Source organism: Geobacter hydrogenophilus (genome assembly GCF_018501225.1).
GTDB classification, from domain to species: Bacteria; Desulfobacterota; Desulfuromonadia; order Geobacterales; family Geobacteraceae; genus Geobacter; species Geobacter hydrogenophilus.
Window position 1 is genome coordinate 56,441 of record NZ_JAHCZI010000006.1, and the last position, 57,671, is coordinate 114,111.

The window sequence follows — 57,671 nt, forward strand, 5'->3', positions numbered from 1 at the left end:
TTGTTGTAGGCCCGGTGCAGGTTCCGGCTTCGGTTGGCGATCTGTTTCAGCCCCTCCTCGTCCAGGTCCATGCCGGTGGCTGCCGAGATGATTTTCGGGTAGTTGTGGATGTGGTAGGGGGGCTTGAGGCAGAAGGACGACATGCCGCAGCACATGCCGACGGCATCGTCGATATTGTGCATCATCTCCATCCAGTCGACGATTTCAGAGCACATGTCGGGCGTCGGATAATAGGGAATCGCCTTTTCTCCCCTCAGCTCCCAGTCCAGCACGTACTGCTTGAACTTCTCGTCGGGGATCTGCGGCCAGTCACGGACAAATTCCTCCCGCTGCTCCATGGTGGGGAAGGCGGATTGGGGCCACTGCCCTTCCATCTGGGTGATGCTGATCTTCTCGTTGGTGGCATACATGAGGAAGTAGAGCGGGTCCAGGGTGCCCAGCTTGACTGGGAGCTGCTCGTGCTTCTTGATGGTGTTGTGGTCAAAGGCCTCGGCCCCGTTGCCGATCTTGCGGGCGGCAAAATAGACGCCGTCGGCCAGGATGTCGCCGATCCCCTCCCGGTGGGCCACCCGGTCCAGGAGCCAGAAAAAGCGTCCCTCCTTGTCCTTGGGGCAGCCGGCAAAGTCCTTGTCGGTCAGGATGCCGGCTTCGTAGAGCTCGACGGCAAAGGCGAGGATCTGGGGCGTGGAAAAGGAATCGACCCCGTACTCGGTGGCGCGCTGGAGGATCTTCCAGGAAAAATCCAGGTCATCCACATACGCTGCCATGGCATAGGTGAGCTTGCCGAAGCATTTGGCCATGTACCGTGGCGTATCCCCATGGGAGATCAATGCCCCGCAATGGGTCGGGCAGTTGAAGCAGCTGATGAGCCGTTTCACCGCGGCATGCTGGGACTTGGACCAGGAGGCGTCGATCTCCTCGGTCCAGAAATCCCTTCTCCGGGTGCGGGCATTGCCCCAGGCGAAGTTTTCCGTATGCCACTTTTCATCGGTATGGAGCATCTCCTGGGGGGAGCCGATGCCGGAAAGGATGGTCATGACATCCTTGATGGGATTCTCCCAGCGGTACTTGATGTAATCGGTCACCCCCTGAAGCTCCTTCATGAACTCTTCCGGCCGGGCCAGGAAGACGTCCCCGGTGCCGCGGACCGCGACCGCCTTGATCTTCTTGTCCCCCATGACCGCGCCGCCGCCAAGCCTGCTGGCGCTGGACCGGGACTGCTCGATGGAGGCGGTAAAGACCCGGTTTTCCCCTGCCGGGCCGATGGCAGCCACCTGGGCCTTCGGCTGTCCCAGTTCCTTGCGGATGAGCTCCTGGGTCTCGACCGCACCTCTCCCCTTGAGGTGCGAGGCATCGCGGATTTCCACCTTGTCGTTGTTCACGTACAGGTAAACCCAGTCCGGTGACTTGTTCTTGAAGATGATCTTGTCGTACCCGGCATACTTCATCTCCGCTGCGAAAAATCCCCCCATCATCGGATAGGCCAGGGTGTCCGACTGCGGCGAGATGAACGAAACGACCGTGCGGTTGGCGCTGAACACCGGCGTGCCGTTGAGGAGCCCGGTACTGAACACCAGCAGATTCTCCGGATCAAATGCCTTCGTTTCCGGCGGCACCCGGTCCCAGTGCAGCTTCACGCTCGTACCCAGGCCTCCGAGATGGAGCTCCATCAGCCTGGGGTCGGTGGCAACCCGCTCTATGTTGCCGGTGGCCAGATCAATCTCCAGATAGTAGCCTGCTTCTGCGTATCTCATGTTTCCCCCTCTAATAAGATGTACAACTGATTTCTAATTCTCTATGCGGAGGCACTTCTCCAGCGAATGCTGGCAGAATCCGCCGCATGCTTCTCCGATCCGCGCATCCGGACATCCGAGATGCTCCCTCATCACCTCCTGGTCCAGTGCCACGCGTTCGATAGTTCCCGTCGCCAGATTCACTTCCAGGTAACAGCCAACTCCCTCGAATTTCATCCCTGCCCCCTCTCTGTTGTCTGAATGGTATGCCGGTCATGCTCCTCGATACCTGCCGATGCACATAAAACAAAAGGGGCGCTCTCTGGATAGAAAGGCCCCTTGACGGCGCGGACACACCTCCGCGCCGTTGGGTCCCCTTTGCATAAGGAAGGCATCGCCGTTTCCCTCGATACCCATAGGCCGGACCGCCATGAGGATTTCCCTTTTAGGCGCCGCGGCTCGGAGACGGTTTCAAATTTTCCGGTCAAACATTCCGCACAGTGCCGTTCGGCCTCGGCGGAATACAAAAGGGGCGCTCTCTGGATAGAAAGGCCCCTTGACGGCACGGATACTCCCGTGCCGTTGGGTCCCCTTTGCATAAGGAAGGCAACGCCGTTTCCAGCGATACCCATAGGCCGGACCGCCATGAGGGTTTTCCCTGTTAGGCGCCGCGGCTCGGAGACTGTTGTTCTATTTTCATCTGTGAACTACCCGCGGTGTTTTAGCAGGTCGGTCATCTTATCTTAGTTCTCCGTGGTAATATGGTACTACATTACTATTTTATGACAAGAACAAAATACTCTTAGTTAAATATTTCTGTTATGTCTGTAATTCCTGCCGGTTGCTTCCCCTTCCCCTGCGAGCAGCGGAAGACGGCGGTTACATCAGATGCCGCACGGCCCGTCCCAACCCTTCGGGGGTGAAGGGGAACATGGGGAAGAGCCCCCCCACTGCGGGTACGGTCTCGTAGTGGTTCCAGCTGTTCTCCGGCAAGGGGTTCATCCAGGCCCGCCTGGGGAAGGCCTCGGCGGTCTGCCTGAGCCAATCGATCCCCTTGGTTGCGTTCTGGTGATAGTGCTCCAGCGATCCGGAGTGGTAGAACAGCTCATAGGGAGCCATGGCGGCATCGCCGACCACGATCAGGCGGTACTTCTTGCCGAACTCCCGGAAGACCTCGGCGGTGGGAACGGACTCGTCCGTCTCCAGGTCGGTATAAAGCTTCTCGTAAACGCAGTTGTGAAAGTAGAAGGCCCGGAAGTCCTTGAAGTGGTTCAGCTTGTTGGCAGCGGAAAAGAGCCGTTCCGAAAGGTTCCGGAACGGTTCCATGGAGCCCCCCGAGTCCATGACCAGAAGCAGACGCACCTGGTTCTCCCGTTCCCGGCCGAAGACCAGATCGATCTCGCCGGCGTTCCTGCAGGTCTTGTCGATGGTGGCCTTGAGGTCCAGGGTCTCTTCGGCGCCGACGTCCTGCAGGTCACGCAGCCGCTTCAGGGCCACACTGATCTGGCGCACGTCCAGGGTCAGGTCGTTTCTGAGGTTTCGGTACTTGCGGGCGAACGCCGTCATGGCGGCCCGTCCGCCGCTCCTTTCGGAGGCGAAGGAGATCCCGGACGGGTGCATGCCGTTGAAACCGAATGGGCTGGTTCCTCCGGTGCCGATCCATTTCTTTCCGCCGTGATGGGCCTCGTCCTGCTCCCGCAGCCTCTTCTCCAGCTCCTTCAGGAGTTCGTCCATGCTGAGCGACTGCATCCGGTCGAGTTCCTCCGGGGAAAGCCGGAGCTGGGTCAGAGGACTTGAAAGCCACTCCAGGATCTTCTCTTTGGTGGCCAGATCCTCAGGCAGCGGCGCATCCTTGAAGCAGTAGGCAAAGGCCTGGTCAAAGGCGTCGTAGTAAGCGACGTCCTTCACGAGGAGCCCCCGGGCCAGGTAGTAGAAATCGTCGAGGCTGTCGTTGTGCAGACCCTTGGACAGACCTTCCAGAAGCGTCAGCCACTCGGTGAGGCTGACCGGCACCTTGAGGGCACGCAGGGAATGGAAGAGCGCCAGAAACATCAGCGGAAGAACCTGTGGCCTGCGGTCCGCACGTCCGCCGAACGATCGGCGTGGCGGGTGAGGGTATCCAGATCCTCCTCCATCTTGACCAGCGCCCCCAGGAACGGCACCGACTTGAACGGGACAGTCTCCTCCGGGAGCTTGGCCCCGCTCGCCAGCAGCACCCTGATCCAGTCAAGGAGCTCGGAGGTGGAGGGACGCTTTCGCAACCCCGACACCTCGCGCAGTCCGTAGAAAATCCGGCAGGCGCTCCGCATCAGCTCGCTGGAGAGGCTGGGGAAATGGACATCGATGATGGCGCGCATCTGCTCCTCGTCCGGGAAATCGATGTAGTGGAATACGCAGCGGCGGAGGAAGGCGTCAGGAAGTTCCTTCTCCGAGTTTGACGTAACGATCACCACCGGCCGATGGCGGGCATTCACCCACTCGTCGGTCTCCAGGACGTGGAAGCGCATCTCGTCCAGTTCGAAGAGGAGATCGTTGGGAAACTCGATGTCGGCCTTGTCCACCTCGTCGATCAGGAGCACCACCCGTTCCGGACCGGCAAAGGCGCGCCCCAGGGGGCCGTGTTTGATGTAGCGGCGGATGTCCCGCACGTCGCCGTCGCCGAACCGGGCATCGTTCAGCCGCTGGACCGTATCGTAGGTGTAGAGGCCGTCGCGGGCCTTGGTGGTGGACTTCACGTTCCAGAGAATGATCTCCATCCCCAGCGCCTTGGCGATATGGTGGGCCAGGAGCGTTTTCCCCGTGCCCGGCTCCCCCTTAAGCAGGAGCGGTCGCTCCAGGGCGATGGCCACGTTGACTACATCCTGCAGAGCCCGGGAGGCCACGTACCCCTCGGTGCCGCAAAATTGGTGGAATGGCTGATTGTTCATGGTTCGTCTCTCCTTGGTCTTGATAGTCGGCGACGGTCACTCGGCCTTTCGAATAGCGCAGAGGAGCCCCTTCCACTGGGGATATCCCATGATCGGCTCCCGGCACTGGGCGTCGGTCAGGCGGTTGCAGTTCGCCTCCCCTTCCCAGCCGTGGGGGACCAGCACCACGCCCTCCATGGTGCGCTCGTTCACGTCGGCCTTCATCCGCACCCAACCCCGGTCCGTCTCGACGATTACGTCATCCTTGTGGGCTATGCCGAAGGCCGCGGCAGTCTGCGGGCCGATCTCCGCCCGGGGGAACGGCTCGAATTTCTGCAGCGATTGAATATTGTGCAGTTGCGTGCCGTTGTAGTAGAGGGTCCGCGTCCCGGTGGCCAAGACCAGGGGATACCTCTCGCCGAGCTCTTCCCAGCGTGGTCCCTGGGGGCTCTTGAACGGTTCAAGATAGGTGGGGAGCGGATCGAACCCGGCTTCCTCGAAAGCATGGCTGTAAATTTCGATCTTTCCCGACGGCGTGGGGAAAGGCCGTCCCTGGAGCCCGTAGGTCTTCTCTCCGAACAGTGCCCCCCCCTTGCTGGCCAGCAGCGTATGGAAATCGAGCCCGCTGGGGGCCACTTCGTCGGCGATCAGTTCCTTATCGGACTTCCAGGGGAACAGCTCGCCGAAACCGCATGCCTCGGCGAGCCCTGCATAGAACTCGAGGGTCGTCTTGCTTTCACCCAGAGGTTCAACCGCTGGCTCCCGCAGCATGAGATAGGGAAGGTTGTGGCAGACGTTGTAGTTGTAGCCGAGCCCCCATCCTTCCAGATGGTGGGCGGACGGTAGTACGTAATGGGCATGCCGGGCCGTTTCGGACATGAACTGATCGTACACCACCAGCAGGTCGAGCCGGTCGAAGGCCTCCTGCAGGGCGTTGGAATCCGGCATGGTAACCAGAGGATTGCCTCCGGCAACGATAAAGGCCTTTATCTTGTCGGGAATGCTCTCGGGGACCATGTTCATGACGCCGTAGGGGCTCGTCCGTCCCCAGAACTGATGAAAAAGCGGGTACTCGTCCGCCCCGAGGGGGACGCCCGGAATGGGGAGGGTGATGTCCGCCAGGCGCAATCGCGGCCCGGCGACCCAGCCGCCGGGGACGTTGATGTTGCCGGTCAGCGTCTGCAGGATGGCGAAGGCACGGTCCGTCTGGCTCCCGTTGGCGCACTGGTCCTGGGTGCAGGTGCCATGGTAGATGCCGGCCCCCTTTGTGCCGGCGAAGAGCCGGGCCAGCTTCCTGATGTCATCGGCTTTGACCGAGGTGATTTGTTCCGCCCACTCGGGGGTGTACTGCTGCACATGGGGGACCAGTTTGTCGAAGCCGTAGGTCCATTTCTCCACAAACTCGGCGTCATAGAGCTTCTCGTTGATCATGACGTTGATCATCGCCAGCGCCATTGCGCCGTCCGTGCCGGGTCTGATGGCCAGGTACATTTCCGCCTTGTCGGCAATGGCTATCCGTCGGGGATCGATGACCACCACCTTGGAACCCTTTTTCATGTTCTCGGCGATGGCCATGGCCAGCGGAAAATCCGAAGCGGCCGGATTGTGCCCCCAGAGGATATAGAGGGGGGAATCCAGCTCCTCCACCACGTATTTGCCGAAGGTCATCTGCCGGGTACGAACCCGCATCCGGAAACAGATGCTCTCCACCGAAAAGAAGTTCGGCGTGCCGAAGGCTCCCTGAAAACGGTGGGTCAGGGAGACGATCTCCAGGTTTTCAACCCCGATGGACCCGCAGAAGAAGGCAAGCGTTTCAGGGCCGTACTGCTCCTTCAGCCCGTTAAGCTTCGTGCCGATTTCCGAAAAAGCCTGTTCCCAGGATATTTTCTCCCATCCCCCCTCGACCTTCTTGAGGGGGTGGGTGAGACGGTCGGGATGATAGAGATGTTCCAGAGTCGCCCGTCCCTTGGGACAGAGTTTTCCCTTGTTGAGCGGATGGGACTGTTGCCCCTTGACCTCGGTTACCTTACCCCCTTTGACCGTAACCTCGGTCCCGCAGCTGTGGTAGCAGAGGGTACAAGCGGAATAAACCGTCTTTTCAGCGCCGTCCGTCATGTGCGAACCTCCAATTAATTCCGAAAATAAATGAGTTGTCAGGCGTCCACCTTCAGCAGCTTTACTTGTCTTCGAGCATCTGCTCTGCAAGGGCCATCTTGCCGACGGCATTCTCCTCGCTCACCAGCACCCGTTGGCAGGAGGGACAGGCGGGAAGGTCGACCACGAAGGTTTCGTCAAGGTATGTCAATTTGACGGCCGCCAATTCCAGCGGAAGGTCACACTTCGCGCAGAGCCAGCCGATCTCTTCAGGTTCCTTTTTTGACGGCATGTTGAAGCCTTCCAGTATCTTCATGCGGTGGGAATAGACGCTGCGGATTTCATAATCATCCACTTTCAGCCCATATTCCACCCAGTACGTGACCTTTGCCGGGGTGAAACTGGCCAGCCTGTGATCCGTCACCTTCTGCGTATAGAAGCGCCTCTCCCCCTCAGCGAACGTCAGCACCCGGCAGACATCCTCCTCTGTTATACCCCTCGCCTCCATCAGCGCCCGCAATCCCGGCTCCAAATGTATTTGTATGGCGTCAAGCCGGTTCATGACTGCACCTGTCCCCCCTCATCGACATCGTGCTCATTGAACGTCAAAGGGGCGCTCTCTGGATAGAAAGGCCCCTTGACGTCGCAGACACACCTCCGCGCCGTTGGGTCCCCTTTGCATAAGGAAGGCAACGCCGTTTCCAGCGATACCCATAGGCCGGACCGCCATGAGGATTTACCTTTTAGGCGCCGCGGCTCGGAGACTGGTCTTGAATTGTAACTGCAGCACTTTCTGTGATCCGTGCTACAGATGACTGACACGCGGGGCGCCGAAACAAATCGAATTATCCTGATCAGTCGCCTAGCGCATTATGGTAAATAGGTACTGCAATACCTTTTTGTTGTCAAACTAAATTTTTGTGTTTGTTTGAGGCTCTTGCAAAACGTCATGAGGAGGCCGGGATTGCGGCTGGAAAAGGATTTGGCGATGATACTCAGGTGTACCAGTCGGCCCGTGTAAAGGGCTGTCCGCTGTTTCCGGCGCGCGATTTCAGCAGTACTGCCTGGTAGATGTTGATTCGGTTGCGGTCGAAAGCATGGGCGGAACCTGCCATATAGAGGCGCCAGATGCGGTATGTGGCCTCGCCGACGATACTGATAGCTTCCTCGGCAGCACTCTCCAAACGATTTATCCAGTGGCGCAGGGTAAGGGCATAGTGCTCCCGCAGGCTTTCCAGGTCGCGCACTTCAAAGCCACTGGCAGCGGCGGCCTTGAGCGTCACGTCTATCGGCAGCAGTTCGCCGTCCGGAAAGACGTAGCGCTCAATGAACGAGTTATCGTCGTCTGAACAGTAGCCCTGGCCGGCGGCAATCCCGTGATTGAGGAATACCCCGCCGGTTCCGAGAAGCCGGAAAGCACGGTCAAAGTATTCCTCAAGGCGCGCTTTCCCCACGTGCTCGAACATCCCGACGCTCACGATCTTGTCGTACATTCCCGCGCCGTCCAGCTCGCGGTAGTCTTTCACCTCCACCCGGCAGCGGTCCCCCAGCCCGGCAGCCCGGATGCGCTCGCCGGCCAGTTCCGCCTGGGGGCTGCTGAGGGTTATGCCGCAAGCCTCAACGCCGTAATTGCGTGCAGCATGGAGCACCAGCCCGCCCCAGCCGCAGCCGATGTCCAGCAGCCGTTCTCCCGGTTTCAGCCGAAGTTTGCGGCAGATGTAGTCGAGTTTTCGCTCCTGGGCAGCGTCGAGATTTTCGCAGGGAGAGGTGAAGTAGGCGCAGGAATAGACCATCCGTTCGTCCAGCCAGAGGCGGTAGAAGTCGTTTGAGACGTTGTAATGATGGGCGATGGCCTGGCTGTCCCTCTTTTTGCTATGCACGGACCCGGACAGATGAGCGGAGGCGTGGTCGGGACCTGACGGCTTCGCCGCTGCCGGGAGGGTGAAGAGGTCTTTGCCCATGCGGAACCGGTCGAGAACCCCCCAATGGAGACCCATGAGATAGTCGCCGAGGGCACTGGCCGCGACCAGGTCCCCCTCGATGTCGAAGTCCTTGCGGATGAACGCCTCGCCGAGGGTTATCTGGCTGGGATTCAGGAACATCCCGCGGAGGGCGCCGGGGTGGTTGAGTACCATGGTGAAGCGGGGCTTCTCTTCGGCCTCCAGAAGCGTGCCGTCCCAGAGGCGAACTTCGAAATCTCGCGGATGATACCCAGCCAGCGCTTTCTCCAGAAAGGAGAGGGCTGCAACGGTGCCCTCGCCCGCGCGGCGGGGACGTTCCCGTACCATGTGATTTCCAGGCATATTTTCCTCCTTGAAAATATGTCTTTGAAATTGAATTGTAATGAGGTTTCCGGAGTATGCAACTCGGCCTTTAATTGGAGATGGTTGAGGAAGGTGAGACGGGAGGGTATAATATTTTGGATTATTTGCTGGTCCCAATACTCAAGACGGCGCAATGTTCAGGATTGAGGTGAAATGTGATGGCAACTGATTCGGTAGAGCGAGGGATATCGCTTCTCTATGTTGAAGATGAACCGGACACCCGTGAGATGTTCAGCGCAATCATTGCACGCCGTTACCCGGAGTTGCGGATCCTTGTCGCTGAAGACGGCGAATCGGGTTTTGTCGCATTCAGGCAGAATCTGCCCCAGATCGTCGTCACCGACATCAACATGCCCGTAACCGATGGCCTCAAGATGGCGACGGAGATCAAGTCGTTGCGACCCCACACCGAGATCATCGCCCTGACTGCCTACGCCAACACGCAGCAGTTGATGAGAGCCATCGAGATCGGCATCAGCCACTACATCCTGAAGCCCATCGATATTCATCAGATTTTCGCCGTTCTGGACAAGGTGCTGTCCATTGTCAGGGCGGAGCAGGAGATTGCGCGGCAGAACGAACTGATCCGGAGCCTCAATGACGACCTCGCCCGGAAGGCGGCGGACCTGGAAATGGCGAACAGCGAGCTTGAAGCGTTCAACTATACGGTTGCCCACGATCTTCGCTCTCCCATGGTATCCATCAGCGGTTTCGCCCAGGTGCTGCTCGAAATGCACGCCGCGGCCCTGAACGACGAGGGGAAGAAATGTCTCAGGATCATACACAGGGAAGTTCTCCGCATGAGCAACCTCATCGGAGTCCTGCTCAAATTCTCCCTCTACTCGCGCAAGCGCGTGGAAAAAAGCTGGTCGGATCTCAGCGGCATGGCTAATGAAATCAAAAACAGTCTGCTCCAGCAGCAACCGGGCTGCCGGGTGGTTTTCTCAATCGCCGAGGGGGTCAAAGGCTTTTGCGACCCCGAACTGCTGCGGATCGTCCTCGAAAATCTCTTCGGAAATGCCTTGAAGTACTCCATGAAAAAAGAAGATGCCCATATCGAGTTCGGCATGATCAACAAGGAGGACGATCTCATCTATTTTGTCCGTGACAATGGGATCGGATTCGATCAACAGGATGCCGATAAGCTTTTCATCCCCTTCCAGAGACTCGAATCTGACCGCGAGATTGCCGGATTCGGCATCGGTCTCGCCACGGCGTCACGGATAATCCAGCGCCATGGCGGCAAAATCTGGGCCGAGGGGGAGAAAGGGATGGGAGCGACATTCTATTTCAGCCTTTGATCCCTGCTCTTTTGTTTGGTCGCGTAGGGGGGCGGCTCGATTCCCTTGCCCCCTGTACGATCATCCGTCCCCGTAGGACTACGCCGCACGGCGCTTGTCTGAATTCCTACCCTGTTTCTACCTAAAACTCCTAGTCCAAAAACAGACGTACTCCTATCTTCATTTCCTGGCATGCCTGCTAAGATATCCTACAGTTAACGCCGGTCAGTCCGCAGGTGCGGACATGCCTCCGGTTCTCGAATGTCTTAATCCAAAAACAGACATGCTCCTACCTCCTCGCCCGAGGGCTGCTGGTACTATTGCCCTTGGTTGCCGCAGAACTCACTCTGCGCATACGGAACAGTCGGCAAAGTTACAGAGCCAAGGGTCAAGGAGGACACGATGAGAAAACGATTGTTGTACCAGGTGTTTGCCGCCGCATTCATGATGGTGTGGGTGATGGTCATGGCAGGTTGCGGAGGAGGTGGCGGCGGTTCGGCACCGGTCGCCAGCCAGGGGACCAGCAAGGGGGTCATTACCAAGCTGGGGAGCATCTTTGTCAACGGGGTAGAATACGACACCACCGGCGCCAACATCGCCATGGAAAATCCCGATGATGTCGCCGGCGGGCTGAAAGTCGGCATGATTGTCACGGTCGACGGGGACTTCAGCGACAGCACCCATGCCAAGGCGAAGAATGTCAAGTTCGCCGATAACCTCGAAGGGCCCATTGCGACGCTGGATAGTGCCGCTAAAACCATGACGGTTCTGGGGCAAAACATCACGTTTGATTCGTCAACGGTGTTCGACGATTTCAACAGCGCCCCCATGCCGGGACAAATGGTTCAGGTGAGCGGCTTTGCGGATGCCAGCGGCACGATCAAGGCAACCCGCATCGAGCGGCATCTCCCCGACTGGACGCCGGCCACGGTCGTCGAACTGAAGGCGGCCATCACCACCATGCCCACCGCCACCAGCTTCACCATCGGCGGCCTGACCGTTGACGCTACCGGCATCACCCTGCCGGCCGGCACCGCGGTTGGATCGTTCGTCAAGGTCGAAGGTACCCTTACGGCATTCACCAGCACAACACTCAAGGCGACTAAAGTTTCCTCCTTCAAAGAGGGGATCGAGGTCGACGATACTCACAAGGGCCGCGTGGAAGTAGAAGGGCTCGTTCAGAATCTCACCGGCAATACGTTCACGGTAGCAGGCACGCAGGTCAACGCGGGGAATCTTTCCCTTACCGGGGTCGCCAACGGCGTCAAGGTTGAGGTGGAAGGCACTTTCGCAAACGGCGTGCTGAATGCCACGAAGATCACCGTTGAAACCGCAGCGCCACCGGCCACCGTTCCGTCAGCTCCCGCTCCAACGGCTGCCGCCGGTTCCGGGCAGGTAACTATCTCCTGGTCTCCCGTAGCCAATGCGACGTCGTACAACATCTACTGGTCCACGACCACGGGCGTCACCCCGGCAACGGGGACCAAGATCGCCAATGTCAATTCTCCCTACACCCAGACCGGCCTGACCAACGGCACCACCTACTTCTACGTCATGACCGCAGTTAACGCCGTTGGCGAGAGCGCTCCCTCGACCGAGGTTTCGGCCACTCCTGCCGCCGCGGCAACCGTACCGGCTGCTCCCACCGGCGTGACAGCCGCAGCCGGCGCCAATCAGGTGACCGTCACCTGGCCTGCCGTTACCGGCGCGACCTCGTACAACCTCTACTGGTCCACGACCACGGGCGTTACCCCGGCTAACGGAACCCTGATCGCCGGCGTCACCTCTCCCTACGTACAGACCGGCCTGACCAACGGCACCACCTACTTCTACGTCGTGACCGCAGTCAATGCTGCTGGCGAAAGCGCTCCCTCGGCCCAGGTTTCGGCCACTCCCGCCGCCGCGGTGACCGTACCGGCCGCTCCCACCGGCGTGACAGCCACGGGTGGCGCCAATCAGGTGACCATCACCTGGCCTGCCGTTACCGGCGCAGCTTCGTACAACCTCTACTGGTCCACGACCACGGGCGTTACCCCGGCAACGGGGACCAAGATCGCCGGTGTTACCTCTCCCTACGTTCAGACCGGTCTGACCGCCGCCACGACCTACTTCTACGTGCTCACGGCCCAGAACGTTGCCGGAGAGGGCGCCCCGTCGGCCCAGGTTTCGGCAATGACGTCAGCCGCTCAGCCTGCCTGCGGCAGCTGCCATGCCATTCCTCCGGCGACGGGCCAACATCTTTTCCATGTCAATACAGCGGGGTTGAGTTGCGCCGCCTGCCACGGTCCTGGCTACAGCAGCACAACGGTGAACACGGCTACTCACCTGAACGGAGTCATAAACGTTGTCAGCAGCATCGGGTTTAATGCGACCACGAGAACGTGCGCGACCCCTGGCTGCCATGCTGGAGGCAGAGTGTGGTAGAGTCCGGCGCCAGGCTTCACGGTCATTGCAGTACGTGAACCTCTGATCAAGAAGCCATCACAGCACTGCCGGAAGCGGGCCTTTGCAGGCCCCTTCCGGCAGCTCATTTCAAACATCAGTACCGATAGCGTCGGATCTCCCTCTCTGTCGGACGATTCTGCATGAATACATTGACGGTCTGCTCCGCCTCATAATGTCATCAAACGTCGGGTTGCCGAGCGTTCAAGGGGCTCATTGGAGCTTCTGAGGGTAAATGTGCCTTAACTTTCTGTCTGTCGACATATACGCTCCAGGGATTTGCCAAGTGCTGTGGTCATTGCAGATATAAATTGTAAGATTAGCACCATATCTTGAAAGTCCGGGAAGCACGTAAAGATGCGACGACGGGAATCTGCTATACCGACAGAGGAGGGGCGCCTTGAAAAATGTAAAATTACTTTTAATGTCCCTGATGTGTGTTGCCGGAATGCTTTCCGGTTTCCCTGGTTTTGCCGCGGAGCTTTCTCCGTCATTCCCCGTGAAAGCCCTGCGGTCGCCGGCGGCCGCCGTTACTCCCTCATTCCAGCCAATGACGTCGGCTGCCAAGGCCTCGCCCCCGGCAGAGGCTTCATCCTCCCGAAAAAATACCGAAGAAGGCAACACGGCAACGGCAAAAGAGTCCGCCGCGGATGCGGACGGGCTTTCCGCCATTGAAAAAAGCGTTATTGCCAAAGCCGGCGCGGAAGACAATACCCGCCCTCAGCCTTACGAGGTACAGGGGCTCAGGCAGTTCGGGTACAACTTCTTCAGGCCGTCCGCAGCCGGTTTCGCTCCCCTTGCCGACATCCCCGTGGGCCCCGATTACGTTATCGGCCCGGGAGACCGGATCATCCTGAACATCTGGGGGAGCGCCGAAGGCACCCACGAACTGGAGGTGAACCGGAGCGGGGAAGTCGTGCTTCCGCGGGTGGGGAGCGTCAAGGTGTGGGGAATCACCTTCGAGCGGCTGCCGGAGGTGCTGAAAACCCATTTGTCGAAGATATACAAGAATTTCGACCTGAATGTGACCATGGGCAAGCTGCGTGTCATCAAGGTGTACGTGGTCGGCGAAGTGAAGATGCCCGGCGACTACAACCTGAGCCCGCTCTCGACCCTGATCAACGCCCTTGCCGCATCGGGGGGGCCGCTTAAAACCGGCACCCTGAGAAATATCAAGATCAAGCGTGGGGGGAAGATCGTGGAAACGGTCGATCTCTACGATTTTTTCCTCAAGGGGGATAAAGGAAAAGACATCCGTCTCCAGCCCGGCGACACCATCTTCGTGCCGGTCATCGGCAGGGTCGCCGGAATCGCCGGAAACGTGAAGCGGCCCGCCATCTATGAACTGAAGGACGAAAAGAACCTGGGCGACCTGGTTGACCTGGCGGAAGGATTCCTTCCCACCGGCTATCTGCAGAGGGTGCAGATTACCAGGGTCGACGCCCATGACAAACGGATGGTTGCCGATTTCAACATCGATCCGAAAGGAGCGGGGAAATCCCTGGATCAGATCGTACAGGGCATAACAATCCAGGATATGGATATCGTCAAGATATTCCCCATCAACGCCACCCTCCGCGACCATGTCAGGCTCGACGGCTACGTGCTCCGTCCCGGGATCTATGCGCTCCAGCCCCACATGCGGCTGAGCCAGCTCCTGTCCCAGGACAATCTCCTCACCGAATACTACAAGGATGCCGCGGAAATAACCCGGCTCTACCCGCCGGATTCCCATCCGGAGAAAATATTCGTCAATGTCGCCAAGGCGCTTGCGGGCGATCCCGAGCACGACCTGGAACTGAAGGAGTTCGACGAGGTGAGGATCTTCTCCCGCTGGGAGATGGAGGAGATGCCGAAGGTCAGGGTGAACGGCGAGGTGCAGCGACCCGGAGAATATCGGCTCTTCGCCAACATGACGGTCCGCGATCTCCTTATGGAGGCCGGCAACCTCAAGACCTCCGCCTATCTGAAGAATGCCGAGATCAACCGGATATCCAAGACCGGCGAGTCGGTCTCATCGTTTCCCATCGTCATCAACCTGGATCAGGCCCTGAAGGGCGACCCCAAAGACAACCTGGTGCTCGCCCCCTTTGACGAGGTGACCATCAGGAAAATCCCCAACTGGGCCGAGGAAAAGGAGAGATACGTCACGCTTCGCGGCGAGTTCAGGTTCCCCGGCGTCTATCCGATCCACAAGGGAGAAAAGCTGAGCACCTTGATCGAGCGGGCCGGCGGCTTCACGGACAAGGCATATCTGCGCGCCGCCAAATACACCAGGGAGCCCCTCCGGGAGCTGCAGCAGAAGAGGATGGATGAAATGGTGGCCGCCTCCGAGCAGGAGATCCTGAGAAAACAGGCCGAGCTGGCAACGACCGCAAGCTCGAAGGAGGAAGTGGAGGCGACCAAGGCGGCCCTGGAGAGCCTGCAGCGGTCCGTGGCGCTGCTGAAGACGGCGAAGGCGGAAGGGCGGCTGGTGATCCGTCTGGAACAACCTGACACGTTCAAGGGCACTGCCTCCGACGTGGAACTCATGGGGGGAGACACCCTTGAAGTGCCCCAGCAGCCCCACGCCGTGAGCGTCCTTGGGCAGGTCTATAACCCGACCAGCTTTATCCCCGAGAACAATGAGGATGTGGCGTTCTATCTGGAAAAAGCGGGGGGTCCGACCCGAAACGCGGAAAAATGCGACATCTATATCGTCCGCGCCGACGGGACGGTCCTGAGCCGCCAGCAGTCGTCCTTTGGCATAAACTGGAGCGATTCCCAGCGCCGCTGGACCTTCGGCGGTTTCATGTCAACCTCCCTGGAGCCGGGCGACACCGTCATAGTGCCCCAGAGATTCGAGAGAATTGCCTGGATGCGGGAAATCAAGGACATGGCCGTCACACTCGGCAACCTGGCCCTTGCGGCCGGGGTGATAGTGGCGGCAGGTCTGTAGCGATGGTGGCGGAAAGGCAAGGCCTACTAGGATTCGCGGAGTTCATATGATGCTGCATTCAGAAAAGTCAACTGACGATACCCGCACCTCGAAACCCGTGTTCACTCTGCTCGATTTCGCGGCCGTAATCATCAAGCGCTGGCGGCTGACCGCCTGCGTCACCCTCGCTGCCGCCATTGTCGCCGTGATTTACACGCTGCTGCTGCCGAACCTCTATACGGCACGGTCCATGATCCTGCCGCTGGAGGACGACCACGAAGGTGTGGGAGCCGCCCTTGGCCAACTGGCCGGCTTGGCCGGAGTCGGAAGGATCGGGCTCGGCAACCCCTCCAAGGCCGACGTGTACATGACCATGCTCAATGGCGAAACCATCAGGGACCCGCTCATCGACCGCTTCAGGCTGATGGAAGCCTATGAGGCGAAGTACCGGACTGACGCCTATGGAGCGCTGGACAAACATGTAGCCATTACAGCGGGCAAAAAGGACGGTGTTATCACCATTGCCGTGGATGACAAGAATCCCAGGCGCGCGGCGGAAATGGCCAATGCGTACGTGGAGGAGCTGGGGAGACTGGCAGTCCGGCTCAACATGGCGTCTGCGGGCAATGACAGGATGTATCTGGAAAAACGGCTTGCCTCGGCCCGTGCCGATCTTGCCAAGGCGGAGGATGCGCTCAAGGCCTTTCAGTCGAAAAACAAAGCCGTATCGGTAAGCGATCAGGCGAAGGCCACCATCGAAGGCGTGGCGCAACTGCGTGCCCAGCTTGCCGCCCAGGAAGTGCAGCTTTCCGCTTACCGGAGCCAGTTCACCGATTCGAGTCAGGAAGTGAGAACGTCCAAGGCCGCCATCGGCAGGCTGCAGGCCCAGATCGCCAGGCTCGAAGGCAATGGCGGCGGAGGCAGCGCCATTCCGTCGGTGGGGAGCATGCCGCAGTTGGGACAGCAGTACCTGCGGCTGATGCGGGATTTCAAGATCCAGGAGACAATGGTTGAGCTGCTCACAAAGCAGTATGAAGTGGCAAAGATGTCCGAGGTCAAGGATGTTTCGCCGTTCCAGGTGCTCCAGGTGGCAAAAGTGCCTGAGAAGAAGAGCAAACCCCACCGTACGCTGATCGTGCTGGTTGCCGCTCTTACGGCGTTCCTCTGCTCGGTCTACCTCTCCTTTGTGCTCGAACATATCGACAGGATGTCCGAGCAGGACAAGATTCGGTGGTTCGAGTTGAAAGGCCGGCTGTTGTTCTGGAAAAAGCAGAAGCTGAGTCTGCAGAACGAATAGCGCCTGAAGGACTGCATCTTCTGGTTGTTTGAATTGGAAAAATCATGCCCTTTCAAGTCATTACAAAAAGCGGGATATCACAAATCTATGAACGACCGGCCTGTCATAAATGCAAGGAGTTTCACCAGCGGTTGCTCGATTGCCAGAAACGCCACACTCAATCTGGTAGGCCAACTAGTCCCCATGGGCGTCGGCCTTGTCACGATTCCCGTTCTGATCAAGCATCTCGGCACAGACCGCTTTGCTGTAATCACCATTGTCTGGATGCTGATTGGCTATTTTAGCCTGTTTGACATGGGGCTTGGTAGGGCGCTTACACAACTCATAGCAGGGAAGATCGGCAAGGATAGATACGAGGATGTCGCAGGAATCTTCTGGACATCAATGTCTCTCATACTGGCATGTTCTGCCGCAGGAGCGCTACTATTCGCCATGATTGCCTCCCCCCTGGTACATAGCATCCTTAAGGTTCCCCTGGCGTTCCAGCACGAAACGGAATCCGCGCTCTACGTTACGGCCCTGTCCATCCCGTTTGTGACCCTGACTTCCGCTTTGATCGGTGTTCTCACCGCCTATCACCGGTTCGACATCATCAATGCCATCCGTATCCCAATGGGAACCTATTCCTATGCGGCTCCATTGGCAATTATCCCCTTCAGCAACAACCTGATTCCCATTATTGCCGCTCTTCTGATCGGGAGAATCATAACCTTTGGCATTCATCTGCATTACTGCTTCAAGATCGCACCTGATTTACGCAAGCGCGTTGTCTTGGAAACCAGCATCATCAAACCGCTGTTCAGATTCGGCGGATGGATGACCGTATCCAACATACTCGGACCCTTCATGGTCTATTTCGATCGTTTTCTGATCGGAGCGGTCATCTCGATCACTGCCGTTGCCTATTACGCCACGCCCTATGAAATCATCACAAAGCTCTGGATGATCCCGGGGGCGCTGATGAACGTTCTTTTTCCCGCGTTTGCGGCAAACCACGCCGAGAATCCTTCCCATACTGCCGAGCTCTTTCATCGTGCCGTCAAATACCAGCTGCTGGGCATCTTCCCACTGGTTTTCGTCATTGTTGCGGGAGCCCATCAGGGAATTGCCCTCTGGCTTGGCCACACCTTTGCCGATAACAGTTTTCGCGTGCTCCAGTGGCTTGCGATCGGCGTTTTCATAAACTGTTTAGCGCAAGTTCCGTTTTCGTTCCTACAAGGGGTAGGCAAACCGGACATAACCTCGAAACTGCACATTGCGGAGCTGCTGCTCTACATTCCCGCACTATGGTTCCTGGTGAAAGCCGCAGGCATTAACGGTGCCGCCCTTGCCTGGACCGGACGGGTCGCGGTCGACTCAGTTCTCCTTTTTTACGCGACACGACGCTCCTTCACCTCCCGGTCAGGCGTATCCCTCACTACCGGTATATGTGCCATTGCCGCCATAGCATGTCTGGTGGGTATCGTGGTGCTTCCCCAATGGGATGTGAGTTTCGCCATCTTTGCGGTGATGCTTATTGCTTTGATGACCGCGGGGTGGAAATTGCTGCTGTCGGTAAACGAACGATCTTATCTGGTGGGAAAACTGTCTGCCCTCAAATCGGCTAAATAGCGAGACCTGTTATGGATAACGCAGCAGAAGAGAATGGCATCCGAACCGAGCCCAAACCCGACTGTATTTTATGCGGTCAGCATGGCGATGTTCTCTATGTCGATCTTCGGGACAGGCTGTTTGGCGTGCCTGGCGAGTGGGCGTTGAAAAAATGTCCCAACGCGGGATGCGGACTTGTGTGGCTCGATCCTGCACCGCTCAAAGAGGATCTCTGGAAGGCGTACGCCACATACTATACCCATCAGGACACCGTTATTGTGGCCGAAAATATCATCAAACGAGGATATCGCTTTGTCAGAGACTGTTATCTGTCGCTGGCGTACGGCTACTTTGGCGGTCAGGTCCCGTCCCGATACAAATTGCTCGGGTTCCTCATGTATTTTTTCCCGGGAAGGCGGGCCGATGTGGATTTCAGCGTAATGTACCTGCCGGCCAAACCCCGTGGGCGCTTGCTCGAAATAGGCTGCGGGAACGGGCAGATGCTGAATTTCATGGGCGCACTGGGGTGGGAGATCGAAGGCATCGATTTTGATCCTGCAGCGGTTGAGAACGCCCGTCACAAGGGGTTGCGCGTAGCCCTCGGGTCCCTTGAGGAACAGCGTTACCGGGACAGGGAGTTCGATGCCATCATAATGAGTCACGTGATCGAGCATGTAGCCGACCCAAAGTGCCTGCTTGTCGAATGCCACAGGATACTGAAGCCCGGCGGGGTACTGAGCATGGTAACGCCAAACATGGAGTCGATGGGGAGCCGCATCTACAAACGTTCCTGGCTCCACCTCGATCCGCCACGCCACCTTGCCCTCTTCAACTGCAGGGCACTCCAGGCTCTCGCACACTCTGCCGGCTTTAGCTCCATTACTGCCAGGACAACCATCCGCGATGCCCATGCCCTGTTCTGGGGAAGTCATTCCATTAAAAAGCGTGGCGACTTTGTCATGGGGACCCAGCCAGGGCTCTGTACGAAAACTCTCATGCTGTCGCTCCGTTTGGCGGAAGGGGCGCTGCTCAAGGTATTTCCCCGCAAAGGCGAGGAAATATCGCTCCTGGGGATCAAGCCGTGAGAACGCGGATTTCCATAGCGCTGTGCACCTACAACGGTGAAAGGTACCTGCGGGAGCAGTTGGACAGCATTGCGCGCCAGACAAGGCTGCCGGATGAGCTGATAATTTGCGACGACGGCTCGTCGGACATGACCCCGCAGATAGTGGATGATTTTGCCGCTTCAGCCCCGTTCACGGTGAAACCATCCCGAAGCGACAAAAATGTCGGCTCAACCAAAAACTTCGAATGTGCCATCGGCCTTTGCGGCGGAGACATTATCGCTTTGTCGGATCAGGATGACGTCTGGCATCGCGACAAGCTTGAACTGATTGAACGGGCTTTTCTCGATTCGCCGCTGACGGGGGCGGTCTTCTCCAATGGCGCGGTGGTCGGCGACGACCTGTCACCCTTGGGGTATACCCTCTGGGATACCTTCCGCTTCAAGAAGAAGCAAAAAAGCTGCTTCGAGAAGGGGAGGGCGCTGGAAGTGCTTCTGAATCATGATGTTGTCACGGGCGCGACCATGGCCTTTCGTTCCTCCTTGCGCGACATCGTCGTCCCGATACCTGTCGCATGGGTCCATGACGCGTGGATAGCTCTCTTGATATCCATCTATTCGAAGATTGATTTCATTGACAAAAATCTGATCGACTATCGTCAGCATAGCAATCAGCAGATTGGCAGTGTCAAAAGAAATTTTACCGACCATAAGAACTTTGCACGATCAATAACCGATTATCATGCGCAGATCGCCAAGTATGAAATGTTGCTTGATCATCTACGCCAATTGAACCTGAGATGTAACGATTATGCCATTGCAAAATTATGCGACAAGATAGAACACCTGGAAGTGCGTAACAGTATTTGCAAGAGTCCAAAAATCATTAAAACCATAGAAGCCACCTATGAATTGATAAACAGAAGATATCATAATTATTCCAACGGGTATTTGAGCTTTTGCAAGGATATATTCTGGGGCGATTAATTTTATTATGACAGTGGGCTTGCACGCATTACCAACGGGCTGCCAATGAACTCGCAATCGATTCACGCCATGAATCAGGAAAGCTTTCCGGAATGCCGGAGCCAATTTCTCGGCCAGGGTGTTGTCCTGTTGTTGTGGTTTGCCAATATCTACGACATGGGCGGGGGGTTCGGAATAAAGTACGCATCGTTTGCCGTTGCCCTGCTCTATTTGACTTTGCACTTCAAGCCGTTTCCCATGGATAGGCCGACAAGCCACCTGTTCATGTTCCTTTTCCTGCTGTGGCCGGTTCTGGCCCTGCTTCACAGCCTGACCGCAGGGGCTGAACTCTCACTTGCCATTAACCAAATGACAGCTTTCCCGGCGTCAATCGTCTTCTTTCTTGTCATACAGTCAGTACGCCCGCACTATGCGCTCTCCGTATTCCTATACACCATGCTCTCATTGGCTGTTATCGTGATTGCTCTCTATCTGCTGATGTGGTTTACCAGTCCCTTTGCGGATATCTTCATGCGAATGTTCAGTTCCGAAGCCCATGGATATATCGGGTATCGTCCGTTCGGAAACATATTCATGCCGAACGTTTATCTAAAGGCTACGCTTTTCCTGGTGCCGGTTTATGTTTACTTTTTATTCATGGCAAAGCCGATACACGCACTGATTGCCTTGCTGGCACTTGTTGTCGCGTTTTCCAAGGCCGGTTTTGCCCTCTGCCTGTTGTTCACACTGTACTTCCTGCTCATGCATAGAGGCGATAGACGGTACAAGGCAGCAGTCATAGTACTGTTCATAGCGATCACACCACTGGTTCTCGGTTTTGAGCAGTTTACCGAAGAGCTGCTTCGGAGCCTGACCGGCGAGGCGGAAACGGCGCAGGTCCGGATCGGCTATCTGGATTCCCTGTACACCATGTTCGGGGAGAATCCGGTCAGCCTCCTGATAGGGCAGGGGCCAGGGGGTGTTTTCTACGCGCAGAACCTTGGAGCCTATGTCTCGAACATCGAGCTCGACCATCTCAATGCAATCAGAAAATTCGGGCTGCCGTGGTTCTTGGCCTTCACTGCCTTCGTCCTGACGGTCTCGTACCGGCTCTTCCGCTCGCAACAGGCCGAAGAGCGAGCCTTGGGATTGGCCCTTCTGTCGCTCTTCATTGCCGCGGGCACCAATCCGGTCCTGCTCAGCCCGACGTTTCTCATGTTCATGGCCATGGCGACGGATTTCTATTGGAGAAGACATGAAAGCGTGCGTTGAGATTCTGATGTCCACCTACAATGGGGAAAGGTTTGTTGCTGAACAGATTGAAAGCATTCTGTCACAGACCTATTCCGATATCAGATTGACAATTAGAGACGACGGGTCAAAAGACAGTACGCCAGATATCCTTTCGCGATATGCCGCTACCGATGATCGTATAAAGTTTGTTTTGCATAAGAACGTCGGAATTGTCGGGAGTTTTTACCGGTTGTTACAGGATGCCGATCCGGAATGTCAATTCGTCGCTTTTGCCGATCAGGATGACGTATGGATGCCTGACAAAGTGGAGCGGGCTGTACAAGTGCTCTCAACATACGACAATGCCGGCCCGTTGCTCTACTGTGCCAATTTGGAATACGTATCTACTGATCTGCGTCATCTGGGATACTCGCGGAATATCGCAAGAAAGGCCGGTTTGAATAACGCCCTCGTTCAGAATATCGCACAGGGATGCACGGTTGTGATTAACGATGCCGCTCGAAAACTGCTGTTGAAACACGCATGGCCTCCACAGGTCATGATGCATGACTGGTGGCTCTATGTCGTTGTTTCCGCGTTCGGATCAGTTATCCGCGATGATTTCATTTCAATGAAATATCGACAGCATGAAGGCAATGTTATCGGTGGGACCGTAACGTTTTTTTCTGATTTTAGAAAAAGAATCTCGAATTTCATTAACAGGAATAATCAAAGCTTTTTTGGGTGTTATCCCCAGGCAAATGGTTTCTGGAAAACCTACGGCGGAGAATTGGCTGGTGAAAGCAGGGAAGTGATAAGGCAGTTCATCGACTCACGAAAATCTCTCTTCCGCAGAATAAAATATTTGAGTTGTAAGCAACGCGTTTACAGGCAGACCTTTACAGACAACCTAATACTGCAGATGCTGATCCTGATCAACAGGTATTGAGTAATACAGAAACAGCTACATCTGCACTGTTGGAGGATTTATGAAAAATTTGAATGCGGAGACAGTGAATGGATTTGGCGACGAATGGAGCAGGTTTGATCAATCCGGGGCGCCTGAACAAGAGTTGTCTGGAATGTTTTACAGATATTTCAATATATTCCCTTTTGAAATAATTACCCAGCAATCAAAGGGCTTCGATCTCGGCTGCGGCAGCGGCAGATGGGCAAGATTGTTTGCAGACAATGTTGGAGAACTGCACTGTATTGAAGCAAGCGAAAAAGCTCTTGAAGTTGCCAAACGGAATTTATCCGAAAAGGATAATTGTGTATTTCATCTGGCAAGTGTTGATGAAATGCCGTTGGAAGATAATTCGATGGATTTCGGGTATTCTCTTGGCGTCCTGCATCATGTGCCGGATACCTTTGAGGGTATCAAAGCTTGTGTCTCGAAATTGAAGCGTGGAGCCCCTCTCTTGCTCTATATCTACTATGCCTTTGACAACCGTCCGCCATGGTTTGCGAAATTATGGAAGTGCACAGAGCTTTTTCGGTCCATTATCTCCCGACTTCCCTACGGACTTCGGTATTGGATTACTCAACTAATTGCATTGACTGTTTATTATCCCCTTGCAAAATCCGCTTTGCTACTGGAAAAGATTGGCTTCACAGTAGACTCTTTCCCTCTTGCCGGATACAGGAAGATAAGTTTTTATTCCATGAGAACAGACGCACTCGACCGGTTTGGCACTCAATTGGAGCGGAGATTTACTGCTAGTGAGATTAAGGAGATGATGGAAAGAGCTGGGTTGAGTATGATCAAATTCAGCGATTCAGCTCCATATTGGTGTGCAATTGGATACAAAAAATAAATCCCGGTTCTCTGTCAGTCTTGTCCAGAACTGAACGAAATATTGAAGAGGTGTGACGTGAGACATAGCGCTATATCGTTCCTTATGCTTGGGATACTTCTATCGAGTGCTGTTGTTCTTAACATTGCCGCACCCATGGTCTTCGCCGCAAGCCCGACAGTGCTCGATGTGAAACTCTTCCCGAGCTTTGAAGCTGCCGTGGCCAGCAGCAGAACCGCCGGCAACGTCATTCTTGTGAGCACGCCGGTCAGTTGCACAAGCGTGACGATTCCAGCCGACAGGAAGATTTACGTCACTGCCGGCGGGTTGATCAGCGTCAATGGAGTTCTGGATTTCCAGGGGAACAGGCCTGATGCGGGCGACTATCGCATTTTCAGCGGCACGGGGAGCGTGGTCAATTTGAGCTCCGCCCGAATCAAGTGGTTCGGCGCGCGGGGGGACGGCATGACGGAGGAATCGGCCCTGGTGCAGAAGGCGATCAACGCCGTTGCCAATGGAGACATGCTCGTTACCCGGGGCACCTACATCGTTGCGAATCTCCAGCTCAAAACAGGGGTGAACATCATCGGGCAGGGGGAGGGGTCACTGCTCAAGCTGCCTCCGAATGCCCACATGCGGAGCATCAACGGCTCCGGCGCCGACGACAAGGGGAACTTCGCGGCGAACGTTATCGGCACGACCCTCAACCATCATGGCGGAACCTGGTTCGACAACGGCGTGCGGGCGAGGGACGAGAAGAATTCGACATATATCGTGACCGATGTGATCATCAGGGATCTGGTGATCGACGGGAACAAGGCCCGGAATACCCTGGGCGATGTCGGGCAGAACGGCTCGGCCATGGGCGCCGATATCTCCTTGAATCAGGCCGCCCGCATCACGGTCGAGAATTGCCTCCTGATAAACGCGCGGCTGGACGGGATACTCGTCGGATATACCCTCCACGGCGGCAGCGATTACATCACCATCAGGAACTGCCGCATAGAGAACAACGCCCGGACCGGCATCGCCCTGATAACGGGTAAATACAACAAGATTCTCGATTGCACGATCAAACATGTCGGGACGGGAGTCGGCATCGATGTCGAAGCGAACTGGGATGGGGAGATCAATAACCATCACCTGATCAAGGGAAACTATGTGCAGGCGGGGATTGCCCTTGCCTCTCCCCAGTTCGCCAGGATGAACGATACGACAGTGGAAGGAAACACCATCGTCGGCGGACCTGGCCGCAACGGCGTCACCCTGTCATCGAGCCGGGTAAACGGCGGCTCGCTCATTACCAACAACAAGCTCATCGGCGGCGGGGGAGGCTCCGCGTTCGTGATAAACGGAGACGCCGGCCCGACGGAAGGGTACTCTCCCATCGTCATAAGCCTCAACGATGCGTCGAACTACGATTACATCCTTCCCGAGCAACCCAACGGCAGCATGGCGAACATCACCATGCGCGACAACCGTTTCACCACCAAATACGGTCTCCAGCTGTACCGCCCCTACAAGTTCGAGTTCAGTACCAACACGGTGTTCTTCTCCGGCGGGACGAACATCAACCCCCTGTTGTACATCCTCTTCGGCCAGGCTTCGGTGGACCCCAACCAGGGAGCCACAATACTCAAAGGGAACATTTTCAGGGGGAGGGGGATCAACAAGCTCGTGGAGGCGGTGGTCGGTGCCGATGCGCCGCCCCTCAAGCCCGATTCCCTGACAATTGTCGGCAACGACATCAACGTGACCATCAGCGCTCCCTTCTCAATGGATTTGAACTACGCCGTCATCATCAAAGGGAACAAGATAGCGGGCTTCAACAACGGCATTCACTGCGTGGGGGCAATCGACGGCATGGAGATAATCGATAACGAGATCGTTTCGGCCGTAAAAGACGTGCCTCTGATAGTCAACGACGGGCAATTCAAGCATTCCAAAATTACCGGAAACAAACTTACCGGAATAAATCTGACCGTAACAAGACCTAACTATTGCGACATATCCAATAATGCCGTGGTAAACGGCAAAGGGTCAATTATCTATACGTTCACAGCAGGCGGGGTCGGCTCGAACAAAATCTACGGCAACAGATTCGATTCCGATGCTGACGTTGACCGTCCGTTCGAAATACTCGTTGGTTCAGGGTATTCAGACAAGGATTTTTCCGGAGATGACATCATCATGAACAATACCCACTCCGGAAAGTATAGCGGGCCGGCTTTTCTCAATTCGACTCCCAAGAGCGTGGCCGGCAACTCGTTCTGAGGGAGCGCGGCGGCAGAGGGCATTGAACCAATGTGCGGCATAACCGGTTTCATGGATTTTTCACTGCAATGCGGACCTGACGCCATGCAGGCCAACGCACGGCTCATGTCGGATGCCCTCATGCACCGCGGACCCGATGACGGCGGCGTGTGGTCCGACCAGGGGGCGGGTGTCGGCCTAGGGCACCGCCGGCTCTCCATCCTGGATCTTTCTCCCGCCGGCCACCAGCCCATGGAGTCGCGTTCCGGGCGGTTCACGATCGTCTTCAACGGCGAGATTTACAATCATCAGGCACTGCGGAAGGACCTGGCGGCGTTCGAGCCCTGGAGGGGGCATTCGGACACGGAGACCCTCCTGGCCGGATTCGAAGCGTGGGGAATCGAGGCTACCCTCAAGCGATCGATCGGCATGTTTGCCCTTGCGGTGTGGGACAAAGCGGAGAGAACGCTCTCCCTTGCCCGCGACCGCATGGGAGAAAAGCCGCTGTACTACGGCTGGAGCCGGGGCGTTTTCCTCTTTGCCTCGGAGCTGAAGGCGCTGCGGGCCTATCCGGGGTTCGACGCGGAAATCAACCGCGACGCCGTTGCCCTCCTCATGCGCCACAGTTGCATTCCCACGCCCCATTCGATCTATCGCGGCATCTACAAGCTCTGGCCGGGAACCATACTTACTCTGCGAAGCACGGGCCGCGGAATCGCCCCCTGGGATGCCGCCGATCCACCCTTCAAGCTGTTTCAGGGGGAGGGGGTTTCCCTTCGCCCATACTGGTCATTGCTGGAGGCGGCGGAGCAGGGGCATGCCCGCCCCTTTGAGGGAACGGAGAGCGAAACGGTACGCGAGCTTGAGCGGGTCCTGACGGAAGCCGTGCTGGCGCAGCAGATCTCCGATGTGCCGCTGGGCGCATTCCTGTCGGGGGGGGTGGACTCGACCACCATCGTGGCCCTGATGCAGGCCCACTCGTCCCGGCCGGTGAAGACCTTCACCATCGGTTTTCACGAGGATGACTGCAACGAGGCGGAATATGCCCGGAAGATCGCCTCCCTTCTGGGAACCGACCATACCGAGCTGTACGTGTCGCCCGGTGATTCGCTGGCGGTGATCCCGCGTCTGCCGGAGCTCTATGATGAGCCGTTTTCGGACCCTTCGCACATCCCCACGTTCCTGGTCTCCCGGCTGGCACGGGAGCACGTTACGGTTTCCCTGTCCGGAGACGGCGGGGACGAGCTGTTCGGGGGATACGTCCGCCACAGCTGGCTCCAGAGGATCTGGAAGAGAATCGGCTGGTGCCCGTTGCCGTTGCGGCGAGCCCTGTCCGACAAAATCAGGTTTCTCCCGCCGGACCGGCTTCAAACCGCTCTTTCGTATCTCCCCTCCATCGACAGGGTCCACGCCCCCGTGTACAAGGCGTACCGGCTTGCCGAACTGATCCGGGCGGATTCCCCCGCATCGATGTACGAGATATGCATCTCCCACTGGCAGCAGGACGACCCGGTGGTCGTCGGGGGGAGATCCGCCTTCCGCGCGCCGGCCTGCCGGATACCCAACCGGCTCGATTCCTTCAGCATGCCGGAAAAGCTCATGCTCATGGACAGCGTCACCTATCTCCCCGACGATATTCTCGTGAAAATCGACCGGGCAGCGATGGGGGTAAGCCTGGAAACACGGGTGCCGTTTCTCGATCACCGGGTCGTGGAATTTGCCTGGAGGCTGCCCCTCGGCCTGAAGATCCGCGGCGGCCAAAGCAAGTGGATATTGCGCCAGGTGCTCAACAGGCATGTCCCGAAAGAGCTTGTGGAGCGCCCGAAGCATGGTTTCGGCATCCCGCTGGGTGCGTGGTTGCGGGGGCCGTTGCGCGAATGGGCCGAGCAGCTTCTCGATGAGTCCCGGCTGGCGCGCGAAGGGTTTCTGGACCCCAGGCCAGTGCGGCAAAAATGGCTGGAGCACGTTTCCGGCCGCCGGGACTGGGAATTCCACCTGTGGGACGTGCTGATGTTCCAGTCGTGGCTCGAACGGGAAAATAGGCCATGAAAGTGCTCATGATCTGCAACACCGACGGCGCGCTCTATGTGTTCCGCAAGCCGATCATCAACAGGCTGGTCGCCTGCGGCCACGAGGTTGATTCCATAAGCGCGGCCAGCCGATACTTCGAGCCCCTGAACGCACTGGGGGTGAACCCGCTTCAGCTCGATTTCGCACGGCATTCGGTCTCCCCCCTCAGCAACGTGCGGTTGCTCAGGGCGCTCTATGCCATGGTCAGGCGCCTGAAACCGGATGTGGTCCACAATTTCACCCACAAGCCGGCAATCTTCGGCTCGATTGCCGCCCGGCTCGCCGGAGTGAAGGGGATCTTCATCACCATAACGGGTCTCGGCTCCCTGTTCGTCCACGATGATCCCAAGACCCGATTGATGCGCTATCTCCTCCTCGCCCAGTACAAATTCGCGCTCGGTTTCGTGGATACGGTCTTTTTCCAGAATCCGGACGACATGGAGTATTTCGTATCGAAAAAGCTCGTGGGGCCGGGAAAAGCCGTGTTGACCTATGGCTCGGGGCTGGACCTCGACGAATACCGGCTCCCGGCAACGGAAGAAATCGCGCGGGCCAGGGCAATGCTGGGTGATGAGCTGGGAGTCGATCTGCGCGGCCGCAAGGTGGCGCTCTTTCCCGCCCGGGGAGTGCCGGAAAAGGGGTTCTTCGAATTTTACCGGGCGGCAAAGACCATCAACGCCCTGGAGCCGGACGCCTATGCATTCCTGCACCTGGGGCTCGTGGACGCCGACGCCGCCCGAAGGATCAGCAAGGAGGGGATAGAGCAGTATGCCGCTGACTGCGGCGTCAAGTACCTGGGGTTCAAGGACAATATCAAGGACTACATGATTGCCTCCGATATCGTGGTCCTCCCCTCGTCCTACCGGGAAGGGACGCCCCGTTCCCTGATCGAGGCCCTGGCGCTCGGCAAGGCGATAGTGACCACCGACATGCCCGGGTGCAGGGAAACGGTCATAGACGGGTGGAATGGTTACCTGTGCAGGAAAGGGGACGAGCAGTCCCTCGTGGCGAAGCTCCTGGCGGTGGACGGGGAGATGCTGACCGCCGCCAGGAGCCGGTCGCGCAGATACTGTGAGACGAAGTACGACGCAGCGTGGCTGGCCGACCTGACGCTCGGCCGTTACCAGGGGAGCCTGAACAGTGAATGACCGTCAATGCGCGTGCTGCGCTTCCACAAGCATGAAGAGCATTGCCCCCTACGGCGCCTATGACCACGCCAGGTGCGAGGAGTGCGGATACGAGAGCTTCCGCTCGCCCGCTGCCGCCATTGCCGCGCACCTCTATGAAAACGACACCGATTATTGCGATGATCTGACGGTCGCCAGCACCCATGAGGATCTCATCCTGTGGCATCACCGGAACGCCGTGGACTTTTTGCAGTCGAGGTACCCGTCGGGTAACGCGGCGGTGCTGGATGTGGGGTGCTTCAACGGGTTCTTTGTGAAAAAACTGCTCTCCCTGGGATTCGATGCCCATGGAATCGACTTCAACACCAAAGCCGTGGCCTATGGGCAGCAGGCTCTCGGGCTCGGTTCCCGGGTCTCGTCCCTTTCGGTTGACCAGTGCATCGCCCGGGGAATGCGCTTCGACGTGATAACGCTCTTCGAGGTGCTGGAGCATGTGCCGGAGGTGAGGCCGTTTCTGGAAAAGGTCCTGAAACTGCTCAAGGATGACGGTGTGATCATCATATCGACGCCCAACAACAACATGTGCTGGCGTCCCCCCCTCGATTATCCCCCGCACCATCTGTCGAGATTCACCATCGCATCGCTGAACGCCTGCCTGTCCGGCCTCGGCATGAAGAGCCTCTATGCCGCGGAGCAGATGAGCACCTACGAGCTTGTCCGCCACTACCTGGGGACTTTCTTCCGGGCAAAGGACCGCAGCAGCCTGCGGGGGGGCGAATTCAAATGCGAGCGGATCACGACCGGCCTGCGCCGCGGCATGAACCGGCTTCGCGGGACGGCCAATCTTCTTCTCACGCCCCTCGACAAGGGGCTTCACCGGCTCGGCATTCGCTACATATCACAGATTATCGTAGCGGGGAGGTAACAGCCATGAGACTGGCCATACTCGGCACGCGGGGGATACCCGCACGTTACGGAGGCTTCGAAACCTTTGCCGAAGAGCTCGCCCTCCGCCTGGTCGCCCGGGGAACCGAGGTGACGGTCTACTGCGAGGCTAATGGCACCGATCAGCCGGGGGAATACCGGGGGATCAGGCTCGTCCATATCCCGGCAACCGCCTGCGGCCCCCTGACCACGGTCCTGTTCGATCTGCGCTGCCTGTGGCATGCCCGAAACTCCTACGACGTCGTCTATATGCTGGGGTATGGCGCGGCCCCCTTCTGCCTGATCCCGCAATTGTGGGGAACAGACGTCTGGCTCAATGTGGACGGCATCGAATGGGCGCGGGGAAAATGGAACGGAGCGGCAAAGCTCTACTTCAAAACGATGGAATGGCTGTCCACGTGGGTTCCCGACCGGATCATCGCCGATGCCGACGGGATAAGGGCTCACCTCGAATCGCGGCACCGCCTCTCGTCCCCCTGCAGCGTGATCCCCTACGGAGCCCCGGTCGCGGACACGCCTCCGGACGCCTCGCTCCTGCGCAAGTGGAATCTTGAGCCCGGCGGGTACTACCTGGCGGTCGCCCGCATCGAGCCTGAAAATCACATCCGGGAAATCATCGAAGGGTACCGCGCCCACGAAACCAACATTCCGCTGGTCGTTGCCGGCAACCATATGGTGACCACCGATTACGCGAGAAATCTGCGGACTCTGGCCGGCCCGCGCGTCAGGCTCGTGGGGGGGGTCTACGACAGGGACGAGCTGCGGGCGCTCCGCTATCATGCGTCCGCGTACTTCCACGGCCATTCGGTGGGGGGGACAAACCCCTCGCTGCTTGAAGCACTCGGCTGCGGCAATCTCGTCATTGCCCACGACAATATCTTCAACCGCGAGGTTGTGGGTGATATCGGCTTCTATTTCTCATCATCCACCGCCATCCCGGCTCTCCTGAAGGCGGTCGAATCTCTCTCCCCAGTGGAAACGGCCGCCCTTGCGAGCAAGGCGCAAACCAGGATCAGGGAAGCGTACGACTGGAGCGCAATCGCCGAACGATACCTCGACCTTCTTCAGATCCATTGCGGTCAGATCAAGGTCAATGCGCTGTTGCCCGGGACAATTCCGGCTGAAAAAAAGGCCGGCATTTCTGCCGGCCTTGGTAGACGGAATCTTACGTGATAGTCTTACTTGACAGGTTTGTCGGTCGGTATCCCCAACTGAAGGATGCGTTGGGCGCCGGTCATGCCGTTCATGATGTACCAGTTCCCTTCCGCTGAACGCCAGACAGCGCTTTCAGTCCTGCCCGTACCGTCGTAATCGCCCGGAACCGGGATGTCGCCGGTGGTCCCGAAATTGACGACACTTTGTGTTTTCGTGGCGCTGTTCGTGATGAACCAGGTGCCGCTGCGCCATACCGCGATATCGGTCTTGCCGTCGCCGTCGTAGTCGCCGGGGACGGGGGTGTCGGTGGCTGTCCCGTACTTCGCGACGCTCTGGGCGCCGGTGGAGCTGTTGATGATGTACCAGGTGCCGTTGGAGGGGCGCCATACAGCCATATCGGTCTTGCCGTCGCCGTCATAGTCGCCGGGAACGGGGGTATCTCCCGAGGTTCCGAAATTCACGACGCTTTGGGCCCCGGTGGAGCTGTTAATGATGTACCAGGTGCCGTTGGAGGGACGCCATACCGCGATATCGGCCTTGCCGTCGACATCGTAGTCGCCGGGGACGGGGATGTCGCCGGCAGTCCCGAATTTCACGACGCTCTGGGCGCCGGTGGAGCTGTTGGTGATGTACCAGGTGCCGTTGGAGGGGCGCCATACCGCGATATCGGCTTTTTTGTCGCCATCGTAGTCGCCGGGGACGGCGATGTCGCCGGAAGTCCCGTAATTCACGACACTTTGCTTGCCGGAAGCGCTGTTCAGGATGAACCAGTTGTAGCTTTGGGGATCCAATACCGCCAGGTCGGTCTTGCCGTCACCATCGAAGTCTCTGGAGATGATTTTGCCGACAACGGTAACGGTGGCGCTTTTGGACAGCGAGACGTTCCCCGCTGCGTCCTTGGCCCAGGCATAGAAGGTGTTATTGCCGGCAGCGGCGTTGACGGTGGCCGGCGCGGCGGCGCTCCAGCCGGCGGCGGTTGCTGCCGGAGCAGTGGCGCTCGTGGTGATCAGGTAACCGGTGACAGCCACGTTGTCGGTGGCGGTGAAGCTCGTGACCGGCACGACCGGGTTGGTGGTGGTAGCGGGAAGGGTAAAGCTGCTGACCACGGGAGCGGTCGTGTCGGCGGGGACGACGACAGTGAAGGAGTTGGTGTTCACCGATACTTCGCCGTGGGCGGCGGCGGTCGCATTGCCGGTGTCATAGCTGTTGCCGAACCAGGCCGCTTTCCAGGTGTAGGTGCCCGGTGTTGTCGGCGCCGGCGCGGTCAGCACCGCCGGGAACGTGGTCGAGCTTCCCATGCCGCTGGCATTGCCGTTTGATACGGCAACGCGCGTGTTATTCTGATCGTAAAGGATGGCCCTTACCCAGCCGCTCTGGCTCCCGCCGCTGATGGTCACCGATACGGTCTCGCCCGGCGCATATGAGGTCTTGTTGGTGGTCCCCTTCAAGGATACCGGGCCGTGGTGATGGCAACCATTGCAGGTGGCCGTTACCGGGGAAGCGTGGCAGCCGGCGCAATTGGCCGTGAAGTATGCGGGGTATGCCTGCGCCTCGCCGCCCCAGAACTGAAATGTCGCCAATGCCATCGCGAAGGCGAAAAACACCGATGTCTTACTGATTACTTGCATGCAGACTCCTTTTCCATTCCTCGAAAGATACTTTTTTCCCCTCGAATACAACGTCTCTTTTCTCCTGACATCCGCTGAATTGATCCTCCCCTGTGCTGATGGTTGCCCGGATTTTTGCGCACAAAAAAGCCGGGACCGCTATCCTGTGAGATATTTCGGCAACCCGGCTGTCTGCTGGAGACCCTGTAGGCTTTCCGCCCCATCCTCGCGGATGGTTGAGTATTGTCGTGTATCTATGCTGTTGCGAACTTGTAATTTATTTGTGCCTTAACGGGGCAAACAATGTCAAAAAAAATATTTTTAATGGAATACGGGAGGCATAGCCGGGGAAGGCGTGGGAGGGCAGGGAGGGCTGAGAGGAGAATCTTGCGGGGTACGGATTGAGGAGCGCAAAAAGGAAGGCCGGCATTGCTGCCGGCCTTCACTGCTTGCTAACGTGGCTGCTTTTTACCTCTGCTTTGTCACATTCCTTCCCTCACCCGGCCTTCGGCCACCCTCTCCCGGGGGGAGAGGGCAGGGGTGAGGGGTAACAAGGGACTACGTAGAATTACTTCACCGGCTGGTTCGCCTGGACGGGCTGGTCGGTAGACACGCCCCAGTTCTTGGTCCGTTGCTTGCCGGTGACGGGGTCCAGGATATACCAGGTTCCATTGGAAGGACGCCAGACAGCGATGCTGGTCCTGCCGATGTTGTCGTAGTCACCCGGTACGGGGATATCGCCGACCGTTCCGTAATTGATGACGCTTTGCGTGCCGTTGGAGCTGTTCTTGATGTACCAGGTACCATTGCGCCAGACGGCTATGTCGGTCTTGCCGTCGCCGTCGTAGTCGCCGGGAACGACAACGTCGCCGGTGGTCCCGTAGCTGGCGGTTGTCTGGGTGCCGGTGGCGCTGTTCATGATGTACCAGGTCCCGTTGGAGGGTCGCCACACGGCCAGGTCGGTCTTGCCGTCGCCGTCGTAATCGCCGGGAACGGGGGTGTCGCCGGTGGTCCCGTAACTTGGGGTGCTCTGGGTGCCGGTGGTGCTGTTCTTGATGAACCAGGTGCCGCCGCGCCAGACGGCTATGTCGGTCTTGCCGTCGCCGTCGTAGTCGCCGGGAACGGGGGTGTCGCCGATGGTCCCGTAGCTTACGGTGCTCTGCGCGCCGGTGGTGCTGTTCATGAAGTACCAGTGGCCGTTGGAGGGGCGCCAGACAGCCATGTCGACCCTGCCGTCACCGTCGTAATCGCCGGGAACCAGTTTGTCCCCGGTCGTTCCGAAATTAACCGTGTGAGTCATGCCGTCGAATGATGAATAGTGCAGCCAGTCCCCCGTGCTTGGCCGCCAGACCGCCATGTCCGTTTTGCCGTCGCCGTCGAAATCCGCGTTGAGCCGCGCTTTGTGCACGACATAGGGGCGCATCATCTCGTTGTCTTCATGCTCGACGATATGGCAGTGCCAGACATAGAGCCCTTCGATGTCGAACTTGGCCTTGATCCGGGTAACCTGTCCGGGCAGGGCGATTATGGTGTCTTTGTACCCCAGTTCGTTGGGGTTCGGGAGAGTGGTCATGCCGGCCGCAGGGTTCGGCGTCAGGGTGCCGGCGAGCAGGTTCTGCCGGTTGACCAGCTCGAACCGCACCAGATGCAGGTGGACAGGGTGCCCATCCAAGGTGGTGTTGTAGATTTCCCAGGTCTCGGTGCTGTTGAGAGCTGGCAGTTCGGTGAGAGGGTCACTCCAGTTCAGCGGTACCGAAACAAGCCCGTTGGCGGAGAGCGTGCCAAGGAGCGTAATGCGGGGGCCTTCCGGCAATGCCACGTTACCCGCTGCGACCACTGCCTTTGCGCAGTTGGCCAGGAAGTTCGGATCCCCGGCCGTGGTGCTGAAAAGCGTGCGCACGATTGCCCCGGTGAGCGCATTGACTTCCACGCAGACCTGGTTGGAGTCAAGTTCGTTGAGGGAAACCTTGCGGGGTTGGGGTACCGATGCCCCGAGCGCGGCCTCTGCCGGGAGGACGAGGTTCTGCACTGCCGTTCTGGTTGCGTCGCTTGGGAGCACGGGTACGGCTACGGAGTCTACGACAAAATCCATTACCTGGCCGGAGGTGAGGGGGTCGGCTGGGGCGTAGAGGGCCAGATTGGCCGGGAACCCTTGGAAGGGGGCGTCGGGGCCGGTGTTGAAAATGCGAACATGGGTTCCGTTGGCCAGACCGGTGAAATCAATGATCACGTCGGCCCGTTCAGCCGGTCCCAGGAGCAGGCCCTGTTCGGTTGAAGGCGCAGCCACGGCCACCGGGATGGTCCCGTTGCCGGGAAGCGCCGTGGCGAACCCCTTGGTGATCTTGACGACCTTGGGCAGGAAGCCCTGGTCGCCGCCGATCTGGTAGAAGGGGATTTCCGTGGCGGTCTTGACGTCGTCCGCCGTGCCCCATTTGCCGTCGACGCCGGCGGTTACGACGTACATCGAGAGGTTGAGGGTCCGGGAGTTGCAGCCGTCCAGAAAGCGGAAACGGTACTTGGTCGGCGCCACGGTGAACTTCGGCCAGGTTGTGCCGTTGACCACCATCGTGTTGAAGAACGCCTCGGGGTTGAGTATGGGGGAGATGTCCGAGGGGCCGGTCGGCGTGCCGGTGCCGCCGATATACGGTCCGGTGAATCCGTCGAAGAAGAGGCGGCTGGCCGGATAAAACAGCTTGGCCTGGGTGGCCCCCACCGACGTGGGGAGCGTGTTCCCGGCGGCATCGGCCCAATCGAACGAGCGGTCCTGGATGACGATGGGCACCTCACGGATGGCGTTGCGGGTCGCGGGGGTCAGGTTTGGGTCCTGCCCCACGGTTGGCGCCGGGCCGGGGAGAACGCCGGCTGCCGTATCGTTCGCACCTCCCCTGATCAGCCAGAAGCCGGCCGGGCCGGCATAGACGTTAAGGCGGGTCATGCCGAGGGTATGGTCGTGATACCAGATCGTGGTAGCCGGCTGGCTGTTGAGATAGTTGAAGTAGGCCGAACCGGCAATGGTGTTGGCGGTGTTGGCCTGGTCGTATCTCGTGCCATGCTCCACATAGGTGGCCGGAATCCCCTTTGTGCCGGGAGTGCCGGGGAGCCACCATGATTCGGGATAGCCGTCGCTGTGAGGCATGACGTGGGCGCCGTGGACATGGGTCACCGTCGGGACAGGACCGGTGTAGGGAGCCGGGTTCGTGGTGTGGCAATCGACCCCGTTGGGGGTCATCGCCATGACGCACCCCGTGCCGGTCGGGTTGGCCCAGTGTATGGTCTGGTCCACGCTGAACAGATGGGGGATGAAATTACAGGCCGCGACGGTCTTGTTGGGAGATGCCGCGCAGGCAACCGGATCGGCGACCAGATCGTTGATCCAGCGCACCGATGTTGCCACGTTCGAGGTGTTTTCCACGGTAAACGCCGGATAGTTGAAGGTGGAGTTCGTGGCCGGCGCGACCCCTACGGCACCCCCCACAATCGCCGACGAGTCGGGTTGCGGATCCGATGCCCGGCCGTAGCTCCAGACCGTTGTGGCGGGGAAGGGGCCTACCGTTGCCGGGACAGCAGCGAGGGGGTTGGGGAAGCTGCTCCCCCAGATGCCGCCGGGAAGGATCTGCTGCTTGAACTGGCGGACAGCGATGTCATAGTTGGCTGCCGGGGCCGGTGACGCGACACTGGTGGGCATCACCGGGGGGATGACCAGGGGGGTGACGTATTTGGGGATGCTTGTGGGGTCGACGGTCCCCCCCGGCAGAGGCACTGCGTAGGCGGTCGAGGTGATGCTCAGACCTAGAAAGGTAAGGGCGGAAAGCAATCTGGTTCCTGTTTTCCATGGTGGGTGATCGTTCATATGTATGCCTCCTTCGTGTTCCGGGCCTCATGCCCGTTGCTCGCCATCCCGGCTTTTCGCTTCAGAGATGGATTCAGCGCTGACTACAGCGTCCCGTGCTGATTTTCCGATCACCACCTTTCCTGGAGGAGTAAAGACAGCCGATGCCGCATCTATTGGGGCGGAACAACGGAAAGCAGTTCCACGTCGTAGATCAAGACTCCCTGCTCATTGAGGGGATCCCGGCCTCCGGCGGCGGTGGCGGTGGGGATCACGATCTGCCATTTCGACCCTTCGGGCATCTTCGGCAGGACCTCCTTCAGGGCAGGGAGCGCCTTTGCCACGGAGACGGTTCTCGGAATGCCGCCGTCATAGGTGTTGCCCAACTCCTTCCCGTCTATCCGCGAGATGCGGTAGTGGACCTTGACATCATCGTTCAGGGTGGGCATCTTGCCGCTCCCTTCGCGGATGATCTTGTACTGAACACCGTCCGGCAGGACCTTCACCCCCTCTTTGCGGGCGTTTTCCTGCAGAAACTTCTCGCTGGCCTGGCGATACTCGGCGCTCTTCTGTCTGCTGCTTGACTGTTCAGCGGCATCAATCTTCTTCTTGAGTCCGATCAGGACGGTGTGCATTTCGTCTGTGGACACAGACGGCCCTTTCTGGTTGATGGCATCCCGAACTCCCTGCATGAGGGCCTCGGAATCAAGCTCTACGCCATTGGCCTTGAAGTCGCTGCCAACCTGGTAGCCAACGCTGTAGTTGAGCTTTGCCTTCTCTCCCTTGATCTCCTGGCTGACGGCGGGGGATACCGAACAGGACAGCAGGATCAATCCCCAGATTCCTATGGGGATACTTCTCCTGGCGCCGCGATTGTCCCTGAGGCAGGGAAGCACAGGTGCGAATTCGGGAGACTTCCGCGAGCAATCACCCCATTTCAGATGCGAAAACCGGATCATGTACTGATTCCTCCTTGATTTTTGGATATGCCGGATCACTCGTTCTCCTGCAGAAGCCTGTTACGAGCGATAACCGCAGCTTCTATGCGCGATTTGGACATGCGGCCAAGTCTGGACCCGTTGACGCTATCCGTTGAGTGATCCTGGATTGCGGTCTGAATCGACGTTCCCGGTGTTGCTGCTGCAGATTGATCCGAAGCCGATGATTGGGACGCCTGCGGTTCGGCTTTTTCTTCTCCGTTGCATATGGCCACGTAATGATCCGGATATTCATCGATCCGGCAGTCGGTCTCTGCAAACAGAACGTGCGGCAGTAACACCATTCCGGCCACGATAGCTAGTTTCATGGATAACCCCTCGACCAACGGGTTATAAACCGTAGGGGCGGCGCTTGCTCCGCCCAATCAGGGCGCGGCAAGCAGCGCCCCTACATCAGGTTTGAGATTCAGTCACCGGTTCAACTAATGCTTTGTTGTTGAACAAAGTATATTTTTCAGCGGCATTTTGTGTAATCGGCGTACGTCTGTTTTCTTGTTGAGACTTTCTGATAGAGCGGTGTGACCTTGTCCTAGTGCTTCCCAAACCTCTATGAGCCCCGCGTCGTACTTTGTCCTAACGTGGAAAGGCCGGCATTTCTGCCGGCCTTTCCGATTCCGCCCATGTACTCTTCACAATTACTTGACGGGTTGGAACACCTTGATGGGTGAGTCTGTCGGGGCGCCCCAGTTGACGGTGGTTTGCAAATGGGTAACGGGATTGAGGATGTACCAGTTGCCATTGGATGGACGCCATACGGCGATTTCCGTTCTGCCGAGGTTTTCGTAGTCGCCGGGGACCGGAATGTCGCCGGCGGTTCCGAAATTCACGACAGTTTGGGTATTGGTGGCGCTGTTCTTGATGTACCACGTTCCGTTGCGCCAGACGGCTATGTCGGTCTTGTTGTCGCCGTCGTAATCGCCGGGAACGGGGGTATCGCCGTTCGCCCCGTAGCTGACGACCGTCTGTGTGGTTGAGCCGCTGTTCTTGATGTACCATCTGCCATTGGATGGACGCCAGACGGCTATGTCGGTCTTGCCGTCGCCGTCGTAGTCGCCGGCAACAGGGATATCGCCGTTGGTGCCGTAATTTTCGGAGCGCTGCGTCCCATTGGCATTGTTGAGGATATACCAAGTGCCGTTGGAGGGACGCCACACTGCTGTCTCGGTCTTGCCGATGCCGTCGTAGTCGCCGGGAACGGGGATGTCGCCATTGGTTCCGTAACTGATGGTACTGGCCGTCCCGTTGGAACTGTTGGTAATGTACCAGCTGCCGTCGGAGGGGCGCCATACGGCCACGTCGGTCTTCCTGTCGCCGTCGTAGTCGCCGGGAACGAGCTTATCTCCAGTTGTTCCCTGGTTTATTACAACGGGCGTGGTAGTGGACGTTTTGATCCACCACTGGCCGGTGGTGCCGGGGCGCCAGACGGCGATATCGGTTTTGCCGAGACCGCTGAAGTCACCCTGTGGCGGCTTGGTGGCGAATACAACCGGCCGCATCATGTCGTTTTCTTCATGACCCAGGAGATGGCAGTGCCAAACGTACTCGTGCTCGAAGTTTGTTAACTCGTTGGTAACGGTAATCGGCGTATTGGTCAACGGATCAACGCCGGTAAATTGTGTTGTGGTACCAAGAGGCATCGTAACGTCGAGAGGCCTGACGCTGTTGGGGAGAGGGAACGGCACCGGCGGCGCCGTCGGTCTCAGGGCGACAACGATGTCTTCAAGCGGGTGCATCCTGACCGTGTCCTTCCACCCCAGTTCGTTGGCGTCGGGTGGCCGAATCATGCCGTCCCAGCCGACCCGGTTGATTACCTGCACGTCGAACAGGTGGAAATGGATGGCATGGGTGTCAACGCCGTTATGGGTGATCTTCCAGATCTGGGGCTGGTTGTTGTTGAGCTGTTCGGTTGCCGGGTCAATGTAACCCAGGGGGATCGTCGTCTGGATAAGGGCGTTGGTAAAGGGGAGTTCAACCCCCAGGGTGGCGTTCATCCGGCCATAATCGGGGGTGAAAAGCTCTTGGATCGCCTTCGACTTCATCGTCATCGTTACCGGCGTGGTGGCGCCGACCGGCGTAAAGGTCAGGGAGGTGTCCGATATCCTCGAATAGGTATCGGCCGTTGCTTTATACGGGCCGGGATAACCGGTTTGCGGAACCACCGGCGCGGGCTGTGACGCCCCATAGATCGTCGGCAGAGCCGTGGTCAACGGTGTCTGATTGAAGGGCACCGGAGTGGCAGCCGCTACCCGGAACTGCATGATGGTCCGGGTGTTGGGACCGTAACCGGCCATTGTCGAAGGTGCGCCGCCCGACGAGGTGTTATCCGGGCTGCCCGTGTAGTAGTCGTTGCGCGGGTCGAACGCCGGCACCGGCGCGGGGGCGTCGTTGTAAAGGATGACGGTCTTGCCGGCATAGGCGGAAAAGTCGACGATGACGTCGGCCCGTTCCGCCGGCCCCAGGAAGAGCGCTTTGTCCGAAACGTTCAGGACCACCACGTTTCTGCGGTTGTATTCATAGTTGACCGGTTGGGGATTGATCACGGCAGGCGCCGGCAGCAGGCCGCCTTCAGAGCCTATCTGGATCATCGGCGGGCCGGCCGTTGCCGGATCGGGTACTCCGCCAGCCCTCGAATCCGTGGGCCAGGTCGGGGGGAAACAGCCAACCGGCGTTCCGGGTGCTCCGGTGCAGGTGCAGTTTGTGGTGACGGTTGCGCTGCAGGCCGGTCGCGGAATTGCCGGAACCATCTTGACTTCCTTTTGATACCCGGGATTCGGCAGGCCGGTCACGGCGTCAAAGGGGGTAAGGGTGGGGTCGGCGGTAAAGAAAGAAAGGTTGAACATCCGGTCGTTGGCCGCATTCAGGATCCGGAGCCGGTACGCCTGCGGCTGCACGTCGAGATACGGGTAGGCCGTGCCGTTGACAAGGGGCGTATCCATGAAACCTTCAGGCACGCCGGATACGTTCATTGTCGGCAGCCCGGGAATCGCGGCGGGGAATATGGGCCAGAACCAGGGGCCGTAGTCCCACCGGCCGAAGTTGTTCGCGCCGCTCAGGTCCGGGTTGGTCGGCCATTGGTTCGTTTCGTAGACATGGGGGAACCACAGGTCGCCATAGGTGCCCCATTTGGGGTTGTTCCATTTCGTATCCTGGACGGCCACGTCCTGGGGCACGAACGTCTTGTCCTGAATGACCAGGGGGATCAAATGCGCCAGATCCGCTGTCGTCCCCAGTGTTCCCGGGACCCCCGCGGCAGCCAGTGCGTTCTCTTCCGTCGGGTCAACGATGAGGTACCCCGCTGCTTCGCCGGCATAGACGTTGAGGCGTGTGATCCCATAGGAATGGTCGTGGTAGAACAGCATCCTGCCGCTCTGGTTGTTGGTCCAGAAATAGGTGGAGGCGCCGGCCGGCTCGATCCCGCCATCCATGTCGGGAACGTTTTTCAAGCTCACGCCTGAGGTGTAGGGAGTGCTCGTCTCCCCGGCCGGGGTGATCCACTGGTGGGGGGTCCCATCGCTGATCCAGGGGGAGTGCCCGCCATGGAGATGAAGATCGGCCCGGTTCTGTGTGTAGTTATCCATGCCGTTGGGGCCCATTCCCGCACCCATGTACGTCGTGTCCACAGGTATGAAGAGGTCGCCCGCGCCGTTGGCGCCAAGCTCGTTAAAGAACTTGATGCGCACCGGCCTGTTCTTCTGGGCAATGATCAGAGGTCCCAGGTAATTCGACGAGTGGTCCGTGCCATTTTTCTGGTAGTACCCCCTGAGCTTGGTGCCGGTTCCCAACGTATCCGTTGTGAGCGGGAGGTCCGAATGCATCCGTACCCGGTAGTCACGCAGGCCGATCTGGTAAAAATCCGAGCCGGGGTAGGTGGCTGTATCGGGAGCTGCAATGGGGATGTACTGCCCGAGGTTGTTTGCGCCCAGTGCCGTGCCCGCAGGGCGTGCGCCGGACCCAAGTCCCGGCAGCGAGTCGACAAACTTCCTGAGAGGGGTGCCGGAATTGCTGGAAGCGCTACTGTAGGTGCCCATGACGTTAGTGTATTTCCAGGTGCCAGCGGGGCTATTGGCGTAGAACGTGCCTCCGCTGGGCGTTGCGGACGCAGGGTAGTCAGGTGCCGGCGGTGTTGCCCTGGTCCCTGGACCTGCGAAGGCCGGCTTGCCTCCCAGGGGAAGGGCAGCCAGGGCCAGTACCAGGCCCATAATGATTGAAAAACGTTGCCCGTTCATGAATCCTCCTTTGGATTGCGTGTGTAAGCAATCCTGCTCCGCATAAACCGTACGTGATTCTAGTTCGAGCCGCCGGTCTGCAACTGCTGTTTCATCTTTTTCATTTCTTCCACTTCGATCTTGGCCTGATTGCGTTTGGATAATACGGCTTTCTTCGGGGTTGGGGCGGTGGTCTGTTTTCCCTGTACGCTCTGTTTTTTATCCGGATTCCCGGAACCGGCGTTCGGTCCCGCACCCACCGCCGCAACCGTCAACCCTGCCAGAAAAAACCCGCTTGCCAATGCCATTGATGTTCTCATGGTCTTTTTCTCCTTTCCGTATGCGCAATTCCCTGCACGATTGCTTCATACGTCGTTCACTTGATGGCAAGAAGCTCCACCTCTACGATGATTGTCTCATTGGGCCCGACCGGCGATCCGATGAGGCTTGTCCGTCCCCGCTCTCCGTATGCCAGTTGGGAGGGGATAAAGAGTTGCCACTTCGAGTTCACCGGCATCAGTTTCAACGCTTCGCTCAGGCCGGGGATTCCCCCTCCTTCACTGACACTGAACGTCACCGGCCGGCCAGGATAGGACCGGTCGAATTCAGCGCCATTCAGGAGGGTGCCACGGTAGTCGCAGAGAACCATGTCCGCGTCCGTGGGGGTTCTGCCGTTACCTGCCTTCAGTATCTTGTACTGGAGGCCGCTCGGCAGGGTCACCACTCCCTCCTTGGTTTTGTTTTCAGCCAGGAATGCCTGCCCCTCTTTGGCAGCTATTATGGGGGCCATCTTCTGTCTCTTTCGCACCTCTTCCTGAACGGCAAGCGTGGTTTTGCGGATCTCTTCCTCGGTCATAAGGAGTTTGCCGCCCGAACGCGCGTCCCTCATTCCCCGCATCAGCATGTCCAGGTCGATTTCGACCGACTGCTGCGTGAAATTTCTCACCATGTTGACGCCGATGGCGTAATTGACCTTGTCCCGCTGGGTCTTGAGAATGGCCGGTCCCTCGGCAAAGACTTGGGTTGCCAGGAAAACGACGCCAAGGACAAACATCAGCCTGACGGTAATCGTCCCTTCCTTGGGGGTGTACTGCTGCTGTCTGGCCGCATCGTAGGAGCTGATTTCAACCGGTTTCGCTTCCATGCCGGCCTCCACTCCCTGGGTCAGGGTGGCGGCGATCAGGCTCAGGAACGACGCGGCATACAGCACCACGGAAAGATACGAGGCCGATGGCCGGTCCGTGAGGAGCAGGGCAATGGAGCCGAAGAGGGCCGTGACCGCCCAGAAGAGGAGCGTCACGTTTACCGGAGCAATATTCCTGCGCACCATCAGGTAGTGGAGATGAAGGTTGTCTGCCCGGAACGGATTCCTCTTTTTCAGCAGCCGTACCAGTAGTACCCGGAGCGTGTCGAAGATGGGGATGAGAAGCACGAGCACCGGGAACATGGAGTCCACCGAGTCTTTTGCGCCCTGCGTGAGGAGCACGGCCACGAAGGCAAGAGAGAACCCGAGAAAGAGGCTACCCGTGTCCCCCATGAAGATTCGGGCGTTGGGGAAGTTGAAGAGGAGAAAGGCCCCCAGTGCCCCCACATAGGCAAAGCAGATGACTGCTACCGGCACGTTGCCCGCAAGGAGGGCCGCGATCCCCATGAACAGGAACCCCAGAAGCGACACGCCGCCTGCCAGGCCGTCGAGACCGTCGAGGAGGTTGATGGCGTTGGTGATGCCAATGATGCCGATGTAGGTGAAGGGAATGCTTAACATCCCCAGGTCCAACTTCCCCAGCGAGCCAAAGACTCCGATGTGGTTGATGGTGACGTTGCCGCCGAATATGACGATTGTGGCCGCGGCCGCCATGACGGCAAATTTCATTTTCCAGTCGAGGGAGGAACGGTCATCCACCATCCCCATGCCGACCAGAATGAACGACGCGGCAATGAACGACGCCAATTCTCCGCCATGGCTCTCGACAAACAGAAAGGGGAGCACCCCGGCGAAAAAAGCCGCCCCCCCCCACCGGGGAGTCGGCCTCCGGTGCAATCGTCGCTCGCCCGGCACATCAACGCACCTGCAGGCAGTCGCGATGCGGATGACGAAGGGGGTGAGAACGGCCGTAATGAGAAATGAAGTGATACAGGGAATGACGAGTCTCATAGGTGGAAGTCCTCTTGGAATCTGTCAATAAGCCTATGCTAACTTTGCCGGAGGTGTTCGATGAAGGGCTGCGCACTGTCTGGCCTGGCGGTCCGATTTAGGATAAAACTATACGAAATAACAGCCGCCGCTCTATTCGGTGGCCATCTGTATTTGTCATAGGTGTCAGGGAAATGGTTTATAGGTATTTGTGTGTGGTTAACCGGCAGTCAGTACTATCGTTAGACAGAAATTTTCCGATGACTGAAGTACGGTAGGAGTGATACGAGGTGGTCTGAATGTATAAGACAAACACTTAACAAAGCTGTCGCAATCGCCTATAAACTCCGCATATGATGTCCTAGTAAAAATACGGACACCTGCACATATCGCCTGTAGAATCGTCTTGTTATTCTCTTTGTGGGTTTTTTAATTCTCAATGTGGCCCTGATTCAAACCCTGCCTCATCCCTCACCCGGCCTTCGGCCACCCTCTCCCACGGCGGGAAAGGGTTTTCTTCCCTCGCCCCTCATGGGGGAGGGGGGACGACGGGACAAAAGGGTACAATCCGGTATACTTGTTAGTCGACGTAGCGAGTATGCGAGGTCAGCCATTGGAAACGGTCAACGACAAGAATAAATCGCCAGTATCCGCCAAATCGGAGCTGGGACGAGTGACGGAGCCTCTCCCTCCCTCGACGAGCGCGTTTTTATCCCGGACAGAGAAGGAGATGGAGATGCTGCTGCTTGAAATTGAAGCGCAGAGGAACGTGCTGGAGATGCAAAATGCCGAACTTGTTGATGCCATAGCCGAGAAAGAGCACGTTCTGCAACAATTCAATCGCCTGTTCGATCATGCGCCGGTTGGCGGCGTTATCCTGGGACGGGATGGAATAATTCGCACCGTCAACCATATCGCGGCCCACATTCTGGGGGAGGAGCGTTCCAGGCTCGTTGGCCGGCGATTGGAGCAGCTTGTTTCCGAGGGATCGCGTGCGGTCTTTGCGGAATTTTTCAGGAACATGGTGAGTGTGTGCAAAGCCAGTTGCGAGATTGAACAGCCGATAGGGGGGAAGCCCTCGCTGATTCGTTTCGAGGGGGCCTGCGACAGCTGCGGGGACGAGTGCCGCGTCGCGATGATAGACATTACCGGCCGGCACATTCCGGAGGAGGAGCGGGTGTCAAGGGGCCACCGGAAGCTGCGTTGGTATGAATTGTCCGGAAAGTCGCCCCCTCCGGACCGGGAGGATCCCCGGGAGATCGCCCGCAGCAAGCGGGAGGATGGGCTGGTTGATTCCCTGAAAAAACAGCGCAGGCTTTCGTTTCACCTCATGTCTGCCCGGGAAGAGGAGCGAACGGTAGTCGCGCGGGAAATTCACGAAGAACTGGGACAGATGCTGGCGGCCCTTCAGTTGAACGTGTCGCTCGTGACAAAGGAATACCTTGACCACGCCAAACTTGTTGCCAGGACACAGGCGATGGAACAGCTGATCACCTCGTCCATCATGACCGTGAACAGGATCTCCTCGGAACTGCGGCCGGTTATGCTTGATATCCTGGGACTGGCCGATGCCATTGAATGGCAGGCAAAGGAATTCGAGAAGAAAAGTGGGATACGCTGCAAGACAACAGTCCTTCTCACCCAGAAGAAGGTGGATCGAGATGTGTCCACGGCGGTTTACCGGATAGTGCAGGAGGCGTTGAGCAATGTCGCTCGCCACGCCAGCGCTGACCATGTCCGGGTGACCCTGGTGGAAAAAATCGGTAGGTTGACCCTGTCGGTGAGCGACAATGGCCGGGGAATAACTGAGAGGGAGAAGAACAATCCGCAGTCGCTCGGGATTGCAGGGATGCGGGAACGGGCGGAGGCGTTTGGAGGGAGACTGAGGATATGCGGCTCTTCGCGCCAGGGGACCACAGTGATTGCACGGATTTCATTAGCCAGGGAAGGAGACGTTGATGAGCACCAGGATACTTGTAGCCGATGATCACGCAATCTTCAGGGAAGGGCTCAAGCAGGTTATTGGCACCACGGTGGACATGAGTGTTGTCGACGAGGCGATCGACGGCAAGGAGTTGCTGAACAAGATACAGGCCAACGATTACGACATGGTGATCCTCGATATCACCATGCCGGGCAGAAACGGACTCGATGTCCTGACGGAGATGAAGAACATCAAACCGAAACTGCCGGTCCTCGTCATGAGCATGCACCCCGAAGAGCAGTATGCGCTTCGTGCGTATAAATCGGGAGCATCGGGCTACCTGAACAAGGGAAGCGCTTCCAACGAACTGCTCGATGCCCTGCATAAGATTTCCATGGGGAAAAAATATGTGAGCTCGGCCCTGGCGGAGTCTCTGGTATCCGGTCTCAGTGACCACAACCAGCAGGATCTCCTCCAGACTCTCTCCAACAGGGAGTACCAGGTGATGAGCATGATCGCCTCCGGCAAGACGGTTGGCAAGATCGCCACCGAGCTGTCCCTGAGCGTCAAGACCGTCAGTACCTACCGGGCCCACATCCTGCGCAAGCTGAACATGAAGAACAACGCGGAACTGACCCGTTTCGTTATCGAGAACAAGTTGATCTGATGATGGGAAAGGTCTGGCGATGTCACTGGCCCAATCCGTAGTTGTTGTTACCGAATCGAGCCATGCCGGCCTGTATGGCTCCCTGGCAGTCGACAATGCGGGCATCCGGCTCGTATCCGCGGCCGGGCTCTCCGCGGCAATCGGACCCAGTGATCCGGACATCGTCATCCTCGACAGCGGCGCCGACGCCGATGGCGGGATAACCATCCTTGGAGAAATCAAAGCGCTTCGCAACGATCTGCCGGTAATCTTTCTGACCGATTCCAGCTCCGAGGAGACCGTCCTCAAGGCATTCAGAAAAGGAGCCCGGGAGTATTTCCGCAAACCGGTCGATCTGCATGTGCTCCAGCATGCGGTTGAAACCATACTCGCCCTTCGCCGGATGCAGCGGGAGAGCAGAGCTCCCCTCAAGCGGCACGATTCCGATCCCATCACCCTTCCCGACGACCTTCCCGAAGCGATCGGCCGGGCGGTCATGCACATCAAGAGCAATTACGACTGCGCCTTATATCTCGACGACCTGGCCCGCGCGGCCCACCTCAGCAAATTCCACTTTTGCCGCAACTTCAAAAAGTATATCGGCGTGAGCCCCATGCGGTTCATGACTATGGTAAAGATAAGCAAGGCGGAAACCCTCCTCCGGCGAGCCGATCTCACTATTTCGACCGTTGCCTACAAGCTCGGGTTCAATGATCCGAGTGAATTCACCCGACAGTTCAAGAACATTACCGGCATATCACCAACTGAATTTCGACGCTCCTGCTTTATTTGACCTCACCTTTGCGGCATATCTGTAACAAACCAACTATCTTTGTATAGATTAATTATTTACACAAAAATAATTGTTTACGTGCAATGTCAATAATGCATCTGCGTCTGAATACGTAGTGTCTCAAAATTAGTCTAACTATCTGTAATGAGTCAGTCTTGCGCCGATACAGGAAAATGATGCAACGCGCTATAGCAATATTTCACAAATATTCAGCAATTTACACCAAGGCCAACATCTGGATTTATCGATAAAATCTATACCAGAACGATTCTGCCACACTAAACGCTGTCAGGAGAGAAGCCATGAAAACAAGACTCCGCTTGTCCGCACTTCTGTTGGCCATGGTCTGCGCGGGGTGTGGTGGAGACGGGGCGGGCGATCCTCCGGCACCCTATTCCCTCATCGCCTGGAACGATTTGGGAATGCATTGCATAGACAACGATTATTCGGTCTTCGCGATTCTCCCCCCGTACAACAATCTCCATGCCCAGTTGATCGACCGTCAAACCGGCAAGCAGGTGACGGCAGGCGTTACCGTAACCTACACCGCGACCGCCGACACGCGCGGTTCCATTAACTCCACGAGCAAGGGGAAAACGAATTTCTGGCAGTGGGTGTCCTCCCTGTTTGGCGTGACCCTGCCGGCGGATACCGGACTGACCGGCAATCGGACGCCGGGAGCCGCTCCGGCGCCCATGTCCTATGATCCGGCAGCGGGATTCTGGAAGGCAGACGGAATACCGATCCTTCCCCGTGATGATGCAGGCACTCCCAACTATTACCCGATGGTAAAGGTTGAGGCCAGGGACGGCCGCGGAGTGCTCATCGCCACGACCTTCACGGTCCTGCCGGTCAGCGATGAGCTGGCGTGCAGCAAGTGCCACACGTCGGGTGTCGGAGACCCGATGGCGCAGCCGTCCCCTGACTGGGTCTTTGATGCCAATCCCGTCAAGGACTGGCGGAGAAACATCCTGCGTCTCCACGACACCAAGAATGGTGCAACCCCCCTCTATGCCGACGCCCTGGCACAGAAAGGATATCTGCCCGCCGGGCTCCTGGCCACCTCCGATGCCGGAACCCCGATCCTCTGCGCGGGGTGCCACCCATCCAATGCCCTGGGGACGACAGGGGTTGCGGGGGTGAAGCAGCTCACCACCTCAATGCATTCGTGGCATGCGGTCAATGCCATGGATGACGCTACCGGGATGCCCCTCGGCCAGACCATGGACCGGTCCGGCTGCTATTACTGCCATCCCGGCTCCACGACCCAGTGCCTGCGCGGCGTCATGGGAAACGCAAAAAATCCGGACGGCTCCTCAGCTCTCGAATGCCAGAGCTGCCACGGCTCCATGTCCGTTGTGGGCGGGGTGGGGCGCGCCGGCTGGATCGATCTCCCCAAATGCCAGTACTGTCATTACCAGGCCACGGACGGGACGTACGTGCGGGACACCTCGGCCTTCGATCTTTCCGGAAACTTCCGGCAGGCGACAAGCATATTCTCGACCGGCCAGGCGCTCTTCAAGGTGGGCGCGACCCACGGAAACATGCAGTGTGAGGCGTGCCACGGCTCCACCCATGCCGAATATCCCTCTTCGGAGGATAACGACAATGCGCAGAGCATCAATCTCCAGGGGTATGCCGGAACCATCGCGGAATGTGTCGTCTGTCATCCCCAGGGATTCTCCCCGAGCGCTGCCGGCGGACCCCATGGGCTCCACACCATTGGCGCGGCGTGGGTGGATACCCATGGCTCCGTGGCCAAGGATGATTCGCAGGCATGCACCGTCTGCCACGGCAAGGACTACCGCGGGACCCGGCTCTCCCGAACGTTTACCGCGCGCAGCTTGCGGACCACAAGCGCGGGCATGAAGGCCTATGCCAAGGGGGATATGGTGGGGTGCTACGACTGCCATAACGGTCCCGGCGGCAAGTAGATGAGGACGTCCATGACAAAGCCATAACGGCGCCCGGCAGCAGTGCCGGTTCCCCAGGGATGGGGACATATATGAAAGCGCTCTCGGCGCTGGATCACAACGAAAGAGAGGAGTATATGGCCATGAAAGGACAATCATTGTGGAAAGGAGCGGTGTTAGCCGGGTTTGCCCTCCTGGCGCTCGGCATCGGGAACGCCTCCGCCAGTTTCCTTGTTCCCCAGACGGCGCTGCCCGGCAAGACCATCCCCAAGTACAGGGACCCGCTCCCCACCTTTGCGGGATCAAGGGTGCCGGCTTCGCCGGGCTATACGGTTTCCTTCGAGGAATTCAGGCAGCAGGTCCTTCCCGCGTCGGCCGGCTTTGGCACGACAACCGTCTGGGGATACAAGATCAACGACAACGGCCCCCTCTGGCCGGGATATACCGTTGAAGCGACGAAAGGGGTCCCGGCCACGGCGACGTATCTGAACAACCTGGCCGGGCCGGGAGGGACTCCGCCGCTGCTGCAGAAGTATCTGACCGTGGACCAGGCGATCCACTGGGCCGATCCTTTCAATCTCAGTTGCATGTTTACCCCGATGGCCGCAGGGTGCTTCGATCCGTATAACGGTCCCGTGCCGGCGGTCGCTCACCTCCATGGCGGCGAGGACAAGTCGGACTTCGACGGCGGACCGGAGCAGTGGTTCACGCCGAACGGGATGCGCGGACCGGCCTACAGGACCTACACCTCGGCAGGCGCTCCGCTAACCCCGACGAACGGAGCGGTCTACAATTATCCGAACGGCCAGGAAGCAACCACCCTCTGGTTCCATGACCACGCCCTCGGCACGACCCGGCTCAACGTCTATGGCGGCCTGGCAGCCTTCTACTTCCTCAGGGACGCCCGCGATACCGGCCGGGCGGATAACCCCATCCGTCTACCCGCCGGCGACCAGGAGACCGAGATCGTCATCCAGGACCGGCAGTTCGACTCTGCCGGACAGCTCCTCTTTCCCGACGGCTTCCCGTCGGGACTGAACGGCCCGCCTACCAACCCCACGGTTCATCCGTTCTGGATTCCCGAATTCTTCGGCGATGTCATCGTGGTGAACGGGAAGTCGTGGCCCTATCAGAACGTTGAGCCGAGGCGCTATCGTCTCCGGCTGCTCAACGGCTCCAACGCCCGTTTCTATAACCTGGCCTTCATCGACGGCGTCCTGCACAGCGCACCCATCTGGCAGATCGGCACCGATGGCGGTTTCCTCGATGCGCCGGTTCCCATTGTCCATCCCGGCCGCCTTTTGCTGGCGCCGGGTGAGCGAGCCGACATCATCGTTGATTTTGCCCCCTTTGCCGGGCAAACCGTTACCCTTATGAATAATGCCAAGGCCCCCTTCCCGAGCGGCACGTCTGCCGACCCGCAGACCACCGCCCAGATCATGCAGTTCAGGGTGGGAACGACGGTCACGGGCAACACTGACGGAAGCTGCGACCCGGCGGCATCCAAGAAGAGCGGCAAGCAATGTGTTCTGCGGGCAACACCCATGGTGAAGCTGGTGACCGCCAAGGGGACCACGGCCCCCGGCGTGACTGTTGCCAAACGGCGGCAGCTGGTGCTGAGGGAGATTTTAGGGGCGGGCGGACCGCTGGAAGTGCTCCTCAACAACACCAAGTGGAGCGGCATCATGGAGAGCACCATGGGCACCACGAATACCCCGGTTGCCGGAAGCACGCAGCTGGTCGATTACTGGCTCACCGAACTGCCCACCCTGGGCTCGACCGAGGTCTGGGAGATCATCAATACGACGGGCGATGCCCACCCGATCCACCTTCACCTCGTGCAGTTCCAGATTCTGAACCGGCAGCCCTACCAGGCCAACAAGTACCTGTCGGCCTGGATGGCAGCTTTGACCGCGGCAGGGAAAGGTCCGGGAGACGGTCCTCCCAACCCGTACGGCACCGCCCTCACGGATACCCTCTCCATAGGCGGGCAGAACCAGGTGATAGGCGGCAATCTTCTTGTTACACCCTATCTTCAGGGCTCACCCGTGCCGGCTGCTCCGAACGAACAGGGTTGGAAGGATACGGTCGTCATGATGCCGGGAGAGGTTACCCGGATCGCCGTGCGCTGGTCGCCGCAGGGTAATCCGATCGGCGGTTCCGTCGGCTACCCCTTCGACGCCACCGACGGCCCCGGTTACGTCTGGCACTGCCATATCCTCGACCATGAAGACAACGAGATGATGCGGCCGTATATCCCGGTCAAGCCATAGCGGAAGACACGCGGGCGATGCGGCGCGAAGCACGAAACCCGCCCTCTGGGGCGGGTTTTCGTTACCTCGGCGGTGTTCGTAAGAGTCGTTGAAATTTCAGGTAAAGGAGATTCATCATGAAAATCAAAGGAATAAGTCGCAGGAAGTTCATCACCGCGGCGTCGGCCGGCGTTGCCGGTGCCTATGCCACTCTTCACGCCGGGGTGGTCCGGGCCATGATGGGGAGTGGCGGTATGGGAGGCGGTGGCATGGGCGGCGGCGGAATGGGTGGGACGACTACGATTATCGATCCGCCGCCGGGAGCGTCGTTCTTTGATATACCAAATGCCGTGAAGAACAGCGCCGGAGTCTACGAACTTCTGGTGAAGGAGGCAAAGCTTCGTCTGAACGGGACTCCCGTGACCCTTCTCACCTACAACGGCATGTACCCTGGCCCGACCATACGGGCCTCCAAGGGCGAGATGCTCAAGGTGCGCATGGTCAACATGCTGCCGAAAACGACCTCCACCAATATCCTCGGCCACCCGCGCAATATCACCAACATCCATACCCACGGCCTCCACGTAACTCCCTCGGGGATGGGCGACAACATGATGATGACGGCGGCGCCGGGCGCGAGCCTCGATTACGAATACGATCTTGCCCTGGAGGAGCCGGGACACCTGAATTTCTACCATCCCCACGTTCATGGCACCGTTGCCGAGCAGTACTGGGGTGGGCTCGCCGGTCCCCTGGTGATCGATGACGCGGCGGGAGGCGCGCTTTCCGGCTACGAGACCCACGTCATGCTCATCAAGGACATCACCATCAGCAACGGGCTGCCGGAACCTTACACCTCCACCTCCCAGTTCATGATGGGGAAGGAAGGTAACCTGGTCATGGTGAACGGCCTCGTGAACCCTGTCCTGTCGATCCGGCCGGGGCAGGTGCAGCGGTGGCAGATCGTCAACGCCTGCAATGCCCGTTTCCTGAAACTTTCCCTGGACAGGCATTCCCTCTGGCTGGTGGGTACCGATGGCGGGCTCCTCGACAAGCCCTACAAGCTTCCCACCATCCTCCTGGCGCCGGGAGAGCGGATCGATGTTCTGGTCAAGGCGGACCAGGGGGGCGGAAATTTCAAATTGCTGTCGCTCCCCTATGCCCGTGGCGGCGGCTCCCTGCAGCAGGTGACGCTCCTCACCCTCGCCTATGGCGGGACATCCGCGGGCGACTCCCTTCCCTCGTCGGTAAATCCGGCGGCGGCACGGCTGAACATGAACCTTTCCCTCCTGCCGCGGCGGCAGATCACCCTGAGCATGATGATGGGGCGGGGGTACATCAACGGCATTTCGTTCGCCGACATGACCCGCGCCTATACGATCACGTCCAGCCTCGGCACCTACGAGGTCTGGGAGATATTCAACCAGAGCGGCATGGACCACCCGTTCCACCAGCACGTCAATTCGTGCCAGGTCCTCTCCGTCAGCGGCGGCGACCCCGACTATGCCTCGCTCTACACCACCAAACCCGCCTGGAAGGACGTGGTCATCATCCCGAAGATGGGGAGCGCCACCATACTCGTCCCGGTCAAGGACTACGACGGCATGACCATGTTCCACTGCCACATCGTCGAGCACGAGGATATCGGAATGATGGGGGTGTGGAACATCGGCATGTAAATAATTTTTATCTTTACGGGTCGATCTAACCATACTGCCAGTTAACAAAGGGAGCTTGCTTCGACGCAGGGAATCACCAGCGGCGGGCAAGCTCCCGTTTTTATTGCATAGAGCTTTTTCGAAAGCCTGTCATTCCCGTGTAAGAGTTGTCCAGAATATTTTTGCTTGACAGTTAAAAAGTAAAATAGTACTTTTATACCAAATTAGAGATTTGACGGTTCGCGGGACGCCGTTGAACCGGATAGCGTTGGAGTAACGGGGCTGAAGTTATCGAACAAAGGTAAGTATCGTGGAGGTTTCTATGAAAGTACTCGTATGTATCAAGCAGGTTCCGGACATGGAGTCGAGGTTCAAGGCCAACAGCTCGGGGAACTGGTATGACGAAGCAGATCTGGCCTTCAGGATGAATGAGTACGACGAGTATGCCGTCGAGCAGGCCGTGCAGCTCCGGGAGCAGTTGGGCGACGCCGCCGATGTGACCGTGCTCTCGATCGGCCCCGACAGGGTGGTGGAGGCGCTCAAGAAGGCCCTTGCCATGGGGTGCGACCGGGGCGTGCATGTCCAGGACCCGGCTGTCTCCCTCAAGGACCCCTGGCAGATCGCCTCGATCATCGCCACCTATGCCAAGGACAAGGGCTTTGACCTGATTTTCACCGGCATGCAGTCCCAGGACCGGGCTTCGGCCCAGGTGGGAGTGGCGGTTGCCGAGCAGCTCGGCTACTCCTGCGCCACCACCCTGGTCGGCTTCTCCTTTGCCGACGGAGTCGTTACCGCCAAGCGGGAGCTTGAAGGGGGTCTGAAGGGTGTGGTAAAGCTCAGGACGCCGGCGCTGGTCACCTGCCAGCTGGGGCTCAACGTTCCCCGCTATCCGACCCTCCCCAATATCATGAAGGCGAAGAAGAAGGAAATCCAGGCCATTCCGGTTGTGGACATCCTGAAGGAAGAGGCCCTGGCTGCCACGGCCAGCGTTTATCCCCCGGCCAGGAAAGGGGGCGGCATCGTTCTGGAAGGGGATTTGAACGATATGGCAAGCCAGCTCATCGGCATCCTCAAAGAAAAAACGGCAGTTGTGAGATAGGGGGTAAGGCATGAAAGCGCTACTTGTATGCGAATACCGTGAAGGAAAGCTCCTCGAAACAAGCTATGAACTGGTTGCCTTTGCCGAGAAGCTGGGGGCCGAGAAGGCGATGGTTCTGATCGGGAGCGAGTCCGAGGCTCCCAAGGTCAACGGCACGGTCTACCTGGCCGATGCCGGCAAATATGGCGAGTATAACCCGGATGTCCACAAGAAGATCGTCCTGGCGGCGATTGAGCGGGAAAATCCCGACTACGTCGCGTTCGTCCATTCGTCCTTCGGCTGGGACCTCGCGCCGCGTGTCGCTGCAAGCCTGAAGGCAGCCCAGATTTCCGAGATTGTTGACATCGTTGACGGCAAGTTCGAGGTGGGGGTCTGCAATGCCAAGCTTCGGCGCACCGTGACCCCCAAGTCGGGAAAGGCCGTTCTGACCATCCAGGCAGGGGCCTTCAGTGCTGCTGCCGCTTCCGGGGCTCCGCAGCTGGAGCGGATCGAGCCTGCCGATGGCGCGTCGGCACTGGAGTTTGTCGGCTATGAGCCGGCGGAGAAGAAGGATGTGGATCTTACCCGGGCCGAGATCATCGTCAGCGCCGGCCGTGGTGTAGGAAAGAAAGAGAACGTGCCGGTCATCGCAGCCCTTGCCAAGGCCATGGGGGGCGAGCTGGGGGCAAGCCGTCCGGTGGTGGATGCAGGCTGGGTCGAGCACAGCCACCAGGTGGGGACCACGGGGCAGACGGTCAGCCCCAAGCTCTATGTGGCGTGCGGCATCAGCGGCGCGATCCAGCACCTTGCCGGCATGAAGAAATCGGATTTCATCGTGGCCATCAACAAGGACAAGGATGCCCCCATCGGCGAGGTGGCGGACGTTCTGGTCGTTGCCGATGTGCTGCAGTTCGCCCCGGCCTTGACGGCGATGCTTCAGAAGTAGATCCGAAATCATCAGGCCGGATAACACTGAGCAACGGAGAATAAGCTGCAAAGATGCTTGCAATAGGTAAACACGTTCTGAAATAGGTAAAACAGTACTAAGTTGCACATATTCGTTGCTGATAACTTGCCAAATCTAAAGCATTTATTACGAAATAACGGAATGAGGAGGAAGGATAATGAGCACTGCACCGCATCGCTGGACAATGACTGCCGTGGGCGAGCCCATGGTTAAGGCGGATTTTGACGCGACTCCGCCGTCAGACAATGAAGTGGTGGTTGAGGTTGCCGGATGCGGGGTATGCCATACCGACCTGGGCTTCTATTACGATGGCGTACGCGTGAACAGCGGCCTGCCGTTGACCCTTGGCCACGAGATCAGCGGCAGGGTTGTCGCCACGGGAAAAGGGGCCGAGGCCTGGCAGGGAAAGGCCGTGCTGATTCCCGCCGTTATTCCGTGCGGAGTCTGTGATCTCTGCCTTTCGGGCCATGGCACCATCTGCCGCGCGCAGCAGATGCCGGGCAACGACATCCAGGGGGGCTTTGCCACCCATATCAAGGTGCCAGCCCGGGGCCTCTGTCCCGTTGATGAAAAGAAGCTTGCCGCTGCCGGCTTCGAACTGGCGGACATCTCCGTGGTCGCCGACGCCGTAACCACCCCCTACCAGGCCGTGGTTCAGGCAGAGGTTCAGAAGGGCGATCTGGCCATTGTCATCGGCATCGGCGGGGTCGGAAGCTATGCCGTGCAGATTGCCAACGCCATGGGAGCCACTGTCGTGGCCATCGACGTGGACCAGACGAAGCTGGACACCATGGCCCAGTATGGCGCCGGCCTGACCATCAATGCCCGGCAGGTCCAGGGCAAGGATCTAAAAAAAGCCATCCAGACCTTTGTGAAGGAAAAAGGATTGCCGCAAACCTGCTGGAAGATCTTTGAATGCTCCGGAACCGTTCCGGGCCAGGAGACCGCATACGGTCTGCTGACCTTCGGTTCGACCCTGTCGGTGGTGGGCTTCACCATGGACAAGATCGAACTGCGCCTCTCCAACCTCATGGCCTTCCATGCCCGCGCCCTGGGGAACTGGGGGTGCCTGACCGAACTCTATCCGGCGGCCCTGGGCCTCGTGCTGGACAAAAAGATAGCCCTGGCGCCCTTCATCGAGAAGCATCCCCTGGAGAAGATCAACGAGGTCTTCGAAGCAGCCCATGCCCACAAGCTGACCCGGCGGGCCATTCTGGTTCCGTAACAGTCAAACGGCGCCTGATACCGAAGGACCCCCCTCAGTCCCCCCTACAAGGTAGGGGGAAGCGAGCTAAGCGAGCAGGGGGGTGACAGCAGAAACTTACTCATAAGAATAAGAGGAGGAAACCTGACCATGAGCGAGAGCCCTCTCAAAGTATGGCTTGAAAAAGACGGGGCGCTGTTGCGTCTGCGGCTGGCCCGCCCCAAGGCGAACATCGTTGATGCCGCCATGATCGCGGCACTGCAGGCAGCGCTCACGGAGCATCTCTCCAGTGCAAAGCTTCGGGCCGTGCTGCTGGATGCGGAAGGACCCCACTTCAGCTTTGGCGCCAGCGTTGAAGAGCACATGCCCGACTCCTGCGCCGCCATGCTTAAATCCCTCCACGCCCTGGTGATTCAGATGCTGGAATGCCCCGTGCCGCTGCTGGTTGCGGTGCGAGGCCAGTGCCTGGGCGGCGGGCTTGAGGTGGTCGCCGCGGGCAACCTGATTTTCGCGGCGCCGGGGGCAATGCTCGGGCAGCCGGAGATCAAGATCGGGGTCTTCGCCCCGGCGGCCTCCTGCCTGCTGCCGGAGCGGATCGGCAAGACCCAGTCAGAGGATCTCCTCTTCTCGGGGCGCAGCATCAGTGCGGAAGAAGCCTACCGGATCGGCCTGGTCAGCGTGGTGGCAGAAGATCCCGAACAGGCGGCAGTTGCCTATTTCGACGAGCACCTGGCGGGGCTCAGCGCCAGCTCCCTCCGCTTTGCCGTGCGGGCGGCGCGGATCGGCGTCCTGGAGCGGACCAAGGCGAAGATAGCCGCGGTGGAGAAACTGTACCTTGAAGAGCTGATGGCAACCCATGACGCCGTGGAGGGGCTCAATGCCTTCCTCGGCAAACGACCCGCAGCCTGGCAGGACCGCTGACTCTTGAGCGGATCAGATAGAGCAGGTGCAGCAGAAGTCTCAGGTCGTACAAAGTAGTAACTCCTTTCACTGATGATTCAAGGGGCAGGACGCCATGCCTGCCCCGGTTTTTTCACATCCCATCCACCATACGGTGAATGGGTTTATTAGTACCTTTTTATTACCGTAGAACATAGTTCTAAATTTAGTGGGTACCGTAATGCCTCTCGCGGCTGCAATCGAGAAAGGAGCATCAAATGGGAATTCTCAGGTATCTCGCCTTGTTGGCCCTGCTTGCCGTTACTGCCTGTGCCGGCCCCCGGACCGCTGCCGGGCCGGCGGAAGAGTATGTGGAAATTGACAACCCGGCCT

40 protein-coding genes and 4 riboswitches (2 of these 44 running past the window's edge) are annotated in these 57,671 nt (G+C 58.4%); of the genes, 26 read left to right on the forward strand and 14 right to left on the reverse strand.

The genetic code is table 11. The features are described 5' to 3' along the window. The 7 genes from KI811_RS11485 to KI811_RS11515 all read right to left on the reverse strand — a co-directional run. Positions 1 to 1,754 carry the 5' portion of an aldehyde ferredoxin oxidoreductase C-terminal domain-containing protein gene (locus KI811_RS11485; RefSeq protein WP_214186615.1) on the reverse strand. Its footprint begins 211 nt before the window's first position, so the window shows 1,754 of its 1,965 coding nt (coding positions 1-1,754); the start codon lies at positions 1,752 to 1,754; its stop codon lies beyond the left edge, outside the window. A gap of 33 nt (positions 1,755 to 1,787) precedes the next feature. Next, positions 1,788 to 1,970, reverse strand: a complete 183-nt coding sequence (locus KI811_RS11490) for a ferredoxin (protein WP_214186616.1) — start codon at positions 1,968 to 1,970, stop codon at positions 1,788 to 1,790. 120 nt (positions 1,971 to 2,090) lie between these two features. Continuing rightward, positions 2,091 to 2,210: riboswitch (molybdenum cofactor riboswitch) on the reverse strand. A 95-nt stretch (positions 2,211 to 2,305) separates the two neighbouring features. Beyond that, positions 2,306 to 2,426, reverse strand: a riboswitch (molybdenum cofactor riboswitch). 186 nt (positions 2,427 to 2,612) lie between these two features. After that, entirely contained in the window at positions 2,613 to 3,785 is a 1,173-nt protein-coding gene (locus tag KI811_RS11495; protein ID WP_214186617.1) for a vWA domain-containing protein, read from the reverse strand. Further along, on the reverse strand, positions 3,785 to 4,660 hold the full coding sequence (locus tag KI811_RS11500) for an AAA family ATPase (RefSeq protein WP_214186618.1): 876 nt from the start codon (positions 4,658 to 4,660) through the stop codon (positions 3,785 to 3,787). The genes KI811_RS11495 and KI811_RS11500 overlap by 1 nt, the downstream gene beginning before the upstream one ends. Before the next feature lie 36 nt (positions 4,661 to 4,696). Next, positions 4,697 to 6,754, reverse strand: a complete 2,058-nt coding sequence (locus tag KI811_RS11505; RefSeq protein ID WP_214186619.1) for a molybdopterin-containing oxidoreductase family protein — start codon at positions 6,752 to 6,754, stop codon at positions 4,697 to 4,699. A 61-nt stretch (positions 6,755 to 6,815) separates the two neighbouring features. Continuing rightward, positions 6,816 to 7,295 carry a DVU_1557 family redox protein gene (locus KI811_RS18645; RefSeq protein WP_246551702.1) on the reverse strand — a complete coding sequence of 160 codons (480 nt, stop codon included), beginning with the start codon at positions 7,293 to 7,295 and terminating at the stop codon, positions 6,816 to 6,818. Positions 7,296 to 7,388: 93 nt separating this feature from the next. After that, positions 7,389 to 7,508, reverse strand: a riboswitch (molybdenum cofactor riboswitch). 220 nt (positions 7,509 to 7,728) lie between these two features. Further along, positions 7,729 to 9,036 (reverse strand): SAM-dependent methyltransferase, encoded by a 1,308-nt coding sequence (locus tag KI811_RS11515; RefSeq protein WP_214186620.1) that lies wholly within the window; start codon positions 9,034 to 9,036, stop codon positions 7,729 to 7,731. 179 nt (positions 9,037 to 9,215) lie between these two features. Between KI811_RS11515 and KI811_RS11520 the strand changes: the two genes are divergently transcribed. From KI811_RS11520 to KI811_RS11590, 15 genes are all read left to right on the forward strand, one after another. Then, a complete protein-coding gene (locus tag KI811_RS11520; RefSeq protein WP_214186621.1) occupies positions 9,216 to 10,358 on the forward strand; it encodes a sensor histidine kinase in 1,143 nt (380 codons plus the stop codon). Positions 10,359 to 10,739: 381 nt separating this feature from the next. Next, entirely contained in the window at positions 10,740 to 12,761 is a 2,022-nt protein-coding gene (locus KI811_RS11525; protein ID WP_214186622.1) for a DUF5666 domain-containing protein, read from the forward strand. A 466-nt stretch (positions 12,762 to 13,227) separates the two neighbouring features. Beyond that, complete coding sequence (locus KI811_RS11530) at positions 13,228 to 15,717, forward strand: SLBB domain-containing protein (protein ID WP_214186623.1); 2,490 nt, start codon at positions 13,228 to 13,230, stop codon at positions 15,715 to 15,717. A 49-nt stretch (positions 15,718 to 15,766) separates the two neighbouring features. Then, positions 15,767 to 16,993 (forward strand): GumC family protein, encoded by a 1,227-nt coding sequence (locus tag KI811_RS11535; protein ID WP_246551704.1) that lies wholly within the window; start codon positions 15,767 to 15,769, stop codon positions 16,991 to 16,993. Between the two features lie 87 nt (positions 16,994 to 17,080). Continuing rightward, positions 17,081 to 18,604 carry a flippase gene (locus KI811_RS11540; protein WP_214186625.1) on the forward strand — a complete coding sequence of 508 codons (1,524 nt, stop codon included), beginning with the start codon at positions 17,081 to 17,083 and terminating at the stop codon, positions 18,602 to 18,604. Positions 18,605 to 18,615: 11 nt separating this feature from the next. Continuing rightward, entirely contained in the window at positions 18,616 to 19,668 is a 1,053-nt protein-coding gene (locus KI811_RS11545) for a class I SAM-dependent methyltransferase (protein WP_214186626.1), read from the forward strand. Continuing rightward, a complete protein-coding gene (locus tag KI811_RS11550; protein ID WP_214186627.1) occupies positions 19,665 to 20,633 on the forward strand; it encodes a glycosyltransferase family 2 protein in 969 nt (322 codons plus the stop codon). Before KI811_RS11545 ends, KI811_RS11550 begins: the two co-directional genes overlap by 4 nt. A gap of 45 nt (positions 20,634 to 20,678) precedes the next feature. Further along, the gene (locus KI811_RS11555; RefSeq protein ID WP_214186628.1) at positions 20,679 to 21,884 is read left to right on the forward strand and encodes a hypothetical protein; all 1,206 of its coding nucleotides are present in this window, start codon (positions 20,679 to 20,681) and stop codon (positions 21,882 to 21,884) included. After that, positions 21,868 to 22,794 (forward strand): glycosyltransferase family 2 protein, encoded by a 927-nt coding sequence (locus tag KI811_RS11560; RefSeq protein ID WP_214186629.1) that lies wholly within the window; start codon positions 21,868 to 21,870, stop codon positions 22,792 to 22,794. The genes KI811_RS11555 and KI811_RS11560 overlap by 17 nt, the downstream gene beginning before the upstream one ends. A gap of 40 nt (positions 22,795 to 22,834) precedes the next feature. Then, positions 22,835 to 23,662 carry a class I SAM-dependent methyltransferase gene (locus KI811_RS11565; protein ID WP_214186630.1) on the forward strand — a complete coding sequence of 276 codons (828 nt, stop codon included), beginning with the start codon at positions 22,835 to 22,837 and terminating at the stop codon, positions 23,660 to 23,662. Positions 23,663 to 23,719: 57 nt separating this feature from the next. Beyond that, entirely contained in the window at positions 23,720 to 25,915 is a 2,196-nt protein-coding gene (locus tag KI811_RS11570) for a right-handed parallel beta-helix repeat-containing protein (protein ID WP_214186631.1), read from the forward strand. A gap of 30 nt (positions 25,916 to 25,945) precedes the next feature. Further along, on the forward strand, positions 25,946 to 27,943 hold the full coding sequence (gene asnB, locus KI811_RS11575) for an asparagine synthase (glutamine-hydrolyzing) (RefSeq protein ID WP_214186632.1): 1,998 nt from the start codon (positions 25,946 to 25,948) through the stop codon (positions 27,941 to 27,943). Continuing rightward, a complete protein-coding gene (locus tag KI811_RS11580; RefSeq protein WP_214186633.1) occupies positions 27,940 to 29,112 on the forward strand; it encodes a glycosyltransferase family 4 protein in 1,173 nt (390 codons plus the stop codon). Before asnB ends, KI811_RS11580 begins: the two co-directional genes overlap by 4 nt. Continuing rightward, the gene (locus tag KI811_RS11585; protein WP_214186634.1) at positions 29,105 to 30,016 is read left to right on the forward strand and encodes a class I SAM-dependent methyltransferase; all 912 of its coding nucleotides are present in this window, start codon (positions 29,105 to 29,107) and stop codon (positions 30,014 to 30,016) included. Before KI811_RS11580 ends, KI811_RS11585 begins: the two co-directional genes overlap by 8 nt. Before the next feature lie 5 nt (positions 30,017 to 30,021). Next, the gene (locus tag KI811_RS11590) at positions 30,022 to 31,209 is read left to right on the forward strand and encodes a DUF1972 domain-containing protein (RefSeq protein ID WP_214186635.1); all 1,188 of its coding nucleotides are present in this window, start codon (positions 30,022 to 30,024) and stop codon (positions 31,207 to 31,209) included. Positions 31,210 to 31,214: 5 nt separating this feature from the next. Here KI811_RS11590 and KI811_RS18650 read toward each other — a convergent pair whose 3' ends face one another. From KI811_RS18650 to KI811_RS11630, 7 genes are all read right to left on the reverse strand, one after another. Beyond that, positions 31,215 to 32,819: an FG-GAP repeat domain-containing protein gene (locus tag KI811_RS18650; protein ID WP_246551706.1), complete on the reverse strand. Its 1,605-nt coding sequence runs from the start codon at positions 32,817 to 32,819 to the stop codon at positions 31,215 to 31,217. A 154-nt stretch (positions 32,820 to 32,973) separates the two neighbouring features. Continuing rightward, positions 32,974 to 33,050: riboswitch (cyclic di-GMP riboswitch) on the reverse strand. 316 nt (positions 33,051 to 33,366) lie between these two features. Continuing rightward, complete coding sequence (locus KI811_RS11605; protein ID WP_214186636.1) at positions 33,367 to 36,648, reverse strand: FG-GAP-like repeat-containing protein; 3,282 nt, start codon at positions 36,646 to 36,648, stop codon at positions 33,367 to 33,369. A 152-nt stretch (positions 36,649 to 36,800) separates the two neighbouring features. After that, positions 36,801 to 37,586, reverse strand: coding sequence for an FKBP-type peptidyl-prolyl cis-trans isomerase N-terminal domain-containing protein (locus tag KI811_RS11610; RefSeq protein WP_214186637.1), 786 nt, complete (start codon positions 37,584 to 37,586; stop codon positions 36,801 to 36,803). Positions 37,587 to 37,621: 35 nt separating this feature from the next. Continuing rightward, the gene (locus KI811_RS11615; RefSeq protein WP_214186638.1) at positions 37,622 to 37,933 is read right to left on the reverse strand and encodes a hypothetical protein; all 312 of its coding nucleotides are present in this window, start codon (positions 37,931 to 37,933) and stop codon (positions 37,622 to 37,624) included. A 327-nt stretch (positions 37,934 to 38,260) separates the two neighbouring features. Next, a complete protein-coding gene (locus KI811_RS11620; protein ID WP_246551708.1) occupies positions 38,261 to 41,851 on the reverse strand; it encodes an FG-GAP-like repeat-containing protein in 3,591 nt (1,196 codons plus the stop codon). Positions 41,852 to 41,910: 59 nt separating this feature from the next. Beyond that, the gene (locus KI811_RS11625; protein ID WP_214186639.1) at positions 41,911 to 42,150 is read right to left on the reverse strand and encodes a hypothetical protein; all 240 of its coding nucleotides are present in this window, start codon (positions 42,148 to 42,150) and stop codon (positions 41,911 to 41,913) included. A 56-nt stretch (positions 42,151 to 42,206) separates the two neighbouring features. Continuing rightward, a complete protein-coding gene (locus tag KI811_RS11630) occupies positions 42,207 to 43,985 on the reverse strand; it encodes an FKBP-type peptidyl-prolyl cis-trans isomerase N-terminal domain-containing protein (RefSeq protein ID WP_214186640.1) in 1,779 nt (592 codons plus the stop codon). A gap of 715 nt (positions 43,986 to 44,700) precedes the next feature. On the opposite strand from KI811_RS11630, the gene KI811_RS11635 reads away from it, so the two are divergent. The 11 genes from KI811_RS11635 to KI811_RS11685 all read left to right on the forward strand — a co-directional run. Beyond that, positions 44,701 to 45,951, forward strand: a complete 1,251-nt coding sequence (locus tag KI811_RS11635; RefSeq protein WP_214186641.1) for a PAS domain-containing sensor histidine kinase — start codon at positions 44,701 to 44,703, stop codon at positions 45,949 to 45,951. Continuing rightward, positions 45,923 to 46,555, forward strand: coding sequence for a response regulator (locus KI811_RS11640; RefSeq protein ID WP_214186642.1), 633 nt, complete (start codon positions 45,923 to 45,925; stop codon positions 46,553 to 46,555). Before KI811_RS11635 ends, KI811_RS11640 begins: the two co-directional genes overlap by 29 nt. A gap of 19 nt (positions 46,556 to 46,574) precedes the next feature. Next, the gene (locus tag KI811_RS11645; protein WP_214186643.1) at positions 46,575 to 47,327 is read left to right on the forward strand and encodes a helix-turn-helix domain-containing protein; all 753 of its coding nucleotides are present in this window, start codon (positions 46,575 to 46,577) and stop codon (positions 47,325 to 47,327) included. A gap of 302 nt (positions 47,328 to 47,629) precedes the next feature. Further along, complete coding sequence (locus KI811_RS11650; protein WP_214186644.1) at positions 47,630 to 49,261, forward strand: multiheme c-type cytochrome; 1,632 nt, start codon at positions 47,630 to 47,632, stop codon at positions 49,259 to 49,261. A 122-nt stretch (positions 49,262 to 49,383) separates the two neighbouring features. After that, entirely contained in the window at positions 49,384 to 51,513 is a 2,130-nt protein-coding gene (locus KI811_RS11655; protein ID WP_214186645.1) for a multicopper oxidase family protein, read from the forward strand. Positions 51,514 to 51,629: 116 nt separating this feature from the next. Then, positions 51,630 to 53,171 (forward strand): multicopper oxidase family protein, encoded by a 1,542-nt coding sequence (locus tag KI811_RS11660; protein ID WP_214186646.1) that lies wholly within the window; start codon positions 51,630 to 51,632, stop codon positions 53,169 to 53,171. A 301-nt stretch (positions 53,172 to 53,472) separates the two neighbouring features. Beyond that, positions 53,473 to 54,249: an electron transfer flavoprotein subunit beta/FixA family protein gene (locus KI811_RS11665; RefSeq protein ID WP_214186647.1), complete on the forward strand. Its 777-nt coding sequence runs from the start codon at positions 53,473 to 53,475 to the stop codon at positions 54,247 to 54,249. Between the two features lie 10 nt (positions 54,250 to 54,259). Then, the gene (locus KI811_RS11670) at positions 54,260 to 55,174 is read left to right on the forward strand and encodes an electron transfer flavoprotein subunit alpha/FixB family protein (RefSeq protein WP_214186648.1); all 915 of its coding nucleotides are present in this window, start codon (positions 54,260 to 54,262) and stop codon (positions 55,172 to 55,174) included. A gap of 178 nt (positions 55,175 to 55,352) precedes the next feature. Further along, positions 55,353 to 56,420, forward strand: a complete 1,068-nt coding sequence (gene had / locus KI811_RS11675; protein ID WP_214186649.1) for a 6-hydroxycyclohex-1-ene-1-carbonyl-CoA dehydrogenase — start codon at positions 55,353 to 55,355, stop codon at positions 56,418 to 56,420. Positions 56,421 to 56,549: 129 nt separating this feature from the next. Next, entirely contained in the window at positions 56,550 to 57,320 is a 771-nt protein-coding gene (locus tag KI811_RS11680; protein ID WP_214186650.1) for a cyclohexa-1,5-dienecarbonyl-CoA hydratase, read from the forward strand. A gap of 236 nt (positions 57,321 to 57,556) precedes the next feature. Then, positions 57,557 to 57,671, forward strand: partial view of a hypothetical protein gene (locus KI811_RS11685; protein ID WP_214186651.1) — the beginning only. It continues 791 nt past the right edge of the window; only the first 115 of its 906 coding nucleotides appear in the window; it begins with the start codon at positions 57,557 to 57,559; its stop codon lies beyond the right edge, outside the window.

Excerpts from the sequence above, each read along its gene's own strand:
- KI811_RS11490 (WP_214186616.1), bottom strand. The coding sequence starts at position 1,970 with ATGAAATTCGAGGGAGTTGGCTGTTACCTGGAAGTGAATCTGGCGACG.
- KI811_RS11495 (WP_214186617.1), bottom strand. The coding sequence starts at position 3,785 with ATGTTTCTGGCGCTCTTCCATTCCCTGCGTGCCCTCAAGGTGCCGGTC.
- KI811_RS11500 (WP_214186618.1), bottom strand. The coding sequence starts at position 4,660 with ATGAACAATCAGCCATTCCACCAATTTTGCGGCACCGAGGGGTACGTG.
- KI811_RS11505 (WP_214186619.1), bottom strand. The coding sequence starts at position 6,754 with ATGACGGACGGCGCTGAAAAGACGGTTTATTCCGCTTGTACCCTCTGC.
- KI811_RS18645 (WP_246551702.1), bottom strand. The coding sequence starts at position 7,295 with ATGAACCGGCTTGACGCCATACAAATACATTTGGAGCCGGGATTGCGG.
- KI811_RS11515 (WP_214186620.1), bottom strand. The coding sequence starts at position 9,036 with ATGCCTGGAAATCACATGGTACGGGAACGTCCCCGCCGCGCGGGCGAG.
- KI811_RS11520 (WP_214186621.1), top strand. The coding sequence starts at position 9,216 with ATGGCAACTGATTCGGTAGAGCGAGGGATATCGCTTCTCTATGTTGAA.
- KI811_RS11525 (WP_214186622.1), top strand. The coding sequence starts at position 10,740 with ATGAGAAAACGATTGTTGTACCAGGTGTTTGCCGCCGCATTCATGATG.
- KI811_RS11530 (WP_214186623.1), top strand. The coding sequence starts at position 13,228 with ATGCTTTCCGGTTTCCCTGGTTTTGCCGCGGAGCTTTCTCCGTCATTC.
- KI811_RS11535 (WP_246551704.1), top strand. The coding sequence starts at position 15,767 with ATGCTGCATTCAGAAAAGTCAACTGACGATACCCGCACCTCGAAACCC.
- KI811_RS11540 (WP_214186625.1), top strand. The coding sequence starts at position 17,081 with ATGAACGACCGGCCTGTCATAAATGCAAGGAGTTTCACCAGCGGTTGC.
- KI811_RS11545 (WP_214186626.1), top strand. The coding sequence starts at position 18,616 with ATGGATAACGCAGCAGAAGAGAATGGCATCCGAACCGAGCCCAAACCC.
- KI811_RS11555 (WP_214186628.1), top strand. The coding sequence starts at position 20,679 with ATGAACTCGCAATCGATTCACGCCATGAATCAGGAAAGCTTTCCGGAA.
- KI811_RS11560 (WP_214186629.1), top strand. The coding sequence starts at position 21,868 with ATGAAAGCGTGCGTTGAGATTCTGATGTCCACCTACAATGGGGAAAGG.
- KI811_RS11565 (WP_214186630.1), top strand. The coding sequence starts at position 22,835 with ATGAAAAATTTGAATGCGGAGACAGTGAATGGATTTGGCGACGAATGG.
- asnB (WP_214186632.1), top strand. The coding sequence starts at position 25,946 with ATGTGCGGCATAACCGGTTTCATGGATTTTTCACTGCAATGCGGACCT.
- KI811_RS11580 (WP_214186633.1), top strand. The coding sequence starts at position 27,940 with ATGAAAGTGCTCATGATCTGCAACACCGACGGCGCGCTCTATGTGTTC.
- KI811_RS11590 (WP_214186635.1), top strand. The coding sequence starts at position 30,022 with ATGAGACTGGCCATACTCGGCACGCGGGGGATACCCGCACGTTACGGA.
- KI811_RS18650 (WP_246551706.1), bottom strand. The coding sequence starts at position 32,819 with ATGCAAGTAATCAGTAAGACATCGGTGTTTTTCGCCTTCGCGATGGCA.
- KI811_RS11605 (WP_214186636.1), bottom strand. The coding sequence starts at position 36,648 with ATGAACGATCACCCACCATGGAAAACAGGAACCAGATTGCTTTCCGCC.
- KI811_RS11610 (WP_214186637.1), bottom strand. The coding sequence starts at position 37,586 with ATGATCCGGTTTTCGCATCTGAAATGGGGTGATTGCTCGCGGAAGTCT.
- KI811_RS11615 (WP_214186638.1), bottom strand. The coding sequence starts at position 37,933 with ATGAAACTAGCTATCGTGGCCGGAATGGTGTTACTGCCGCACGTTCTG.
- KI811_RS11620 (WP_246551708.1), bottom strand. The coding sequence starts at position 41,851 with ATGAACGGGCAACGTTTTTCAATCATTATGGGCCTGGTACTGGCCCTG.
- KI811_RS11625 (WP_214186639.1), bottom strand. The coding sequence starts at position 42,150 with ATGAGAACATCAATGGCATTGGCAAGCGGGTTTTTTCTGGCAGGGTTG.
- KI811_RS11630 (WP_214186640.1), bottom strand. The coding sequence starts at position 43,985 with ATGAGACTCGTCATTCCCTGTATCACTTCATTTCTCATTACGGCCGTT.
- KI811_RS11635 (WP_214186641.1), top strand. The coding sequence starts at position 44,701 with ATGCTGCTGCTTGAAATTGAAGCGCAGAGGAACGTGCTGGAGATGCAA.
- KI811_RS11640 (WP_214186642.1), top strand. The coding sequence starts at position 45,923 with ATGAGCACCAGGATACTTGTAGCCGATGATCACGCAATCTTCAGGGAA.
- KI811_RS11645 (WP_214186643.1), top strand. The coding sequence starts at position 46,575 with ATGTCACTGGCCCAATCCGTAGTTGTTGTTACCGAATCGAGCCATGCC.
- KI811_RS11650 (WP_214186644.1), top strand. The coding sequence starts at position 47,630 with ATGAAAACAAGACTCCGCTTGTCCGCACTTCTGTTGGCCATGGTCTGC.
- KI811_RS11655 (WP_214186645.1), top strand. The coding sequence starts at position 49,384 with ATGAAAGGACAATCATTGTGGAAAGGAGCGGTGTTAGCCGGGTTTGCC.
- KI811_RS11660 (WP_214186646.1), top strand. The coding sequence starts at position 51,630 with ATGAAAATCAAAGGAATAAGTCGCAGGAAGTTCATCACCGCGGCGTCG.
- KI811_RS11665 (WP_214186647.1), top strand. The coding sequence starts at position 53,473 with ATGAAAGTACTCGTATGTATCAAGCAGGTTCCGGACATGGAGTCGAGG.
- KI811_RS11670 (WP_214186648.1), top strand. The coding sequence starts at position 54,260 with ATGAAAGCGCTACTTGTATGCGAATACCGTGAAGGAAAGCTCCTCGAA.
- had (WP_214186649.1), top strand. The coding sequence starts at position 55,353 with ATGAGCACTGCACCGCATCGCTGGACAATGACTGCCGTGGGCGAGCCC.
- KI811_RS11680 (WP_214186650.1), top strand. The coding sequence starts at position 56,550 with ATGAGCGAGAGCCCTCTCAAAGTATGGCTTGAAAAAGACGGGGCGCTG.